Genomic DNA, 57,671 nt, shown 5'->3' on the forward strand with positions numbered 1-57,671 from the left:
TGCGCAATGTCCAACTGGCAAGAGATCGATACATATGTCAAGCACTGGATTAAAGAAGCCGGAGAAAGAATCAGGCAGTCATTTAAAACGCAGCTTAATATACAAACTAAATCTAACCGAAATGATCTTGTAACGAATGTGGATCAGGAGACAGAACAATTCTTCATTGAAAGAATTAGAAATATCTATCCGGATCATCATATACTAGGTGAAGAGGGTTTTGGCGATGAACTGAAGGATATGAAGGGAACGATCTGGATCATCGACCCCATCGATGGAACCATGAATTTTGTTCATCAACAGCGGAATTTTGCCATCTCGATTGGTATTTATCATGATGGAGAAGGTATGCTGGGATATATTTACGATGTCGTCCATGATGAGCTGTATCATGGACGCAAAGGTCACGGGGCCTATATGAACGACTTGGAACTCCCGCCCCTGCAAGAGGTAGATGTCAGGGATTCCATTATCGGAGTCAATGCCCTCTGGGTGACGGATAACAACCGGATAAATAAAGAAGTTCTGGGGCCATTGGTCAGGGATGTCAGAGGGACAAGGTCATATGGATCAGCGGCCATGGAAATGGCGTATGTAGCTTCCGGAAGAATTGATGGTTATATGACCATGAGGCTTGCACCATGGGATTTCGCTGCAGGGAAAATCCTTATTGAAGAAGTAGGCGGAGTGGTGACGAGCCTGGATGGCAAGGAGTTGGACATGCTTCAAAAGAGCTCGGTTTTCTCCTGCAAGCCGGGTCTTCACGAGAATATTTCAAAGACTTATTTAAAGGATGTATCGATAAAAAAAATATAATATGAAAAGAGCCGGCCAAATATGGCCGGCTCTTTTGGTAAGGCTGTTTTCGTTTAGGTTGTTGCTTTCAGACAAGGTTTTTCTCTCGGAACAGGGAGAGTAGCTCTTTTCTCTCTTGCTTAAGAGCCTTTGGTTAAGACTTCTCTATCAATGAATGAAAGGGAAAATCTTCAGTCTTTACAGCTTTCCTTCTTCACGAAACTTTTTCTTCGTCTTAAATCCATACCCCATTACTGAGATCCATGCCGCAACAGCCAGTATCGCCAGGAATAGGCTTTTTTCGCTGATAGCGATTCCAATTCCCATTATACAAACAGCTGACAGAACGGCATACAGTACAAAAATCCATTTGATATTTTTCACGATTCACTTCTCCTTTGATGGAAGTCACAAAGATTTATACTTAAAATATTATCAATGAAATGCTGCGATCACAAGCTTTATTCTTGGAGAAATACAGGCCCGACTTACTGTTTTTTAAAAAAACGGCATACTTCTAAAAGAAAGACGATTATTAAGCCCTTATATCCGCTCCTAATGTGTAATTGCATGTCTGAAAGTCCAACTGGAGATGGTAATTTATTGAAGATGAAACTCTGAATAGTTATACGTAATTCAGTAATGATGCGTGTCTTCGCAAAAGTACCGGGTTTAAGCAACCCTGATGTAATAATATTTACAAGAATAAGTTTCTGCTTTTACGATTGCTGTGATATAATGTCTTAGTTGCAAGAAAAAGGGCCGCTTATGGCTGGATTTTGTGATGGAACACATGAAGGCAGTTCATAATGTCTGTTATCATAAATAAAGATAACTACAATCAGGAGTGAATACATTGAATTTAAGAAATGATTTAAGAAATATAGCGATTATTGCCCACGTTGACCACGGTAAAACTACATTAGTCGACGAGTTGTTAAAACAATCAGGTATCTTCCGTACAAATGAGCATGTTGAAGAGCGTGCCATGGATTCCAATGATCTTGAAAGAGAACGAGGAATCACAATCTTAGCCAAAAATACAGCAATTCAATATAAAGATACTCGTATCAACATCCTTGATACACCAGGACATGCTGACTTCGGTGGAGAAGTTGAACGTATTATGAAAATGGTTGACGGCGTTCTGCTTGTTGTCGATGCTTATGAAGGGTGTATGCCACAGACTCGTTTTGTTCTTAAGAAAGCCCTGGAGCAAAACTTAACACCAATCGTTGTCGTTAATAAAATTGATAAAGATTCAGCACGACCTGAAGAAGTCATTGATGAAGTATTGGAGCTTTTCATCGAGCTTGATGCCAATGAAGACCAGCTGGAATTCCCGGTTGTTTATGCTTCAGCAATCAACGGTACCGCAAGCACAGATCCGGATCCAGCTAACCAGGACGAAAACATGCAATGCTTATATGAATCAGTAATTGAGCATATACCAGCTCCAATCGATAATCGTGAAGAGCCGCTTCAATTCCAGGTAGCACTTCTTGATTACAACGATTACGTAGGACGTATTGGTATCGGACGCGTATTCAGAGGGACAATGAAAGTTGGACAGCAAGTAGCATTGATGAAAATTGATGGAAGTGTGAAAAACTTCCGTGTAACAAAAATCTTCGGTTTCATGGGCTTGAAGCGCGTTGAGATTCAAGAAGCCCATGCTGGTGATTTAATCGCGGTATCAGGTATGGAAGATATCAATGTTGGTGAAACAGTTTGTCCTATCGATCATCAGGATCAACTTCCTGTGCTTCGAATCGACGAACCTACACTTCAAATGACATTCCTGGTTAATAACAGTCCTTTCGCTGGCCGTGAAGGAAAGTATGTTACTTCCAGAAAGATTGAAGAAAGATTGCTTGCACAGCTGCAAACTGATGTCAGCTTGCGTGTTGAAAACACGGATTCACCTGATGCTTGGACAGTTTCCGGCCGTGGTGAGCTTCACCTTTCTATCTTGATTGAAAACATGCGCCGTGAAGGATTTGAGCTTCAAGTTTCAAAACCGGAAGTTATCGTGCGTGAAATTGACGGTGTGAAATGTGAGCCTGTAGAACGCGTTCAAATCGATGTTCCTGAAGAGTATACAGGAAGCATCATCGAATCCATGGGAACTCGTAAAGGTGAAATGCTCGACATGATCAACAATGGCAGCGGGCAAGTAAGATTGATCTTTATGGTGCCTGCGCGTGGATTGATCGGTTACTCAACAGAATTCATGACTCTAACTCGTGGTTATGGAATCATCAACCATACATTCGACAGCTACCAGCCTATGCAAAAAGGTCAAGTCGGAGGCCGTAGACAAGGTGTTATCGTTTCAATGGAAACAGGTAAATCTTCTCAATATGGTATTATGGGAGTAGAAGACCGTGGAACTATCTTCGTTGAGCCTGGTACAGAAATCTATGCAGGTATGATCGTTGGAGAACATACACGCGAGAATGATATTACAGTAAATATCACAAAAACAAAGCAGGCGACTAACGTTCGTTCTGCAAATAAAGATCAAACGGTAACGATTAAGAAAGCACGTATCATGACTCTTGAAGAATCATTGGAATATCTGAATGATGATGAGTACTGTGAAGTGACACCGGAATCTATTCGTCTTCGCAAAAAGATTCTTGATAAAAATGAACGTGAAAGAGTTACTAAAAAGAAAAAGGTAGCTGAAACTAACTAATATAAACTATTAGGAGTGATCAGGAAATGGTAACTGAACGTTTATCCTTTTTCGCATCCCTCTTCCGGGTGGAGGAAAACCCTACACTCGGTATGTGGCTTTTATACATTACGATTATTGCTTTATCAATTCTGGTGTATAAATTAGGATTTGCAAAAAAATTGCCGCTTTTGAAATCTGTTGTAATTTATTTCTTCCTTGCGGCTGGATCAACAGTTTTAACCTTTTTAGGAATTTTCCTGCCTGTAGCAGAAGGGCTTGTGGTTGCAGCTCTGATTTTAATCATTTATAAAATCAGGCTGCGCAGCCATAAAAAAGAAGAATTCAGTTCATAACAAAAAAGCAGGGGCCATCGCCTCTGCTTTTTTGTTATGGTTTTAAGACTTCCACTTTTTCAATATAGGAAATAAAAGAGTTAAACACACTGCATAGAGAAGATGTCCTGTACTCCAATAGAATAAAGCTGCCCAGTCATTTAATGCAGGTACATCTTTTTCAGCCAGAATGGACAATGGGAAGTACAACAGTAAAGCGGGGAATGTCAGGCCGGCAGCTAAAAAGAACCTCTGCTTATTATCAAAATTTAAGCGGGAAGCAAGGTAATAAAATAAGATTCCCAAGAAAACCGACACTATTAAGTGGAAAAGGAATTCCATCAATTCCGGCCAGTTGATGTCCCCCGCCACAGGGATAAAATCAATATTCAGCAGCAATGTGTATACTTTTAGTTTGGTTAGTATCTCAGTTATTTTAAGGATTATCCCTAAAATAACTCCGGAAATGATTCCTAGTATGCTTCCTTTTAGAAGTATGTCAAAAGTCATTTTTTGACTTAACGGATCGATAGAGACGGAAATTTCCCGTATCGGCCCGTTCTTTAGTTCTCTTAGTGATTCTGTCTTGACATATTTCACACATATAGGTATGGATTGGTCTGTTTCTTAAGCGCTTCGCAGTTAAAGATTCATCGTTGATGGACTCAATCACATCACACAGAGTGCATTTCACTCTCATATTTGACACCTCCATGTCTTGATGCGTATACATTTTTGTTCTTAGTATATCACGGAGTAAACTGTATTTCTTCTTTTAGGTAGTTCTTTTATATAGTTTGAAGCTTTTTAAGCCCCTTTTTGTTATTTTATCAATAATGGAGAAGTTGTACAGCTTCCCCTAAAAGGGGTCTTGAGTTCATAAGGCCACTGAAAAAGTCCAAGAAAATTTAAAAGGCAGAGCCGTTCACTACAAATACCGACTCTGCCTTTTTTACTTCAGTTTTTACGAAAAAGTATTGATTTCCGTTCCAGGTGCACGACCCCGAGGGGCTGGGTTACGTTCCAGTGGGTACGTAACCTGGGGCGCTGCAACTGGATTGGGTCTCACCTGTCCCGCTAGTCCCGCAGGAGGTCGTGCACCTTCCACTCCAATACGGTGAGAATACTATCCGCTAATAAAACCTTACTTTATTATGGAACCATCAATATTAGTGGGTGGTTTCCAATGATACAACAACAATCAATGATGTTCAGTAAATATACGGATCTTGTTGATATCGTCGTCTCTCTGAACAATATGTTATGGGAGAAGAACGCTTTTTCTTTATTAATTAGCATTTTGTCTTAAGTATCGACATATTTTCAGTGCCCTCGAGTTCATGAGGGTGTCTTTCTTTAGAGAAAATGGTCTATTCTTGAGTGGAAGTGTCCGAATTTTTGTGTGTTGTGGGAGGAAATGGTCTTTTCTTAAGCGAAAGAAAGAGTCCACATTTTTATGCGGCTTACGAATACTCTTGGGCGGAAGAGTCCATTTCTTTGTCTGAATTAAGAAAAAAGGGTCTATTTTTGATCGGAATTGCCCAAATTTGTGTCTTTCCTAAAGGCTCTTTTCGTAAACTTTGTTGCTATTTAATACAAACTATAAAAATTACTTACTTAATTAACTAAAAATAGCTGATAAACAAGAAGGAAAGAGCTAATACACCTTTGTTCAGAGATAAAAGCCCTTGTCTCCAAGGGAAAAATCCGGCTCTTTGGTTTTTTCCGAGAGCAACAATATATACGAAAACAGCCTTCCTAAAAGAAAAAGGTATATTCACACTAATAACTCTCCTAAAAGATCAATAATTAACCAGACATTATTTTTTAGTATTCAGGAATTATTTTCTATTCTAGTTTCAGCTGTTGTATAATATAAGTGAAAAAAGGAGGGATGATCATTGGTGAATCGAATTGAAACGAGCCTGATGCCTGTTTTATTTGAAGAACTTCAACAAGAGAGATTCATTACTGTGTCTACCGTTGATTTTGAAACAGGTGGTCCCAATGTAAGCGCCATTTCATGGGTATATGCGGAGACTGAAGAAAAGATACTCTTTGCTGTTGACAGCCGTTCGAGAATTGTCAAGAACATCAAGACCAATCCTCTTGTTGTATTGAACATCATTGCAAATGAATCCTCCTATTCAATTTGTGGAAGTGCAGAACTTAAGTCTGAAAGGCTTAAGGGTGTGCCGATCAATCTGTCTCTTGTATCACTATCTATTAGTGAAGTGAGAGATGTCATGTTTTATGGATCAAAGATTTCTGTTGAACCTCAATATGAAAAAACATATGATCAAGAAGCTGCCGACCGGCTGGACCGGCAAGTAATAGAAGCCATGAAGAAAGCTTAAATCCAAAGCTTATCCATGGCTTCTTTTTGTTCTTTTTTAATTATTGTTGTTATCACGGTTCATATGGTTATTTGACTGATCTTGCTGTTCTTTTTCAAGTTGATTTTCTTCTGACTGGCCTGCCTTGTTCTGTGATTTCTCAGGGGCTTCATCAGGATTCAGCTGTTGGGTGTTCTTAGGAAGTTCCGGCATCAGGCGCCCTGCAATGTCCGACAGTTCATTCAGGATACCCTGGACAGGCCTTCCATTTTCAATGTCCTCGCCGACTTCCTGAAGGCGTGCATAGAGGTCAGGGTCAGCAATAATCATTGCCTGTGCGCCATGGGGATCATCCTTCAAGGCTTCAGCTACCGAGTATTTAATGGTGCCGACTTCCGACCTTTCGACTCTGGCATCAACATCTATGCCGACAAAGGCGTAATTTCCGAGAACAACAGCTGTTGCATCCTCGACATCAGGCACTGCTGTAGCAATCCTGACCAGGTTTCTTGAGACTTCCTGGCTTGTGTCATTGTTTTCCTGTTGAATATTACTATTTTCTACATTGATGGGTCTTGGATTATCTCCATTTTCCTGGTTATCATAAGCGGTTTGGTTATTCTGCTGGTTGCAGCCTGTTAATAAGGCGCCCAGCAGGAACAAAGTAAGCAATTTTTTCATTATGCAACCTCCGAATTGTTATATCTGTATTACTTATTGTGTAATCTTCTTCTATATTTATTCCTTGGTTCATATATTTTAGCAACGGGCCGTCCTATTTAAGTGGACTCTTTAGTAATAACCGGATGAAGAGGGTCTACATACAATAGTATAAGAATAGAGGAGCAGGAGGCATCGATTTGAAAAAAATTTATGTACTGGATACCAATGTCTTGTTGCAAGACCCACAGGCGATTTTTTCCTTTCAAGATAATGAAGTGGTGATACCTGCAGTTGTTCTGGAAGAAGTTGACAGCAAAAAACGCTATATGGATGAAATTGGCCGAAACGCAAGACATGTATCAAAACTAATTGATAGCTTAAGGCAACAAGGAAAGCTCCATGAAAGTATTCCGCTATATAATGGCGGGTCACTGCGAATAGAGTTGAATCACCGCTCTTTTCATCAGCTGCAGGAAATTTTTGTTGAAAAGACGAATGATAACCGAATATTGGCGGTAGCCAAAAACCTGTCTCTTGAAGAAGAAACAAAAGAAGACGGGCATCAAGTCATATTGGTCAGCAAGGATACACTCGTCCGTGTAAAGGCTGACGCACTTGGGCTGCAGGCAGAAGATTTCCTGAGTGACAGGGTAGTGGATGTGAGTGATATCTACAGCGGCTTTATTGAAATTTACATCCCAAAGGATCTGCTGAATAAATTCTATGAAAAGGGCGAGATTCCGTTAGCTGATATCACTCAGCATCCATTCTTTTCACACCAGTTTCTGTTGATGAAAGATTCAATGGGAAGCTCGGCCTCAGCAGTGGGGATTGTAGATATTACAGGAAAATATGTTAGGAAATTCATCTATGACCAGGATCATATTTGGGGAATAAAACCTAGAAATGTCCAGCAGACAATGGCAATGGAATTGCTTTTAAGGGAAGACATTCCATTGATCACGATGGTAGGAAAAGCGGGAACAGGAAAGACCCTGCTGGCACTGGCCGCCGGACTGCTCCAGACAGAGGACCTTCAAGCATATAAAAAGCTCTTAGTGGCCAGGCCGATTGTTCCAGTCGGCAAGGATATAGGATTCCTGCCAGGGGAAAAGCAGGAGAAGTTAAGGCCATGGATGCAGCCGATATTTGACAACCTGGAATATCTCTTTAATACGAAAAAACCGGGGGAACTGGATGATATCCTGGCCGGAATGGGTTCAATCGAAGTGGAAGCCTTGACCTATATCAGGGGAAGAAGCATACCTGAACAATTCATCATTATTGATGAAGCACAAAATCTTACCAAGCACGAGGTGAAAACAATTCTGACAAGGGTGGGTGAGAAAAGTAAAATTGTCCTCATGGGAGACCCGGGACAAATCGATCACCCTTACCTTGATGAATATAATAACGGATTAACCTATGTGGTGGAAAAGTTCAAAGATCACCCGGTCGCCGGCCATATTAAGCTTATGAAAGGGGAACGGTCCGGATTGGCTCAACTCGCAGCAGATATTTTGTGATATTAAAAGGCTGTTTTCGTTGTATGAATTGTTCCTTTCGGAAAAAATCCCCAGTGCCGGATTTTTTCCCTGGTACAAGGTTTTTTCTCTCTGAACAGGTAGAGCAGCTCTTTTCTGATATTTCGGGTGAATGATGTCTATATTTTGGAATTCATATTAAATAGCAAAGTTTAAGAAAAGAGCCGTTAAAAAACACATTAACACCATATGAAAAAAACGATTCAGTTGTTCCGGACTGAATCGTTTTTTATGAGTTATTTTATTGTAATTCCTCTGACGTTTTTAATCGGATTTTTTGAATTTGATCCATCCTTATAGTAAACATGAACAGGTCCATCTTCTTTTAATGGCTTGCCGTCCTTCGAAAAGCCAAGCAATAGATCTTCTGCTTTTGATAAAGGAAGGGAAAGCTCTTCACTTTGATCAGCGGTCATAATTACAAGGGTGTCAGCGCCGTTCTCTGGCTCGGCATTTTTCAGAAAAGGGGACAACGGTATTCCGAAAGTGCCATTCAGAATCTTTTCCTTTTCATATTTTTTTTCCGTTTTTAAGGTTGGAGGAGACGTCGCGCCCTCTTGGATTTCCCTTGTCCAGTTTTTGGACATGTTCTTTGTATATTCGTCTAACTCATTCTTCGCTTTTACTTCGTCCTGAAAATATGTATTTAAATCGACTTTTCTGTCATCAAAAATCCAGACACCCGGATCTAAGGTGATTTGGTATTTTACCCTACCAGTTAAAGGTACAATTGATGCATCCATCTAGGTTCCCTCCATCTATGTAATAAGCTTAGTATATCAGATAATACACCGCTTTCACATCTTTGCTGATTCACGATATGAGTAACGGGCCGGATAGTGGGGAAAAGATATAGAAACAAATATAGACGGGGGAGAGGAGGATTTTTGGAATGAATATAGATAATGAAATTCTAGCAAAAATGGTCAGTGAGGCCCGGCCGATTTCTGCTGAAGGAAAGCTGGTCGACTACATACCTGCTTTAAAAAAAGAAAATAAGGATAACCTTTCTGTTTCGGTATGTTTTTTAAACGGTGAATTTTTCTATGCAGGTGACTATCTCGAAAAATTCACGCTGCAAAGTATTTCAAAGGTCATCACACTGGCACTGGTGTTGATGGACAATGGGGAGGAAGAGGTATTTTCAAAGGTAGGAATGGAACCGACGGGTGACCCTTTTAACTCGATCATCAAACTTGAAACCAATAGAGTTTCAAAGCCGTTAAACCCGATGATTAATGCCGGTGCACTTGCGGTAACCGACATGATAAAAGGGTCTACCAATGAAGAAAAGTGGGAAAGGTTATTAGCCTTTGTAAGGCGGTTAACGGGAGATAGTGAAGTAACTTACAATCAGGAAGTCGCGGAATCAGAATTCCATACTGCGTTCTTGAACCGCTCACTAGGGTATTTCATGAAACAGCATGGAATCATCAAGGGAGATATTGAACATTTAATTTATATCTATACAAAGCAGTGTGCAATTGAAATGAACTGCCAGGACCTAGCCAAGATAGGTGCGGTTTTTGCAAATGATGGAATTGACCCTGTGACAGGCAAACAATTAATCACCAGGGATGTCGCCCGTATATGCAAGACGTTCATGGTTACCTGCGGGATGTATAATTCTTCAGGTGAATTTGCCATAAAAGTCGGGATACCAGCGAAAAGCGGGGTATCTGGCGGAATAATGGGTTCCGTTCCCCGAAAATGCGGCATCGGTATATTTGGCCCTTCTCTTGATGATACAGGAAACAGTATAGCGGGCCTAAGGCTTCTTGAATTAATGGGCTCTGAATATAAATGGAGTATTTTTTAAGAAAAGGACAATAGGGGAAGAGATTTGAAGGTTGGAGCCATCAGGGGGGAAGGATGATAAAAGTGAGAATTTAGAATCAGAGTCCTTAAGAAAGGTCGTAAAGGATGATAAAAGAGAAGATTGAAGATTAAAGTCCATAAGAGAGGTTTTAAAGAAATATAATAAAAAATTAAAATCCTTAATAGATAAAGTAAAGGATGAAAAAAGGAAAAACGACAAATAAAAGCTCAATATAAAAGTCGTAAAGAAAGGTCTCGCAGCCCCAAACCTCTGACGCTCGAAAACAAAAAGTCTCTATTACTACAGGTCCCCCTTGTATTGACACTTCTTCCCTTCCTTTATAAATTTCACAGGACAGATCTCGTTACTGATACAATCAGCAATTATGTTTATTTATCCAAACAGGGGAACGCAAAAATTAACGCTCCTTTTTCCGCCCTATTCCTCAACAACTCACAACAACCGTTTCTTTATCTCATTCAGAACCCCACCAATACAAAGGCAGCTTAGCTGTGCGTTCTCTATAATTTTGCCCAGTTCCACTTCCCCAGCGGCAGGCGCCCTGTCAATCTCCTCCTTTGTATTTAGTCATGATCGATCTCAACGCTCAGCAGCTACAGGCCGTATGCCTTTGGCGGTACACCTCCACTTTGGTTTTCCCACTTGCATTTTCGTCGGTTTAACGATAAAATTTTAAGATAAGAGAATCGCTATTTGTACGGAATGGGGGGATCATTATGGCGTCTGAGATGAAAATAGACCATCGTGAAAAAGCCTATCAGCTGCTGAAGGCTGACGCAGAGAAAATTTTAAAGCTTATTAAAGTACAGATGGATAATTTAACGATGCCCCAATGTCCTTTATATGAGGAAGTATTGGATACTCAAATGTTCGGATTATCCCGTGAAATAGAATTTGCTGTCCGTCTTGGACTAGTGGACGAAGTAGATGGAAAGACCCTTATGGATTCTTTAGAGAGAGAGCTTTCTGCTTTGCATGAGGCTTCGACCAAAAAATAAATAATCATTAAAACTCAAACAAACAGCATGTGATTGTTTGAGTTTTTTTACTAGACGCCATCATTGCCGTTTCTTTTTGAAAGGCTCTTTTCTAACTTTGTTGCTATTTAATATGAATCTCGAAATATATTGACATCAATCACACAAAATATCCTGGTAAGCAAGGAAGAAAAGAGCTATTCTCCCTGTTCAGAGAGAAAAAACCTTGTAACAAGGGGAAAAATCCGGCACTAGGGATTTTTCCAAAAGCAACAATCTACGAAAACAGCTTTTTGTAAAGGTAAGCAGGATTTTCAGTATTTTATATAGAATATTTTTAAAAAAGGGATAGGAAGAGATTATGCTCATAAAAAAAATATTAAAATCGTACGATTACTCGTTGATAGCTGTTTATGCGTTCCTGGTTTTCTTTGGTTTGATTATGATATATAGCGCAAGCATGGTAACGGCTGTGGAATACTATGAAACTAGCAGTGATCATTTCTATCAAAAACAGTTATTCAATATTTTAATCGGTTTTGGGGCTTTTTTATTTGCGGCAGCCTTCCCGTACAAAGCGTTCACGCGATTTAAGTTTCCATTAAAATTAGTGCTGTTCGGTACAATTGGACTTTTGCTGGCCGTTCATTTCGTCGGGGATGAAGTCAATGGTGCGCAAAGCTGGCTTGATATCGGATTCATGCAAATCCAGCCATCCGAATTTGCCAAATTAACAGTGATCATTTACTTGTCGGCCGTTTACGCAAAAAAGCAGGATTACATAGATCAGTTGAATGTGGGCGTCATGCCTCCTTTGCTGCTGTTTGGCTTTATTTGCTTTCTGGTATTTCTTGAACCGGATTATGGAACGGCAGGCATCATATTTATGATCGGCTGTTTTGTGATTCTCTGCTCGGGCATCAGCTTTAAGATGTTTTTTAAACTGGGGGCAGTGGGTGCTGTTCTCTTGCTTATCCTGTCACCTTTTATTTATCTTGGGAGGAATTATATCTTTACGGATGAAAGAGTGGGAAGGATTCATGCCTACCTCGATCCGTTTCAGTATGCCCAGGGTGAAGGATATCAGCTTGTCAATTCATATTTGGCGATAGGTGCCGGAGGGATCAAGGGGCTGGGCCTTGGACAGGGTATACAGAAACTTGGTTATCTGCCGGAGTCACATACTGATTTTATCATGGCTATCATCGTAGAAGAACTTGGCTTGCTTGGTGTGGCTTTTGTCATTGTCGGTCTGGCCTATATCGTATTACGCGGGATTTATACTGGAGTAAAAAGCAGGGATCCCTTTGGCACCATGTTGGCCATCGGTATTTCCAGCATGATAGGCCTGCAGGCATTCATCAATCTGGGAGGGGTGTCAGGCGTGATCCCCATCACTGGAGTTCCGCTTCCTTTTGTCAGTTACGGGGGTTCTTCCTTGCTTGTCCTGTCCCTTTCGATGGGCGTACTTGTCAACGTATCCATGTTTGTGAAATACGATGAAAAGTACAGAATGAAGAAAGAAAAGACCGCTGTGAGCAGTGGGGAAGTCAAAAACGTTTATAGTATTAAATAATGAAATGAATACGGGCTGGTATTTAGGAATTTTTCTAGAGATCAGCCCTTCTATATAAGCAGATTTGTTTGAAAAATTAAAACTTTCCGATTTGATTTTTCGGCAGCTGCAAATTAAAGATACATAACAAACATGATTAGTGCTTAAAGGAGAGGGAAAACTTGAAAAAATTCAACAAAGTATTAGTGGCAAACCGCGGAGAAATCGCAATTCGTGTCTTCCGTGCATGTACAGAATTAAACTTGAGAACTGTTGCAGTTTATTCAAAAGAGGACTCAGGTTCCTATCACCGCTATAAAGCGGATGAGGCTTACCTGGTAGGGGAAGGGAAAAAACCGATTGATGCCTATCTTGATATTGAAGGGATCATTGAAATTGCCAAGAAAGCGGATGTGGATGCTATCCATCCAGGATATGGCTTCCTATCTGAAAATATAAATTTTGCAAGAAGGTGTGAAGAGGAAGGGATTACCTTTATCGGCCCACACTCAGGACATCTGGATATGTTCGGGGATAAGGTAAAAGCAAGGCATCAGGCTCAATTGGCTAATATACCTGTCATTCCTGGAAGTGACGGTCCTGTATCAGGGTTGGATGAGGTCGTACAATTCGGCAAAACCCACGGTTACCCAATCATCATCAAAGCTTCGCTCGGCGGCGGCGGAAGAGGAATGAGGATTGTCCGGGGGCCGGATCAGGTGAAGGAGTCCTATGAAAGGGCCAAATCGGAAGCCAAGGCTGCTTTTGGAAATGATGAAGTTTATGTAGAAAGGTTCGTTGAAAACCCTAAGCATATTGAGGTGCAGATCTTAGGGGATCAGCAGGGGAATATAATCCACCTGTTTGAAAGGGATTGCTCCGTACAGCGCAGGCATCAGAAAGTCGTTGAAGTTGCACCGTGTGTGTCTCTTGATGAAAAGCTTCGGGACGATATCTGTAATGCGGCAGTCCAGTTGATGAAGAATGTAGATTATGTGAATGCCGGGACTGTTGAGTTCCTTGTAGCAGATAACCGTTTTTATTTCATTGAAGTTAATCCAAGGGTACAGGTTGAACATACCATCACCGAAATGATTACGGGAATTGATATTGTCCAGTCTCAAATCATGATTGCAGAAGGACATGAGCTGCATGGCAGCAAAATTGGTATTCCGGTCCAAGAGCAAATTTCAACCCACGGATTTGCAATCCAATCAAGGGTAACGACCGAAGATCCGTTAAATAATTTCATGCCTGATACCGGTAAGATCATGGCCTATCGTTCAGGCGGCGGTTTTGGAGTCAGACTGGATGCGGGGAACGCTTACCAGGGAGCTGTCATTACCCCTTACTATGATTCTCTGCTTGTCAAAGTCTCTACGTGGGCTCTGTCCTTTGACCAGGCAGCTTCAAAAATGGTGCGGAACCTTCAGGAATTCCGTATAAGAGGAATCAAGACAAACATACCTTTCCTGGAAAATGTCATTAAACATGAACAATTTTTGACAGGTCAATATGATACGTCTTTTATCGATACTACACCACAGCTTTTCATCTTCCCAAAACGGAAAGACCGTGGAACAAAAATGTTGTCGTATATCGGAAATGTAACGGTAAACGGTTTTCCGGGAATCGAAAAGAAAAAGAAACCTGTGTTTGACAAACCGAGGATTCCTAAATCGACAGACCTGCCGGACATGAAAAATGGGACAAAGCAAATTCTTGATCAACAGGGTCCTGAAGGTTTAGTTAATTGGGTTAAAGATCAGAAAAATGTTCTTTTGACGGACACTACATTCAGGGATGCCCATCAGTCTTTACTCGCCACTAGAGTAAGAACACACGATTTACAAGCGATTGCAGATCCATCAGCCCGGTTGATGCCGGACCTGTTCTCATTTGAAATGTGGGGAGGGGCAACCTTTGATGTCGCCTATCGTTTCCTGAAAGAAGATCCATGGGACCGACTGATTACACTGCGTGAAAAGATTCCAAATGTTCTTTTCCAGATGCTTCTCAGGGCTTCAAACGCAGTCGGCTATAAAAATTATCCTGACAACGTAATCAGGGAATTTGTTGAAAAGTCATCCTTTTCAGGGATCGATGTATTCAGAATATTTGACAGCCTCAACTGGGTTCAGGGGATGGAAACCGCTATTGACGCAGTAAGACAGAATGGCAAGGTTGCTGAAGCTGCAATTTGCTACACTGGAGATATTCTTGACCCTTCCAGGCAGAAGTATAACGTGCAGTATTATAAGAACCTTGCTAAAGAACTAGAAGCACAGGGTGCTCATATCCTGGCCATTAAAGACATGGCAGGACTGTTGAAACCTCAGGCTGTTTACCGTTTGATTTCTGAACTGAAGGACACAGTAGACATTCCGATTCATTTGCACAGCCATGATACTAGTGGAAATGGTATCTACATGTATGCAAAAGCAATTGAAGCAGGGGTGGACATAGTTGATACTGCCTTAGGTTCCATGTCAGGATTGACATCTCAGCCTAGTGCAAACTCCCTTTACTATGCTGTAAAAGGTACAGAGAGGGAACCGAAAGTTGAAGTGAACTCTTTGGAAAGACTTTCTCACTATTGGGAGGATGTAAGAAAATACTACAAAGATTTTGAAAGCGGCATGATGTCTTCGCATACTGAGGTTTATGAGCACGAAATGCCTGGAGGCCAGTACAGTAATCTCCAGCAGCAGGCAAAAGCAGTCGGTCTTGGCGACCGTTGGGAAGAAGTAAAAGAAATGTATTCCCGGGTTAATCACATGTTCGGTGACATCGTCAAAGTTACGCCATCTTCAAAAGTTGTTGGAGATATGGCCTTGTTTATGGTCCAAAACGACTTGTCGGAAAACGATGTCCTGGAGCGGGGAGACAAGATTGACTTCCCGGATTCCGTCATCGAGTTGTTTGAAGGGTACTTGGGTCAGCCTTATGGAGGTTTCCCTGAAAACCTTCAAAGAGTCATATTAAAAGGTAGAGAACCTATAACAGTCAGACCGGGTGAGCTACTTGATGAAGTTGATTTTGACAAATTGAAAGAACAATTATTCAAGGATCTTGACCGTCAGGTAACAAGCTTTGATGCCATAGCCTACGCTCTGTATCCGAAAGTTTTCATGGAATACAATCAAGTGGTTGACGCGTTTGGTGATATTTCAGTGCTGGACACTCCCACTTTCTTATATGGAATGAGACTTGGTGAAGAGGTAGAGGTTGAAATTGAGACAGGGAAGACATTGATTGTAAAACTGATTTCCATTGGACAGCCGCAAGGGGATGGAACAAGAATTGTATATTTTGAGCTTAATGGGCAGGCGCGTGAAGTGGTCATTAAGGATGAAAGTATCAAGGCATCGGTTACTATGAAGCCAAAAGCTAATCTAAAGAATGAGAGCCACATAGGAGCAACGATGCCTGGAACGGTTCTCAAAGTGATTGTGGAAAAAGCCGAAAAAGTAAGTCAGGGAGATCATCTGCTCATCAATGAAGCGATGAAGATGGAGACAACTGTGCAGGCTCCATTCACGGGAACAATTAAAGATATCCATGTAAAAAGCGGAGACGCTATTGCACCTGGTGATTTGTTGATTGAATTAGATCGTATTTAAAAAACAAAAAAGGATGGGGAAATCCCCATCCTTTCTTGTTGTCCTATTAATGTTACTCGCGCAGTTTGCTTCTGGATGCAAGCAGAATGAAATAGCAAAGCAATCCGAACAGCAATGAAATGATCAAGGCGTGGGCAAGTGCCACATAAAGATTCAGTTCGGTAAAAACGGTCAGTGCGCCGGTTGTTGCCTGCATGGTAACAAGGATAAATGCTATGATCCAGCCCCAGTAAATGACTTTTTGTTGTTTGTAATTTTTTACTGCAAGATAAGCTGCATAGGCGATCCAGAAAAAGATGATGGCAGCAGCGAATCTGTGTCCCATTTGTATCCACTCATACATATTTTCAGGCCATGCCGGACTGTCGTTCAGGCATAGCGGCCAATCCCCGCAGATCAAGCTGGAATTGGTATGTCTGACTAATGCGCCGGTATAAACGACGATGTAACTGTAGAGAGTGATACCAATGATATGGAACCTCATCTTGCGGTCAATTACAACCTTGTCCGCGTCAAACTTTTTATCCACTTCGAATATCAACAGTGTCAAGAGCAGCACGGCCGCAAATGAAATTAGCGAAATCCCGAAATGAAGAGCAAGTACAAAATCAGACTGAGCCCAGATAACGGCTGCTGCTCCGATCAGTGCCTGTGCCGCTAAAAAGAAAAATGATAAAGCAGCAAGGAGTTTTGTTTCTCTTTTATACCCGATGGCTTTCCATGACCAGATAGCGAGGATCAGAACCAAAATACCTACACTGCCGGAAACAAGCCTGTGTGATAATTCTATCACCAGCTCAAATGTAATCTGGCTTGGAACTAATTCCCCGTTACAAAGGGGCCATGAGCGTCCGCAGCCCATACCTGACTCGGTCTTGGTAACCAAAGCGCCGCCAAGAAGCACGAACAGCATGCCTAAGGTGGTGATGACGCTTAACCACTTCAAACCTCTATGCAATCTAATCACCTACTTTGAAAATAAACTCTAAAACTTCTAATTAAATATAAATATCATAGATTAAGACAAAAAATCTGCGTTGGGTACTATAGTCATTAAAATGGTATTCTGAAAAAATGTACGCCTTTAAGATGATACCGAATAACCCCTTAAAAAACAACAGATAAAATGTTACAGAAAAAAGGAGAATACAGGGCAGGATATTCGATAGTGCCAGATTAGTAGTAAAGCGGCATCGATGACTTCTTATAAAAAATGTCGAATGTCTGTAAGCGTTTCAACTGATTTTATGGTATGATGTTTTTGTGAAATAATCTATATTTTGAAAGGGAGCTGGAAGACACAATATCGCCATATTTCATTCCGTTCTATTTACCAAAAAGAAAAAAATCTGTGGTTTAATATAATATTGACAGCTGAAATTTTAGAAAATTTATAAGCTGAACAGATTGATTTTCACAGGATAATTATAGGAAATCTATGAAATTCCTGCATGATTATAGAAATGGATATGAAATTCCTTTATAGTATAGAGGTGAGCAAACCTCTGTTATTTAAGAGAGAGGAGGGGGAAAGATGTCTAACAGCAGAGTAATTGCAGATATGAAAGAGGCAGATATTCCAGTTACTACAGCATGGAAAGACTTTTTGGCCCTTATTAAAATTGGTATTGTCAACTCCAATTTAATTACAACATTTACAGGTATGTGGTTAGCTTTCTATTTTACTAATACACACTTCCTCGATTCACTTCATACGATGTTCCTCACTTTAGCGGGTTCAGCACTAGTCATGGGTGGGTCCTGCAGCATCAATAACTATATTGATCGGGACATCGACCATCTGATGGAGAGAACTAAAGGACGGCCTACGGTAACGGGCAGAATCACCGGCAGCAAAGCATTGCTGATTGGATTACTGATGGTTACTATAGGAACTGTTCTTTTATTTATGACCACTGTTACAGCCGGTATTATAGGCATTATCGGTATCTTCAGTTATGTGGTCCTATATACTATGTGGTCTAAAAGGCAGCACGTAAGCAATACGGTCGTAGGAAGCATCTCAGGGGCTGTTCCGCCGCTGATTGGCTGGGCAGCAGTCGATGCTAACCTTGATCTTATCGCGTGGATGCTGTTTGCCATTGTATTCATTTGGCAGCCGCCGCATTTCTATGCTTTGGCCATGAAACGAGTTGAAGAATACAGAGCGGCGAATATTCCAATGCTTCCTGTTGTGAAAGGTTTTGCAGCCACAAAGAATCATAGTGTTGCATGGGTTGCATGTCTGCTCCCAATTCCATTCTTTTTATTGGATCTAGGCCTGGTGTTCTTTATCCTGGCGACAGCATTCAACATTGGATGGTTGGCTTTGGCTCTTTCGGGTTATAAAATGAAAGATGACTTGAAATGGGCAAGGCTCATGTTTGTTTATTCCTTAAACTATTTGACTATCCTTTTTGTAGCGATGGTCATCGTAACAGTCATCTGATTAATTCGGGAATTCTTTCTATAGGAAATCCATATAAAAGAAGTTTCAGTCCTTGTTTAACAAAAGTACATTACACGAAAGAGGGGTTTGATTAAGCTATGAAAGCAAGGCTATCTAAATGGCGTTTAATATCAGTTTTCACGCTGATGGCGCTCGTTCTTTCCGGCTGTGGAGAGCCATTTGTTTCTACATTACAGCCAGCCGGTGAAGTGGCACAAATGCAATATGATCTTATGATCCTCGCTACTTCTATCATGGTTCTCGTTATTATAGTAGTTGCAATTGTTTATTTTGTTGCTATTGTGCGTTTCCGTCGTAAAAAAGGCGACGAAAATAAGATTCCTAAGCAAGTCGAAGGAAGCCATACACTTGAGGTTATCTGGACTACTGTTCCGATCATCCTTCTATTAATCTTGGCTGTACCGACCGTATCGGCTACTTTTAAACTGGCTGATACAGATGCAATGGAAAAGAAAGATGCGGAAGGTAATCGCGAAGCACTTGTGGTGAATGTCCGTGCCAACCTTTACTGGTGGGAATTTGAGTATCCGGATCAAGGGGTTATCACATCCCAGGATCTTGTAGTGCCGACTGACAGAAAAGTATACTTCAATGTTACTGCTTCTGACGTTAAGCACTCATTCTGGATCCCTGCAGTCGGTGGTAAAATCGACACAAACGTTGATAACGTTAACACATTCTTCCTTGAGTTTGATAGTGAAGCCGCTGAAGAGGTAGGCAACCTTTTCTATGGAAAATGTGCCGAGCTTTGCGGTCCGTCTCATGCTTTGATGGATTTCAAAGTAAAAGCGATCTCTCAAGATGACTTCAACAGCTGGGTAACAGCAATGCAAGAAACAGAAGAGCCTGCTCCTACTACTGAACTGGCTCAGCAAGGACAAGAAATTTTCAACCAAAAATGTTTAAGCTGCCACGCGGTTTCCGGTCAAGACCAAAGACCTGAACAGGCACGTCTTGCGCCTAATCTTGCCAACTTTGGTGAGCGTTCTCGTGTAGCGGGAATTCTTGAACATAATGAAGAAGAGTTGAAAAATTGGCTGGTAGATCCAGAGCAGTACAAGCCTGGGAATAAAATGACAGGCACGTACGGCAAATTGGATGATCAGGAATTAGACGCCCTGGCGGAATACTTAATGGGCTTAAAAGTACAAGATTAATTGGGGAAAGTAAAAGGGAGGTTTAATCGTGAGTAGCTATGCACAAAAGACAGGCTTCGGCGCCACTCTTTGGGACTATCTGACAACAGTGGACCATAAGAAAATCGCCATTCTCTACCTGATGTCCGGAGGATTCTTCTTCCTGCTTGGTGGACTTGAAGCCTTGATCATTCGTATTCAGCTTGCCGTTCCGAACAGTGATTTCATCAGTGCAGGCTTATACAACGAAGTGTTGACCATGCACGGTACGACGATGATATTCTTGGCAGCAATGCCGCTCATCTTCGCATTCCTGAATGCGGTCGTTCCATTGCAGATTGGTGCACGTGACGTTGCGTTTCCATTCTTGAATTCACTTGGTTTTTGGCTGTTCTTCTTCGGAGGAGTATTCTTAAACTTATCTTGGTTCCTAGGTGGAGCTCCTGATGCAGGATGGACTTCTTATGCATCGTTATCATTGGCTTCAGAGGGCCATGGAATCGATTTCTATGTATTGGGTCTTCAGATATCAGGTGCCGGTACACTTATCGGTGGTATTAACTTCCTGGTAACCATCATTACGATGCGTGCGCCAGGTATGACTTACATGCGTATGCCTTTGTTCACTTGGACGGCATTCGTAACATCTGCATTAATTCTATTTGCATTCCCGGCTTTGACTGTCGGATTATTCCTAATGATGTTTGACCGTATGTTCGGTTCTAACTTCTTTGATGTCGCTGCAGGCGGAAATACAATTATCTGGGAGCATTTCTTCTGGATCTTTGGACATCCTGAAGTATATATCTTGATCCTGCCGGCATTCGGTATTTTCTCTGAAATTATTCCGACATTCGCTAGAAAGCGACTGTTCGGTTATTCTTCAATGGTATTTGCAACAGTGCTTATCGGTTTCTTAGGATTCATGGTATGGGCTCACCATATGTTTACAGTTGGTCTTGGACCAATCGCAAATGCTATTTTCGCAGTTGCTACAATGGCGATTGCCGTTCCTACGGGAATCAAAATTTTCAACTGGTTATTCACAATCTGGGGTGGAAGCATTGTCTTCACTACTCCAATGCTATATGCAGTTTCCTTTATCCCGACGTTCACACTTGGTGGGGTTACAGGAATCATGCTTGCATCAGCTGCTGCTGATTATCAGTTCCATGACACTTATTTCGTTGTTGCCCACTTCCACTATGTAATCGTTGGTGGGGTTGTGTTGGCTCTGTTAGCAGGTACGCATTTCTACTGGCCGAAAATGTTCGGTACTATGTTGAATGAATTTTTAGGAAAGATCACTTTCTGGTTGTTCTTTATCGGATTCCATTTGACATTCTTTATCCAGCATTTCCTTGGATTGATGGGTATGCCTCGTCGTATCTGGAAGTTCTTGCCTGGTCAAGGTTTTGAAACAGGTAACCTTGTAAGTTCAATAGGAGCTGCCTTCATGGGAGTTGCTACAATCATATTGTTGGTTAACATTATCATGACTCAAGTTAAAGGTGTGAGAGTCGGCAATGACCCTTGGGAAGACGGCCGTACTCTAGAGTGGGCTATTCCATCTCCGCCTCCATTCTATAACTTCAAGCAAACTCCGCTTGTACGCGGATTGGACTCTTGGTGGTTAGAAAAAATGGAAGGCAAGAAAGAATATACACCGGCTGAGCCGATCGGTGATATCCACATGCCGAACAACTCAATCCTTCCATTTGTCATGTCATTGGGATTGTTTGTCGCTGCATTTGGTGCGATGTACAGAGTAGATGATAAGGAATGGGCTATTCCGGTACTTGTTATTGGGATGCTGATTACACTCGGAGCTATGTTCCTGCGCTCTGTAATTGATGACCATGGTTATCATATTCACAAAGAAGACCTTCTTGAAGATTCCGACAAAGGAGGTAAGGCATAATGCATACTGAAGAAAAATTCACACCAAAGACTTGGCCTGCGGCCCCTGAAAAGGCAACGCTGGAAGCAAAGAATAAATTTCTTGGTTTCTGGTTTTTCCTTGGCGGCGAAACCGTATTGTTCGGTTCCTTGTTTGCAACATATCTTGCACTAAAGGACAGCGTGCCGAGCCCGGACCATGCTCTTGCAAAAGATATATTTGATTTGCCGCTTGCATTCATTGCAACAATGCTTCTTTTAACGAGTTCATTGACAAGCGTTTATGCTATGTACCATATGAAAAACTATAATTTTAAAAATATGCAGGCATGGCTTTTGATCACAGTATTGCTTGGTGCAGCTTTCCTTGCTTTGGAGATTTATGAGTTCAATCATTATGTCCATGAATACCATCATACGTTTACCAGCAGTGCATTTGGATCAGCCTTCTATACGTTGGTAGGATTCCATGGTGCCCACGTTGCGTTCGGTCTTTTGTGGATCATCTCATTGATGGTGAGAAATGCCAAACGTGGACTTAGTCTTTATAATGCACCAAAATTCTATGTTGCGAGTTTGTACTGGCACTTTATCGATGTCGTGTGGGTATTCATCTTCACGGTAGTATATCTAATGGGAATGGTGGGATAAACTGATGGCGAATGTACAATCAAATTCAGGTAACCCAAGCGTAGATTACGAATATCGCCGCAAGAAAAACAAAGAAGATATGAGAATGCAGGTTGTTTCATTTGCACTCATGATCTTCTTGACACTAGTGGCTTTCGTCGCTGTAGGAGGAGGCTTTTCTAAGTGGTTCGTTGTACCATTTATCCTTCTGCTGGCTGTCGTACAGTTGATATTCCAATTGTATTATTTCATGCATATGAGCCACAAAGGTCATGAAGCACCAGCGTTGTTCCTGTATTCTGGAGCCTTGGTTGCCTTCATTACTGTTTTGACTTTCTTGACGATTGTTTGGATTTAATATAGGAGAAAAGCCCTTGAGATTTGCTTTTAGCAATTTTAAGGGTTTTCTTTTATTTTAGGGAAATATTTCTAAGAGAAGTATGACTTGGCTAATGAAATGTCATGAACTTGTCATCAGCTTGCGTTGAACTGTCGAATCCTGCAACGTATAATAAGGGGGAGCATTCTCTAAGGAAATGAGGTATTCATTATGCACTTAGGTATATTCGGATTTTTTGCATTATGGAGTCCGTTATTTATAATTACAATCCTATTCATGACAGCCGTCTATTTTCTAATCACGGTTAAATGGAGAAGCAGGTTTAAAGAGAGTGAGCCTCTTACCATAAAGCAGGCATCTTTCTTCCTACTATCAATGTTATTGCTTTATGCGATAAAGGGATCTCCTGTCGAAGTGATGAGCACTATGTTATTTTCCGTCCATATGACGCAAATGGCCACCCTCTATTTAGTTTTTACACCTATCCTGATTCTTGGAATACCAAGTTGGGTATGGAAGAAAGTAATCAAAGTTCCTGTTGTCAAGTCAATATTTTCATTTGCGACAAAGCCTCTTATAGCACTAGTAGCGTTTAACATTATTTTCTCGATTTATCATATTCCGGCAGTGTTTGATAATGTCAGAACAGATGTGACACTACATGGATTATTTACGTTTATCCTATTCATCCTGGCCGTCTTCATGTGGTGGCCGCTGTTGAATCCGGCACAAAGCCTTAATGATCTTCATGGATTAAAGAAAATCGGTTATATTCTGGGGAGTGCGGTATTACTGACACCGGCATGCGGGTTAATTATTTTCGCCGATAATCCGCTGTACGCAACGTACTATGACCCGACAGAGTGGTTAAAAGCTCTGGCATTGTGCGTTCCGGCTGATACTCTATCAGGCTTGAGCTTGAGCGGTCCGGAATTGTTCACTTCAATGACATTGGAGCATGATCAGCAGCTTGGCGGGGTCATCATGAAAATCATACAGGAGATTGTTTTTGGTTATGTACTTGCAAGCTTGTTTTTCCAATGGTACAAAAAGGATCAGGCAGAAGCAGATCAATCTATTCAACAGTTTGAAGCTATGAATCCAAAACCAGTAGAATAAGAAATCATTCCTACCATAGAGAAAAGAGAGGAAGAAATCATGTCTTTACCTATTTTACCGACAATCAGCACGACATTTATAGTTTTAAGTGCCATTACTGTTGCCATCGGCTGGTGGCAGATTAAGCAGCGGAAGATTGAAGCACATAAGAAAACGATGTTTACAGCTGCTGTGTTTGCCCTGATTTTTTTCATCATATATATGAGCCGTACGATTTTTGTAGGAAACACATCTTTTGGCGGACCTGAAGATATCAAGATATATTATACGTTATTTTTAATCTTCCATATTACGCTGGCTACAACAGGTGCAGTATTCGGCCTTGTTACCATCTGGTCTGGTTATAAAGAGAACTATAAGCGTCATAGAAAGCTTGGACCGATTACAAGTATCATCTGGTTCTTTACGGCCACTACAGGTGTTGCAGTGTATCTGCTCTTATATGTTTTTTATAAAGGCGGGGAAACAACCTCAGTCATTAAGGCCATTCTAGGCTTGTAAAATATTATGGAAAGGAGCTGGTGAAATCACCGGCTCTTTTTTATTGGCTGGAGGAATAGTACAGCTGTCTATAGAATAAAAAATGGAGAGGTGATAGGAATGACAATTAAAAGATTGGACAAAAGTCACTATGAAGAATCATTAAACCTGTCAATGTATGCTTTCCAATACAAGGTTCCAGAGGAGGAAAAAGAAAATAGGTTCAGGCAATTGGACGACCATGAGTTGTATGGTATAGAAGCAGATGATCAACTCGCGGCAAAACTGCACCTGCTTTCACTTAATGTATTTTTAGGGGAAAAGGAATTTAAAATGGGAGGAATAGCGGGTGTCGCTACATATCCGGAATATAGACGGAAGGGTTATGTAAAAGAGTTACTGACTTACAGCTTAAAGAGAATGAGGGAAAAGGGGCAAACCATTTCGATGCTCCACCCATTTTCTTTTGCCTTTTATCGCAAGTATGGATGGGAATTATTCTCTACACTTAAGAGAGTGAAAGTAGCGCAGGCGGAAATGAAGATGTTCGATGGTGTACCTGGCAACGTAAAAAGGTTTAATAAAGAAAACTATCCATCTGAATTGGAAGAGATATATAACGGATATGCACGCAGGTTCAGCGGTATGTTGGCTCGAGAGAAAACATGGTGGAAGGAAAGGTCGATTACAAACCTCAATGTTGCCATTTACTATGATGGGAAGGGAAATGGGGCTGGTTATATCTTATATGACATAAAAGACCAAAAGATGAAAGTTGAAGAATTCATTGTCTTAAATGCTGAGGCAAGAAGCGGACTATGGAACTTCATCTGTCAGCACGACTCAATGCTTACAGGAGTCGAGTTGGTACTGTCCCCTGAAGATCCGCTTGTATTTCTGCTTGAAAATCCCAAAACGCCAACAGAGCTACAACCTTACTTCATGACAAGGGTGGTAGATGTTCTTTCATTTCTTGAGCAGTTCCGGTCTTCAATTAAAGAGAAAGTTTCATTAGAGGTATCAGACAAGTATGCACCTTGGAATAATGGCACCTTTACTATTACTTCTGAGAAGGTAATAAAAGAAGAGGAAGAATGCAGCCGCACTGTCCAAATGGATGTGAATGCATTGGTTCCTTTATTTTTTGGTGTTTACTCTTCCCAACAATTATATGAGATGGGTGTCATAAAAGGTGATCGGGAAAGCGTAGCTGTTTTGAACAAGATTAGAGTGAAACCTGGGTTCTTTATTGACTTCTTTTAGGTTGTTCAGGTCATGTTATTGAGAGCTGAAGGTGTGTCTTCACTTGCTGGATGCTGAGTGTAAGAAAAGAGAAGGCAGGCCTCCTCATCAGAGACCTGCCTTTTTGTTATATCTTAAAGTTCAATTTAATGATTCCTGCTTCTTTCGCAGAATTAAAAATAATCAGTATCAATGGACCCAATATAAACCCTAATACACCGAGGAGTTTAAGACCTAAGTACATGGCGATAAGAGTGGCCAGCGGTGATAGACCGATATGGCTTCCCATTACTTTCGGTTCCACTGTCCGGCGGATAATCAGAAGGACAGCAGCTAAAACCGCAAGTTCAGTTCCCAAAGTCAGATTTCCCGATAGCAGGTGATACATTGCCCATGGGAACAGGACAACAATCGAGCCTATCAATGGAATGAAATCAATGACCCAAATGATGATCGACATCACAACGGCCACTTCAGGTGCAATAAAGAGAAGTCCAATCAAGGATGTCACAAAAATAATGATACTTACAAGAAACTGGGCCTTGAAAAAGCCGAAGATTACATATGACAACCTTGAGGTCATAAAGTTGACTTTTTCAGCCGTTTTTTCCGTCAAGTGGCTGAATAAGGTCTGTTTGATTCTTGGCAGGTCAAGCATGAACATAAATAGGGCAATAAGATATACCAGGAAGCTGACAAGGTAGTTAGGAATATACGCTAAAAATGCACTGATCTTCTCAATATCCAGATAATCTCTCAAGCTGTTTTTAAAGCTGTTGAGGAAGTCCTGTACTTCATTGCTTGTCTGGGTGACAATTTCAATTGGTAAATCTTTAGCTGCATTTGTAAGCTGTTTCTCATAGGAGAGCCAGATGTCGCTTAACTGATTAATATATGCTGGCATATCTTCCACCAGTTTGACTCCTTCTCCAACAACCTTGGTAATCACAAAGTAGGAAAGCAGACCAATGGCGAGCATGAAAATGATAAAGACGATCAAGACGGCAAGTTTTCTTTTGATCTTAAATCTTCTTTCAAGCATTTTCACTGCAGGGTCCAGTAACAGTGCTGTGACTATTGCGGTTATCAGGGGAATGGAAACCGGGAGGATATAATAAATCAATAATATAGCTATTATGACAGCGATAGTAATCACTATCATCTTTTTGGAGAAAAACTTCGTCAATTTTAGGCCCCTTTCTTCTTATGTACCTCTATACCATTATATTATATTAGGAGCTTAACTGAACAGAGCGCAGGCTTCCAATTCAACTATTTTTTTCAGTTGCGGTTTTCACTCTCATTTGGTTACGCCGTTATCTCAGCTTTATCATTGTGAAGAAAATTGAATAACCTGAAACACAATATTATATTACTATGATTTTACAAGTGAAGGATATAAAAAAGCCGGCAGAATGAGTATCCCCCATACTGCCAGCTTAAAATGAACGATTATTCAGCAAATCCTGAAACTTCGGCTTTAATTTCAGCCAATAGTTTTTCACAAGTAGTCACAAGATGCGCAGGAAAGTGTTCGCCTTCACCGTATTCAACCCCGTGAGGATAATAGTGTTTCCCCAATAGAGGCGTTCTAAGTTGAATGACAGCATCATGTCTTCCGATGTCACCACTCACAGCAAGACCTTGAATTCTTAGATAGTATGTACCTTCTTTAATTTCAAATTTCTTGTCATACGTTACACGCTCATAATCCCATTGCCCTTCTCTAAGCATACCATGAGATTTCATGACTTCATCCAATCTGTTTAAATCCGCTTTCATTTCATCGACGCCAGAAGCTTCAAATCGCATAAAAAATCCCTCCTATATCATCAACGCATTCTTATCTTTTGATATTTATCCAGACAAAATGCAAAAAATCCTCATTCTTTATAATAGTGTAATTCTTCTATTGTTGCAACGAATACATTGTGACGAATTTAGTAAATTCCTTTGTATAGGAGAATACATCTTTTTAAAAGGAGAATGATATGAAATAGAACAAAAGTGGAATGGAGTGACCAGCTGTGATTGTAAAAGAAATAATGAGCAGGAATGTGGAAACATGCACATTGCTTGACAATGTATATGAGGTAGCTGTCAAAATGAAGGAAAATGATGTTGGAGGGATCCCTATTGTTGACGGTGACCATCTGGTAGGGATGATTACTGACAGGGATATTGTCGTTAGGGGAGTTGCTGAAAAACACCCGGGTTCATCCAAGGTCGAAGAAGTAATGAGTGATGAATTAGTGACTGTGGGGGCAGATACCACCATTGATGAAGCTGCGTCGCTGATGAGCAGGCATCAAATCCGCAGGCTTCCGGTGGTAGATGGCCAAAAACTTATTGGAATTGTTTCTCTTGGAGACTTGGCAGTGAGAGACAAATTAGACCATCAAACCAACCTCGCGATAGAGAAGATCTCCGAACATGAAAACATATCCAATAAACCTATTTAGGATGGCTGTATGCCATAAATTATGGACTATTCCTTATTGGAATGGTCCATATTTATTCAAAGGAGATTTCTTCAAAATTGGACTAACCGTCGAAGACACTTTAATCCTAGAAAACTTGAATTCTCCAGTAGAATCGTCCATTTTTTCTTTTATTTAGTGAATACCGGATAAATATCAAGAGAAATGGTCCCATTTTGACTCCTGCTCTTTGAAATTTGGTTTATTCTTCAACGGAAAGGACCAAATTTTTATCTTGTTCAGTAGAATATGGTTAAATATCTAAAGGAATGATCCAGCTATTGTCCCGGCTAGTTGAAATTTGGAAAATTAATGGAGGTAATAGTCCGAATGTTGTTTCTTCTCCTTAGTATTTGGATTATTCTTCTCCCAATCAGACTTATCATCAACTAATTTATCCACTTTTGCCTCAACTCACTGGTTATGTAAAAGTTTAAATCTCTCTAAAGGCCCATCAGAATGAATTAAGCTGGGACGGAACTCCTCAAGACTTAACGGCTCCAACCTAGCTCCATGGTGAAATCATCAATGATTATGAAACAAGCGTAAATGATATAATACTTGAATAAAATAACAGTAATTATATTTTTTAATCCCGAAATTTTATTTGTTCAAAATTTCTAAAAGCTTGTACTGTAAAACGAATTATAAGTAATGCTATACTAATATTAGTTATTCATACATATGGTCATGCTTTTGATGGTTCTAATCAAATGCCTCCTGAAATGATTTTCTATCAGCATACTTAGAGAAAGGAGGATAATTCCTGAAAACCTTACTTCGGATTTTTACGATTCTAGCAATTATTTTATTTGTCGGCATTTATTCAAACGGGAAGCAGGATGATACCCCCATCCTAAAAGGACCGGAAACTTCTGAACGTCAGGTGGATGAAGAAAATTCATTGAGTGTTACAGATGAACATTCCAATGCAGCCGGTCCTGCACAAGGAATAGCGTCATATATCAATAAGAGTGCAGAAGAGCTTGTAGCCCAGCTTGGTGAACCTGATCGAATCGATCCTTCTGCTTATAATTATGAATGGTGGATATATTACATTTCTGACCAGAAATATTTACAAGTGGGAATCGAAAGAAGTAAAGTGGTCACCATCTATGCCACTGGAAATGAAGTAGATATTAAGCCTTTTCAAATTGGACAAACAGTCAAGGAAATTTATCAGAATTCACCAGTCGAGTCTGAAATTGTCGTTAATGTTAATGATGGAACATATCGTTTTGAACTATCTGAAGAGGACTTAAATACGAGGGTGCTAACTTCAGTGGGAGAGGTATATGCCCAGCTTTATTTGGATAAATACACCAGCGAGCTCGTAAGTATTCGGTTTTTTAACAAAGAAACGCTTGTGGAGCAAAGGCCATATGAAATGGTATATAGAGGAGAGTTGATGAAAGAAAACGAAATCCCCGACGAAAAGTGGGATGAAATATCTGCAGGCAGTGAACAGCAGATTTTCGACATCACGAATATCCTCCGTTCCAACTATGAAGCAGGTCAAGTAGTCTGGGATGATGAGACGGCTATGGTGGCTGAGGACCATAGTAAAGACATGTTTGAACAGGATTACTTCTCTCATGAATCTCCAACCTTTGGCACTCTTGCTGACCGCCTTGAAAGTGCTGAGATCGCCTTCGGTATGGCAGGGGAGAATATCGCTGCACAATATGCCGACGGGCCGGCTGCAGTGCATGGCTGGCTAAACTCAGAAGGGCACCGGAAAACCTTATTAGAGCCCGATTTCACCCATCTTGGGGTTGGGGTCTATAGAAAGTACTATACTCAAAACTTTATCCAGCAATTTGAGCAATGAGAGGTTGGCGGGAATCGGCTATTTTATAGCCGGTTTTTTTCGTTAAAAAATCCTGTCAACTAAGTGACAGGATTAATTTATTTAAGGTTAGGAACCGTCATAGTCATTGGTATTAAAGATTTTTCTTTACAACAAAAAACGATCCTGTGCAATGAGCGATTGTTTTTCCCTCGTCAGAAAGCACCTTTCCGTCAATGACCAGTGTCTTTGAACCTCTATGGACAAGCGTTCCCGTTGCGGTTAGATTTCCATGCCTCCCAGGCGCTAAGTAGTGGATGTTAAGATTGGTTGTTACTGCGCCAAACCCTTCTGGAAGCAGAATATTAGCTAGGGTTCCCATCGCTGTATCGACTAGTGTTGCTGTGATGCCGCCATGGACGATTTCCAGGGAGTTATAAGTGAGGGGAGTGATGGGAATGGTGACTTCGCAAGTATTGTCCCCTGCAGTTTTTTCCATAGCCAATACAGCCCCTATATAAGAACCACTTTGGTTTTCCTGTTTCCTTCTGACTCCCTGAAGCATTTGTTTAATAACATCCAAGTCGGCTTCATTTCCATCTTCTATACATTCATTCAGTAATTTTGTCAGGTCTTCTTTCATCTTGATACAACCTTTTTTGTTTTAATTCTGGGTAAGTTATTTACTATATCTAAATAAGAGAATGTTTCACATTTACCCTCCATTCATGCAAAGCTAGAGGGGGATACAAACCGAAAGAAGTACAACGACTGCGGTACCAATTGATAAGTGCAAACGGTTTAATCTCTTTCTGAAACAATCAATACTGTTAAACAGACTACTTAATCATATCATGAAATAATTTTCTGGGGAATTTTTCGCCATGAAATATCCCTTATCAAGTAATGGTCACACTTTCAAGGAGTTATCATAGATTGTAGTAGGTATATGCCCTGACCAGGAGGTGAAGGATATGGCCAAAAAGCTGCATCCTAAGGTAAAAGAATTTAAGGAATTTGTGCAGAAGCATCCGAAAATAGCGGCAGAAGTAAAAAAAGGCACAGCAACTTGGCAGGATCTATTTGAGGAATGGTACTTATTGGGGGAAGAGGATTCACGTTGGAATGAATACAAAGAAGGTGAACCTAAACAGGAAAAGAAAGAATCAAAAGGGTTTATGGATCAAATTGGAGGAATGCTGAAGAATATGGATCCTGATCAAATGCAGCAGCATATTAACAGTTTGAGTCAAGCGATTGGGGCAGTTCAAGGTGTCCTTTCACAATTTCAAAGTACAAATACCACGTCGGCACCCGAACAAAATGAAACTCCGCAGCGGCCAAGGCATCCGTTTTCATTTAGAAAAGATTAAGGGAAGTGGAGTTAATGAGGAAGGAAGTTATTGACTATATTCATTCAAAGCAAGATTTAAAAAATTTTATCAGAGTCCAGCCGGTCTGGTATAGGATACTGAGTAAAAATCCGCATTACCTAGATAAATTTGAAGCTGCCTCCATCAATCATTTTGAGAAAACTGTACATCACCAGGTGCAAAGATTTTCAAATGGCGTCCAAATGGCCTCTATGATGATGCAGATGTTTCAAGCGATGAATGAATCACAGTAGCCCTGCAATGATAATTCGCTAACCATGCTCATGCCAGCACAGCCATGTGGAACCGGCTTATTTTTTTGTTTAAAAACTCTCTTGTCTGCAAACGCTAATGGCAAGGAGTGGTTAAGATGAAAAAGTGTATACTATTGCTGTTCATATTATGTTTGGCTGGCTGCAAAGAAGATATTCCGGAACCTGAATCCTTTGGTTTTGAACTTGAAGCGAAAGCGGCAACACATAGTTCTCAAGCTAAAACAGAAGTGACGGTAAGACATATTGTTCAAGGAAGCCAGGTGTATGTAGAATGTATTGCCCCGGGGATTACTTTCACATCAGGAAAGACCGGAAAGAAAGGCAAAATCGTTGTAAGTGTCGATGGTAAGAGGTTCAACGAATACCATACTGCTGCTTTTGTTATTAAAGGATTAAATAAAGGAATCCATCATGTGAAACTGGATATAGTAGCAAATGATAATAAATCTTTAGGTTTACAGAAACAATTTTATATCACAATTCCATAAAAACAACTATTCGCTTACTTTCATCAAACGTGTTAAAATACCGTTATGGAGGTGAGCGTTTTTGCTTGCTACAATTGAAAGACTGGAAATACAGGAATCTGCTGAAAAATTGGCTGCTCAAATCCTGCAATCAGATGTTGCAGAAGAGTATCGTCGTTGTTTATATAAGGTCAAGACAGATAAAGACACACAGCGCAAGATCCAGGAATTTAACAAAATGAAGGAACTTTACGAAGAAGTTCAGCGTTTTGGGCGTTACCATCCCGACTACAAACGGGTCATGATGGAGATCCGCCAGTTGAAACGTGATATGGACCTGGATGATAATGTGGCGAATTTTCGCCGGGCTGAAAATGACTTGCAGGGACTATTGGATGAAGTCAGTGTTCTAATTGGAAGGTCAGTGTCTGATAATGTAAAAGTGCCAACAGGAAATCCGTTCTTTGATTCCGGCTCTGCTTGCGGAGGCGGTTGTGGAAGTGGAGGAAGCTGTGGCTGTTCATGAGATGCGGGGGATACCCTCGCATTTTTTGTTTTTTAATGGGAAAGAGAAAATAAGCGCAGTTGATTAAACGGGAAGATGAAATGGGCATAGACCTCGGGTTGAGGAGCCTGAATAAACTTGTCTTACTCATCCTCTCAGCCTGATGCAGTCAACACATAGATTACCGCAGCAAAACATTTTTTCCTGCGGAACATAAAATCGGTGACGGTACACAGATTGACAGTCCTTTTGTCTTACATAAACCGTTTCGGAGTGGAGGCGTTTGCCGCGCATGGACTTTGCTGAAGCTATCTTGATTAATTCTTCCAACTTTTCCTTTGGCAGAGTCCCCCGAATGTATATAAAGGGGATTCCGGCAATCTTTTTCATTTCGAAGTCCTCAACGCCTTCGAATGATTGCAAATGTTCTGCGAATTTATCCCAAATCACTGCCAGATCCATATGCCCCATCCCTTCTTTTGTTGATTTATGATTATTTATTATGCTAGACTTAGGAAAAATAGAGTGAACTTAAGGGGAAAATAAAATGTTTACCGAAAGACAAGGTATTACAGTATGGTTATACAGTTTGAAACACGCCAAATCCATGAGAAGGTTTGGCAATGTGCAATATGTTTCCAGAAAATTGAAATATGTTGTGTTATATTGTAATCAAAGCGAAACAGATACGATTGTAGAAAAACTGTCTTCCTATTCCTATGTGAAAAAAGTGGAGCCATCCTACAAACCGTTCATCAAAACGCAGTTTGAGAACTCGAAGCCGGATAAAGCCAAAGAATACGATTATAAAATGGGTATTTAAAAAGAAAGCAAACAGGGGTCAAAGCCATCTGTTTGCTTTTTTATGTTGTCTTGCAACTAGTTATTGAAGAGGTGGAATATAGTGGTTCAATCTTAATATGGCAATAAGGTGCTGATAATATAATTGCTTTTCAGCAAAGAATGAAGACGGCTTCACGTCCATCTGGATGACTTCCCGCCCTTGTGCTTTTGCAGCCTGCTCAAACAAATCGAACCTTTTGTTCGGCACATGATTCGGATCGGGGATGCCCTCCCTGCAGACATAGAGCGGCTGAAACTTTCCTTCTTCAGCAGGCTTCAAAACAATTGCCAATGATGTAACCGGGCGTTCGTTTACGACTGTATGAAATGCCAAAAAATGAAGCACCCTCGGCTCATTGTAACGTGCTAATTCAATCAGTTCATATAAATCGGAATACCCTTCTCCCAGTTCAATAAAACGTTGGATCATGTATATTACTTCCTTTCAATCCTCATTCAATTAATAATTGTCTTTCCAATTTTTAATTATTCCAAAGAGGCTGCAAGAAGTAAAGGGTGATCCGTAGAAATGATGGCTTTGGGTGGAGGAGCGCTGTACATCATTCGAGAGCCAGGCAGGAAATGATGCCCTGCGCATGAGGAGCGCGGTACATCATTTGAGAGTCGAACAGGAAATGACACCCCGCGCGGGAGAAGCGCGGTACATCATTCGAGAGTCAACCAGGAAATGACACCCCGCGTGGTGGGAGCGCGGTACATCATTCGAGAGACAACCAGGAAATGACACCCCGCGCGGGAGAAGCGCTGTACATCATTCGAGAGTCAGGCAGGAAATGATGCCCTGCGCATGAGGAGCGCGGTACATCATTTGGGAGTCAACCAGGAAATGACACCCCGCGCGGGAGATGCGCGGTACATCATTCGAGAGACAAATAGGAAATGACACCCCGCGCGGGAGAAGCGCTGTACATCATTCGAGAGACAACCAGGAAATGACACCCCGCGCGGGAGAAGCGCGGTACATCATTCGAGAGTCAACCAGGAAATGACACCCCGCGTGGTGGGAGCGCGGTACATCATTTGAGAGACAACCAGGAAATGACACCCCGCGCGGGAGATGCGCGGTACATCATTTGGGAGTCAACCAGGAAATGACACCCCGCGTGGTGGGAGCGCGGTACATCATTTGGGAGTCAACCAGGAAATGACACCCCGCGTGGTGGGAGCGCGGTACATCATTCGAGAGACAACCAGGAAATGACACCCCGCGTAGGAGGAGCGCGGTACATCATTCGAGAGTCGAACAGTAAATGATGTCCGTTCAGTAGAAGCACTATACATCAACACAATTTCAGGGTAAAACAACAGTGAAAAATAAAAAAACCCTGCAGGACATTAAAATGTACCCTATAGAGTAGACACTTAAAAAAGTCTACCTATAGGGTATTTTTTTGTATAATGACAAATAGACAACTAGTAGAAATCGGGGAAAACACCATGAGTAAAAAAACATTCACAGAGAAAGAAATCAAACAATTATCCATTAATCCTTTTGTGAAAGCTGTAAGTGCTAAGGGAATTACCTACACAGATGAATTTAAACGCCAATTTATCGCTGAGAAAGAGAAAGGCAAATTCTCTAGACAGATCTTTGAAGAGGCTGGATTTGATACAGATATAATTGGTATGGCACGTATTCATGCCGCTAGTAAGAGATGGAGTGCTGCTTATAAAAGAAACGGAGTTTTAGGGCTCAATGACACAAGGAAAGGCAATTCCGGGAGACCTAGAGAACGGGAGTTATCCCTTGAGGATAAGAATGCTCGACTAGAAGCTCAAATTAACCTCCTTAAGGCGGAAAATGAACTTCTAAAAAAGATTCGATTCGCGGAAAGGGGGCTAAAGAAGTAGTCCTCTCCCCAAGTCAAAAGTTCATTCTCATCCGTTCCGTAATAGAGAAATATAAGCTCAAAAAAATGGTGAGATTCCTTTGTGGGGTCGCAGGAGTTTCCAGAAGTGCTTATTATAAATACTACTCTCCCGAGTCCCAAGAGCGTAGAAAACAACGGGAAGCAAGGGATGAGGAACTGAAAGAAATCATCTTAAAAGCATTCCGTCATAAGAATCGCAAGAAAGGGGCGCGTCAAATCAAAATGACTTTGGCGGGTCAATTTAAGATTGTCTTTAACTTGAAAAGAATTCGAAGAATCATGAAGAAGTATAACATCGTTTGTCCCTTCCGGAGGGCGAATCCATATAGGCGTCTAATGAAGGCCACCCAGGAACATTCAGTGGTCCCTAACCTACTGGAGCGCCAATTCAATCAGGGTAAACCCGGGAAAGTGCTATTAACAGACATCACCTACTTGAGCTATGGAAAAAGTTCAAGAGCTTATTTATCTATGATATTGGATGGTTCCAGTGGTGAAGCTCTTGCTTACCATGTGTCTGACAGAATGACTATGGAATTAGCCACAGATACCATCAAAAAACTAAAGAAAAACAAAAGGTTTAAAAAACATAAAGACTCACTCATCCATTCAGATCAAGGGGTTCACTATACCCATCCCCAATTTCAGAAAATGGTTAAAAAACTTGGAATCCGCCAATCAATGTCCCGAAGGGGAAACTGTTGGGACAACGCTCCCATTGAATCGTTCTTTGGCCACCTGAAAGATGAAACCTCTATTAAAACCTGTCTGACATTAGAGGATGTACAAAAGGAAATCAAGCAATACATGAATTACTATAACCACCATAGATACCAATGGAATCGAAAAAAGATGACCCCTGTACAATACAGAGATCATCTTTTAAAAGTAGCTTAGGCTTTTTTAAAATGTCCTTTACAAAGGGTACACTTTACATCCTGCAGGGTCCTTCTAATTCCACTAGGGAAAGAAGGCAAAGGGAGAGGAGAAACCGGAGGAAGAACTTATGGGGAAACGTAAGTCTTCTCCGCGGTTGGCAACAACACCAGAAAAGATGTTGTTAATAGCATTATCACCAGTGGAAAAGCTTTTATACATTTAAGCTGGAAATTCAACGAAATTCATCAAGTATCGACGATAAATGGCAAAAGATGTTTGAATATGGTAGGATATAAAAGAAATAAATACATATTCAGTGGTGAATGAAATGAGAGTAATATCTGGCGAATGTAAAGGCAGACCGTTAAAGGCGGTGCCTGGGAGCGGTACAAGACCGACAACAGATAAAGTGAAAGAAGCGATCTTCAATATTATCGGCCCTTATTTTGAATCAGGCACCGGCCTTGACTTGTTTGCAGGAAGCGGTGGTCTTGGAATAGAGGCGCTTAGCAGGGGCTTGGAAAAGGTCATTTTTGTAGATAAAGATTTTAAAGCAATGCAAACAGTCAAAAGCAACCTGGATTCTTGCGGCTACAACGAAAAGAGTGAGGTTTACAGGAATGAAGCGGGAAGAGCCTTAAAAGCTGTAAACAAACGAGAGTTAAAGTTTCATTATATCTTTTTGGATCCCCCTTATAAGAAACAGAAACTACAGGAATTGCTCGAAGAAATTGAAGAAAACGATTTATTGATTGAAAGCGGTTACGTAGTATGTGAACATAGTTCCGATATTGTACTTCCCGAAGACATCGGCAGCCTGAGAACCATTAGAAAAGAGTCATATGGAATTATTGGAATTACCATATACCAAAAGCACGTAGAATGAGAAGAATTAAATAACCACAAAGGTCTTTCTAAGATGCAAAACCTTTTAGAAGAAACGGAGGCTGCAAGAATGTCAAGTATAGCTGTCTGCCCTGGAAGTTTTGATCCGATTACTTACGGACACTTAGACATCATAACCCGCGGGGCGAAAGTTTTTGATAAATTGTACATAACTGTATTAAACAACTCATCCAAAAAACCAATGTTTTCAGTGGAAGAAAGAATGGAATTAATCAGGGAAGTAACCAAGGATATCCCTAATGTTGTTGTCGATTCATTTCAAGGCCTTTTAATGGACTATGCCAAAAGTGTGAATGCTAATGCCATTCTGCGCGGGCTCCGTGCCGTTTCGGACTTTGAATATGAGATGCAGATTACATCGATGAACAGGGTTCTGGATGAAAGTATTGAAACATTTTTTATCATGACTAATAACCAATATTCTTTCTTAAGTTCTTCAATCGTAAAAGAAGTCGCTAAATATGATGCGGACATCTCGGAACTGGTTCCAAAACCGGTGGAAATCGCTTTACAGGCAAAAAATCATAGCTAGTTATGAACAAGCTGCAACGTAATCTGTGCAGCTTGTTTTTTGGTGCTTTAGAGTTCAAAAGCTGGATGTTTGTATAGGGCAGGAACCTTTAGAGCGATTCTAAAGACCAAAAGGGAGCTAAATCCAGAGGTAAAGTGTTCTTAGAGAGGTTCTAAAGACTAAAAGGGAGACAAATATAGAGAGAAAGTGTCTTTAGAAGAATTCTAAAGACCAAAACCTGCAAGCAAACCGAAAATGAAACAATATCCTTGCCGAGACAACACCGATCAACTCATTATAATTAACCTGCCAAACTGGACTTTCCCTCAAGTCCATTCCAAAATGGACTTAAACACAAAACCCCCAAAAGAAGGCTGCTGAAACAGCATTCTTTTGGGGGTTCTTTTATCGAATTAGAGATGTATCGCCCCATGCTTCTAACCTAGACCTTGGAGTTTTCCCTAATTCTGAACATATAAAGGATGATATAAATCATTAACGAAATCAAGGTGAACACAGGTCCCCACTCCTTCATTCGCAGAAAGGCCTGTTCCCAGAAGTGCCAGTCCAGATTATTGAAGACAGGGACGGCGTTTGAAGGCTTATCTTGATAAAATTTCACGTAAATCGGTTTCCAAATAAGTATTGTAATTATAGCAGCTGCTATTCCGTGAATTATCCGCGCGATAAAGAAGGGACGAAAGCGGATATCTGATTGTGCTAGGATGCTTGCTACTTGAGCCTGTACACTGAAACCGCTGAATCCAAGGACGAAGCTAATAATAACGGCTTGCTGAAGGAGTGTTGCCGAGTTGACTCCGCTGGTCATCTGGCTTCCCAGTGTGATTTCAAATAACCCGGATATGAACGGAAGAGTCAAATCTGCCGGCAGCATTAACATACGGAAGAACATGTTCAATGCATTTGCAATGAATGGAGTTATCTGTAGATGAAATAGCAGTTTATTGATGACTGAAAATAAAATGATAAACCCGCCGATCAGGAGCAGTGTTTGGATGGATGAGTTTACTGCATCACCAAGTTGTTTTCCGATAGGCCTTTTTTCTTTCATCCTCGTTCTATGAAGGGCTGATAGGGCTTCTTTTATAGGAAAGATTTTGTTTGACGTGGTATTGGTTTTGCTCTCCTCTTTCCGCCCGTGGAAACTCATGATAAGCCCGACGCAAACATTCCCCAAGTAATGGGCACATGCGAGAATGATCCCCAGATGAGGATTGTAGAAAAATCCAATTGAAACAGCTCCAAAGATGAAAAGTGGATTAGAAGAGTTGGTGAATGATACAAGTCTTTCTGCTTCAATTTGAGTTAGTTGTTTTTCCTGTCGCAGACGGGTTGTCAACTTGGCACCTGCAGGAAATCCAGAAGCCATACCCATAGCCCATACAAATCCCCCGACCCCAGGAACCCGGAAAAGCGGGCGCATAAGGGGCTCCAAAATGACGCCGATAAATTTAACAACACCAAACCCAATGAGCATTTCTGAAATAATGAAAAATGGCAGTAATGACGGGAATACAATTTCCCACCACATATTAAGTCCCCGGATGGAAGCTTCGAAAGATTCTTGAGGAAATATAATAAGAGAAGCGGCGAGAATTGTCACTGAGGCCGCTAAAGTAATTGTTTTCAGTTGTGAAACATTCAATCTGTTCCCCCCCAGAACCATATCAGAAAGTTCATGTTACTTGTCTTGTAGATACTGTAAATAGTGTTAAAATGGAAGTATATTTTCATGGAATGGCAATCACACCTTGTCCTCATATTATTGAAATATACTCATAGACGCTTAAAATAGACCATAAGATGAGAACAATCGAAGAAAAAAGGGGGAGCCCATGTGGACCAGCCAAAAATTGGCTTAGCACTTGGTTCAGGCGGTGCAAGAGGTTTTGCCCACCTTGGAGTGCTGATGGCTTTAGAAGAAGAAGGCATCCCTGTAGATATGATTGCGGGCAGCAGCATGGGGGCACTCGTCGCCTGCTTTTACGGTGTAGGACATAATATGGAGGATTTATATAAATTATCTACTGCATTCAGAAGGAAATATTATCTCGATTTCACTGTGCCGAAGATGGGATTTATCGCTGGTAAGAGAATCAAGCAGTTTGTCCGGCTGTTTACCCATAACAAAAATATTGAGGACCTCCGCATACCGGTATCAGTCGTAGCCACGGATCTTACAAACGGGGAGAGAGTAGTCTTTAAGCAGGGGCCAATAGCAGAGGCAGTCAGAGCAAGCATTAGCATACCTGGAATATTTGTCCCTGAAAAGATAGATGGGAGGCTCCTGGTCGATGGCGGGGTCATTGACAGGGTTCCGGTCTCCGTGGTACGAGACATGGGTGCCGATATCGTCATCGGGGTCGATGTCGCACAGGTTAAGCAGAATGCTGAAATTACAACTGTATACGATGTTATTATGCAGAGCATCGATATCCTTCAAAAAGAAGTCATACGCCATCGGGACCTTAGTGCAGATTTTATGATCAGGCCTGATGTTGAACAGTACAGTTCAAGGGCATTCAAAAATACGGAAGAAATCATTGCCGTTGGTGAGGCGGAAGCCAAGAAATTAATTCCTTCAATAAAGAAAGCGATTGAAGAGTGGAAGGAGAAGTAAAAGTTAGTGTCACAAAAAAAATGGATCCGTATCTTAGTCATCATGATGATACTTATTATAGGAAGTTCATTCTATTACTTGCCGTACTATATCACAAAGCCAGGAAGTGCCAAAGACCTTGATCCGATGATAGAGGTCGAGGGTGGTTTTGAGGACGAAGGAAAGCTGATGCTTACGACTGTAAGGATGGGGAAGGCGAATATTTACACCTATTTAATTGCCTCAATCAAGAAGTATGAACATATCTATCCTGTGGAGGAAATCAGAAGTTCAGAGGAAACGGAAGATGAATACAATGTCAGGCAGCTGCATCTGATGGAAACTTCCAAATTGAATGCCATTGAAGTTGCTTTTCAACATGCTGAAAAACCTTATTCTTATGAGTATAAAGGAGTGTACGTCTTGAATGTCTATCCTGGAATGCCGGCTGATGAAGTGCTGGAACCCGGTGATAGGATTACAGCCATCGACGGAAACCTTTTCAGCTCTTCTCAGGAATTTATTGATTATATCAGTAAAAAAACTGTCGGGGAGACGGTGGGAATAACTTTTACCAGGGATGGAAAAGAGCATGAAAAGCAAATTTCGCTTGCGGAGTTTTCAGCTGGTGAAGGGAAAGTCGGATTGGGTATAGGACTGGTGGATGATAAAGAAATTATTACGACACCTAAAGTGACAATGGACACTGAAAAAATAGGCGGGCCTTCTGCGGGATTGATGTTTAGCTTGCAACTTTATAATGAGCTAGTAGAGAGGGACATCACCCACGGAATGGAGATTGCTGGCACAGGTACAATTTCTGCAAATGGAACAGTCGGAAGAATAGGGGGTATTGAACAAAAGGTCATCGCTGCTGATAAAGCAGGGGTAGACGTTTTCTTTGCGCCCATGGACATTATTCCCGAACGTATCCAGAAATCGAATCCCGATTTAAAGCCAAACTATGAAGAAGCTTTGAAAACGGCTGAGGAAATTGGTACTGAGATGAAGATCGTTCCTGTAAAGACTTTCGAAGATGCCCTCGAATATTTAGATTCTTTGTAAGAAGTCTTAAAGTTATTGTTTTATTCCAAAGCTGAAGTTTCTTACGTGGGTTCATTAGAGTGGGGGCTGTGAGACTTCCTGCGGGATTAAGGACATCACCAACACCAAGCCCCTAAGGTCTGTAGTCACTTTGAAGGCGTCTGCCCGTCGGAGTACCACAGCTGCAGCGAAGTCTTACCATTACAGCCATATTAAAAGAACTGAACTCAGCCTGAGTTCAGTTCTTTTTGCTTCCATCTAGTTCTGTATGAAAATAGGAGGCTGTTTAAATTCCTGTTGAAGCAAGTTGTTCTGTATTGCAGGGTCCGAAGCTGCCATTGCGTAGACTTCAGAAGCTCTTATATCAAGGGAGACTTGTTCCTGATCTGTACCTCCGAGCTTGCTGATCAGCGGCAAACAAAGTTCCTTCTTATGAAGGTTTAGATATTGCCTGCCGGCAGCAGTCATGCCGAGAAGGCGGATATATGTTGGAGAGAGTCCTGTGTTCATCTCTTTCTTCGTGGTGTTCGTTAGAATGTGAAGGGCCATACGCTGCAGCCTTGTCCATGTGTACCTTTTCGTTTTGACTCTTTCCATGAATTCCTGAAAGCTTGATGAAGTTTGCATCGCAGCTTTAAACCGATTTTCAATCCCTTCTTCGATTTCATAGATGTCCCTCAGCTGCTCGCCGGAGGAAGAAAGAATCCTATACTTTAAGAAAGGAAAGTATCGTTCCCAATCATGAAGAACGCCGTATGTATCCTGGTATGCTTTGATTTCTTCCATCGTTGCTTCCGGGATGAAAGAATGGATGGATCCGACATTTCCATTCTTTTTTCGGATTTCCCTTCTGATGCTGGTAGCACTGGCAATTGTGTCATCAGTAAAGTTTTCATCGTGATAATTTGCATTTTTTCTGCCGAGAGTATAGGCTTTCATATTAGAGCCTATTGAATTGCGTGCTTGGATATAATGATAACCAAGAATGTTGTTAGGCAGTGACAGATCTACAAGTGAGTCTTTATTAAGGCTGTGAAACGCTTTTGACAATGCGGATGGATAGCTCATGCCCATTTTAATATATTCCTGGACAAAAGCATTATACTCCTGATCATTCTCATCAAGATACTTAACCGTGTCTTCAAAAGCGTTAATGTTTCCTGACTCACTGCCGAAACAAAACGCTGAACATTTCATGGCATCCAATAATGTTACAGAGCCTCTGGCGAATACTTCAGCATGCTGTGTCGCAAAGGCGTAGGGCAATTCGATTACAATGTCTGCACCCGACTTTAATGCCATCTTTGTCCGCGACCATTTTGACACAATAGCCGGTTCGCCGCGCTGAAGGAAGTTGCCGCTCATGACAGCTATGATCAGATCGGCATTTGTCATTTTTCTCGTTTCTGATAGGTGATGGAAATGGCCGTTATGAAACGGATTATATTCTACAATAACGCCCGCTGCTTTCATTTCTTTTTCACATCCTTTAAAATGGGTGGTAAATACTTATACTTACAAGTTATAATTACAACACTATACTTGTAAAGAGTGTAAAGAAAAAATATTGACAAAAGGTATTATGAAAGCTATAATTACCTTTGTTGCCTTGAGGTGATTACATTGAAATGGTCAATAATTCAATTGCAAAAGTTTCGTGACAAGGGACTGACCCTGGATGAAACGCTTGATGCAAGTGAAGTTAAAAAACTTGATCCTCAGATACGTGATGTTTCTCCAATCCAAGTAACAGGAAGAGCAGACATTAGTTCTGAAAAGGTGACCTTCCATCTTAATATTGAAGGTGAACTTGTTCTTCCTTGCTCAAGAACGCTGGAAGATGTCCATTTTCCGGTTGATATTGACACGGTCGAAACATTCTTATTAAAAGCGAATGACTATGATCAGTATGAAGGGGAAGAAGTGCACAGGATCCAGGGAGATGTCATTGACTTGATGCCTGTCATCAAGGAACTGCTCGTTCTGGAAATTCCGATGCAAGTTTTCAGCGAAAAAGCAAAAGAGGATGATAACCTCCCTTCCGGCAAGAATTGGGAAGTCATTACTGAAGAACAGGCCAATCAGGCGGAAGAAGAGGAAGTGAAAGTCGATCCTCGGCTTGCAGGTCTGGCGAAGCTTCTTGAACAGGACAAGAACTCTTAAAGCGCGTGAACCAGCTCGTTCTGGATTCATCATAACATATCTCTGTAAGGAGGTGGGAAGAAATGGCAGTACCTTTTAGAAGAACTTCTAAAACAGCAAAGAGAAAACGCCGTACACATTTCAAGTTAAATGTACCTGGTATGGTTGCATGCCCGAATTGCGGGGAAATGAAACTAGCTCACCGTGTATGTAAAGAGTGCGGTACTTATAAAGGAAAAGAAGTTGTAAATAAATAATTTTATTTACAGCAAAAAAGCGTGAAGAGACCATGGGTCTTCACGCTTTTTTTATTATTGAGGAAATTATCCGGGGATAACCTCTAACCGGGTTAACCACTTCAAGGTTAGATGTCGGAAGTTACATGCCAACTGACAAGAAGGAAAACACAGCCCTCCTCTGCAAGAAGTATACTGAAAAGGAAAATTAGCTGTTTATTCCCTTAAGTACATTTGCCAGGCGGACAATGGGTCACATCTTGATGATTACGTAATCTCACTAGTCCATTACCTCATTAAATGAGCCAACATCTCGAGGAATCCTGAATCACAATGGTCCGATAACCCTCTAAACGGACCAACATCTCGAGGAATTCTGAATCTCAATGGTCCGATAACCCACTAAATAGGCCAACATCTCGAGGAATTCTGAATCACAATGGTCCGATAACCCTCTAAATGGGCCAACATTTCGAGGAATTCTGAATCTCAATGGTCCAATAACCCTCTAAATGGGCCAATATCTTGTGGAATTCTGAGTCTCAATGCTCCATTAACCCTCTAAATGGGCCAACATCTCGGGGATTTTTGAATCACAATGGTCCGATAACCCTCTAAATGGACCAACATCTCGAGGAATTCTGAATCACAATGGTCCGATAACCCTCTAAACGGACCAACATCTCGAGGATAACTGAATCTCAATGGCCCAAAAACTCATTAAACGGGCCAACATCTCGAAGATTACGTAATCTACCGGACCAATACCTCAATACATGGTCCAACATCTCAAGAATTACATGGGAAGTGCGCTTTTTTGTCTGCGTCCTGAATCTTACCAGTTTGAAGGCTTATTGAGTGTTCTGTATAAATGTAATCTTGTATTATAGTGGAAGAAGGGTTTCTAAAAGTGGTACTCACTGACCATATTTTAATAGCGACTTACTAGTACATATATTCATTAGTTCACAAAGGGAGGATTTGAAAAGACTATGACAGGTTACCGATTGGACAGGACCGGGGAAGGCGCTCTTATTTTTACGATAACCAGGGAAGAGAAACGGAATGCGATCAATTACGAAGTGATGGACGGATTGAAAGCAGCGATCCATGAAGCTGCTGGAGATGACAACATTAAAGTGCTGATTATTACCGCCGAAGGTGAAAAGGCGTTTTGTTCAGGGGGGGACCTGGATACTTTTCATGGACTCCGGACAGAAGAGCAAGCTTATTCAATGTTGAAGAAAATGGGGGACATACTCTATCAATTGGCTGCGCTTCCAAAAATAACTGTTGCCCTTATAAACGGAAGTGCGGTAGGTGGAGGTTGTGAAATTGCGGCTGCATGTGATTTCAGGGTAGCGCGTATGGGCGCGAAAATGGGTTTTATCCAAGGGAGGCTCGCGATCACAACAGGCTGGGGCGGCGGGTCCCTGTTGATGGAAAAGCTGGCGTACCCTCATGCCCTCTATCTTTTAGGAACAGCTGGACTCTACACTTCTGAACGGCTGTTTGAAATCGGATTCGTCAACGAACTGCTTGAAACTCCTGATATTTCATCGGTCCTTCAGTTTATGGAAGGGTTTCTGACCAAAGATGTTCGTGTTTTGGCTGCCTATAAAAAAGCAGCGACAGAAAAATGGGAGTCTGCACAACTCCGTGAAAGAATGGAAAAGGAAATCAGACAGTGTGCTAAATTATGGGAAAAAGAGGAACATCATGCGGCAGTAGATAAATTTCTATCTAAGAGGCTCAATTAAAGTGCCCATGAATCAAACACTTTAAAAATATTGAGGATTATATATTCTATCTTTTCTACCATAAACATAAGTATGGATTAATAAATAAATTCATACAGGAGGGATAGAAGTGACATCTAATAGACAAGATGCCTGGAGTCAGGATGAAGATTTATTGCTTGCCGAGGTGGTCCTTCGTCATATCAGGGAAGGGGGGACACAGCTGCAGGCATTTGAAGAAGTTGGACGAAAACTATCCAGGACAGCAGCGGCTTGTGGTTTTAGGTGGAATTCCTTTGTCCGCAAACAATATAAATCCGGGATTGAACTTGCCAAAAGACAGCGCAAAGAAAGTAAAAAACAGCCTGTACCTTCCCCGGCAAGAGAGGTTAAGCAGCCTGATGTTAAGCATGAAGTGGCATCAGCGGATAAAAAGGTAGAGCCTCAATCCAGCAAAGTGACATTGAATGGGGTAATTGAATTTCTTGAGGGTCTGAAAGACAATTTGAATCAAGATAAAGAGTTAGAATCGGCCTACAAGAAACTAGAAGAATACGTGGGAAAAATAGAACAGCAATTAGAGAAGCTCAAGGAAGAGAATTCAGTTTATAAAGAGAAACTGGAATTGCTTGAGGAAGATCACCAATCCTTGCTCTCTATATTCGAAAAGGCTCGTAAAATGGCTTTGCTTCAAGAAAGTGATGATAAAGTGAAGTTTCAGATGGATAAAAACGGAAACCTTCAACGGCTTCAGAAATAATGAAGGATATCAATGAAGGGATAAATGAAAAAGGCTGACTAACACGTCAGCCTTTTTCATTGAACCACTCGTAGAAGAAGTTAAATGACCTAAAGAACGATTAATGTTTTTGTTCGCTTACACCTTCCGGAAGCCAAATAAGCGGGTTTTGGCCCAGGTCTCTTTCCATATCATAAGTGACCTTCTCAAAGCCCATTCTCTCCCAAAAACCGTGTGATTGAATTCGTGGGTTCGTTTTAATAGCCATATTAAAACTTTTGGCGAAATCTACCAGTACTTTTCCGTATCCTTTCCCCTGGTATGCAGGCAATACTTCGAGTTTCCATAGTTCAAGGTAGTTCTGCGGCGGATCGAAATAGAGATCATAACGTGAATCTCTTTCATATAGGCTCATCCGGGCAATGAGAGTATCTCCAAAGTAAATACCGTAAAATGGGGACTCGCTGTTATTTTCTATAATATTTGATTCGAGATCTTCAAACATGGAAAGTTCCTGTACCCCATATTCTCTAAACTTCTTAAATTCTTCCAGTGTTTTGTAATTTACTTTGAGCTTCTCAACTTTTACTGTCATAGCTGGTACCTCCTTGAGCAATTAAAATGGTGTATACCTTCTTATCATGCATGAATAAGATTTAATAAGAAGATTCTATTCATCGGTTTTTCAATCATTACTATATTTGAAGATTATGATATTATCATTATATAACAAAAATACAAAAAATTCTGCACTTAGTAAAGAAAGCGTTTGCAGTTTTAGGAGGATTTTTTGTTTTTTTGTAGAAAGCTATTAGTAGAATAAGTATCTGATGATAAGAAAGGGGATATGTTGTGCAGAAGATTTTAGTGGCAAACAGGGGAGAAATTGCTTCAAGAATTATCCGTACATGCAGGGAAATGGGTATCGAAACTATTGCTATCTACTCAGATGCAGATAAAGATATGCCTTATGTAAAAGAAGCTGACAATGCCTTCCGCATTGGCGAGCCGCCCGTGAATAAATCGTACTTGCAAAGTGACGCGATATTGGATATCGCGCGCAGAGAAAACGCTGATGGGATTCATCCGGGTTATGGATTATTATCCGAAAACAGCGAATTCGCAAGAAAGACAAGAGACAGTGGAATAACGTTTATCGGACCATCAGCGGAAGTTATGGAAATGATGGGAGATAAAGTTGCTGCGCGGAAGACAATGCTGGCTGCCAACGTTCCTGTTGTGCCTGGAAGTGATGGTGGAGTCGCTTCAATAGAGGAAGCCAAAACCGCTGCAGAATCCATCGGTTATCCGGTAATGCTGAAGGCGAGCAGCGGAGGCGGCGGAATCGGGATGATCCGCTGTAATGATGAGCAAGCGCTCGTTCAAAGTTTTGATTCTACTAAAAACAGGGCAAAAGCATATTTCGGACATGACGAAGTTTTCCTGGAAAAGTGTATCGATAATGCAAGACACATTGAGATTCAAATTTTCGGGGATGAAAAAGGCAATATCATACATTTATTCGAAAGAAATTGTTCTGTTCAGAGGCGTAACCAAAAGGTGATTGAAGAGGCACCATCACCACAATTGTCGCAGGATGCTAAAGAAAAAATGTATGAAGCGGCAGTCCGGGCTGGAAAAGCAGTGAACTATGTCAATGCCGGTACAGTGGAATTCATTGTGGATAATGATGAAAATTTCTACTTCCTGGAGATGAATACAAGACTGCAGGTTGAGCATCCGGTTACTGAAAGTATCACCAATCTTGACCTGGTGAAATGGCAAATCCTTGTCAGCAGAGGAGAAGAACTGCCGATTTCAACGCAAGAAGGAATCGTGAGTGAAGGGCATGCCATTGAATTCCGTGTATATGCAGAAGACCCGAAAACGTTTTTCCCTTCACCAGGAAATATATCGTCCATTAAATGGGGGGGAACTGAAAACACACGCATAGACAGCGGGTATGAAGAAGGTAATAGTGTAACACCTTTTTATGATCCGATGATTGCCAAAGTTGTCGTCCGTGGCAGTTCCCGGGATCACTGCATCACCGAGGCGGTCAAGTTTTTTGATGAAACGGAGATACAAGGCGTAAAGACCAACATCCCTCTTTTCCGAGATCTTCTGAAGGAAGAGAATTTTAAAGATGGTTCATATAATACAGCTTGGCTTAGTTCAAGGCTGGCAGTCAATAAATAACAGCTACTTATTAGGAGGAACTGACTATGAAAGAAATTACAGCATCAATGGCAGGTACCGTATTAAATGTGTTGGTGGAAAACGGCGCAGAGGTAAACAGCGGCGAGACGATTCTTATGCTTGAATCAATGAAAATGGAAATCCCTGTAGAGGCTGAAAGCTCCGGAAAGGTTGCTGAAGTAAAAGTGAATGTTGGGGATTTCGTTAATGAAGGCGACGTCCTTGTTACGTTTGAGTAAATCTTAAGGGCTCTTCCAGGAGACGATCAATTGAGGTATACCTTGATTGGCAACTGATAACAAAGGGGGATTTTTTGTGTCTCAGAAAACATATGAACATGTACTTGAAGAAAAAAGGGAGAAAATTTCAGGCGGCGGCCAGCAGAAATACCATGAAAAACTGAAGGAACAAAACAAACTGTTCGTCAGAGACCGTTTGAATCTGTTGTTTGATAATGGAGAATATCAGGAAGATGGCATGTTTGCCAATTGCCAGGACGAAGATTTGCCGGCTGATGGAGTCGTGACTGCAACCGGTAAAATCGGTGGCAGGACGGTCTGTGTCATGGCAAATGATTCCACTGTCAAAGCGGGTTCATGGGGAGCTAGGACGGTTGAGAAAATTATCAGAATACAAGAAACAGCCTTGAACCTTAAAGTGCCTATTCTTTATCTTGTTGACTCAGCAGGAGCCAGGATCACGGATCAGCTTGAAATGTTTCCTAATCGCAGAGGGGCAGGGAAGATTTTTCATAACCAGGTAAAGATGTCAGGCATGGTTCCGCAAATTTGTCTGTTATTCGGACCATCAGCTGCAGGAGGAGCCTACATACCTGCTTTTTGTGATATCGTCATTATGGTGGATGGTAACGCATCAATGTATCTTGGATCCCCGCGAATGGCTGAAAAGGTAATTGGCGAGAAGGTGACGCTTGAAGAAATGGGTGGTGCGAGAATGCACTGTTCTGTCAGTGGTGTCGGTGATATGCTGGCATACTCTGAAGAAGAGGCCATCAAAGCAGCGAAAGATTACTTATCTTACTTTCCTTCAAATTACCTTCAAAAGCCAGCCGGCATAGAAGGTGTGAAGCCTAAAGAGGGCAGAACCTTAGAACAAATCATACCAGAACATCAAAACGCTCCTTTTGATATGTATGAGTGCATTGATTCATTGATCGATGAAGGAAGCTTCTTTGAAATGAAGAAGTTATTTGCACAGGAGATTGTTACGGGCTTTGCCAGAATCGATGGAAAACCTGTAGGAATTATTGCCAATCAGCCGAAAGTGAAGGGTGGAGTCCTTTTCGTTGATTCTGCTGATAAGGCGGCTAAATTCATTACTTTGTGTGATGCATTCTCAATTCCTCTGCTTTTCCTTGCTGACGTGCCGGGCTTCATGATCGGAACCAAAGTAGAGAGAGCAGGCATTATCAGGCATGGTGCAAAACTTATTGCAGCGATGAGTTCAGCGACGGTGCCGAAAATTTCTGTTATTGTCAGAAAAGCTTATGGGGCAGGATTGTATGCAATGGCTGGTCCGGCATTTGAACCGGATGTATGCATTGCCCTTCCTACAGCACAAATTGCGGTCATGGGACCGGAAGCTGCTGTTAATGCTGTGTATTCAAACAAAATTCAGGCCATAGAAGATCCGAAAGAACGGATTGCCTATGTTCAGGAAAAGCAGAAAGAATATAAAGAACACATAGACATTTATAAGCTGGCTTCTGAAATGATTGTAGATGAAATCACAGGACCAAATGAGCTTCGCGGTGTATTGATTGATCGTTTCAAATTGTACGAAACAAAAGAAGTGGAGTTCAGCACAAGAAAACATCCGGTATATCCGGTTTGATCAACCAGGGCTTAACCTACAGATGATAGATCTGGGGTTGGCCCTTTTTTAAATGTTGTATAGTCTTCGGTGGGGAGTTGGAGAGGAAAGGGTAAGAAAAGCTTTTCAGAATGCGTATGAGTGTTTCCTGCCACTCGTGTAAATGGTAGAATATTCTTAGAAAGAAAATGAACCGGATCGAGGAGATCATATGAAAGTAGGCATTATCGGCGGCGGGGCAATCGGCCTGCTCTTTGCTGCTTATCTGGGAAAAAAGCAAGATGTTACACTCTTTGTGAAAAGTCCCGAACAACAGGATAGTATAAACAGCATGGGAATCATTCTCCGTCATCCTCATACATATGAAACTGTCATGATAAAAGCTGTAACGGACTATGAAAACTTATCAACTAATGATTTGATTATCATAGCTGTCAAGCAGTATCACCTGTCTGCTCTTTACGAGACTTTAAAACATATTCCGGCTGATACTCCTTTATTATTTTTACAAAATGGTATTGGACATTTGACCCTCCTTGAAAAACTCCCCCACTTGCATCTTTATGTCGGAACCGTTGAACATGGGGCGCTAAGGCTTGCAAAGAATGAAGTTGCTCACAAAGGCAAGGGAAAGACGAATGTTGCAATTTATCGAGGCAGTGATCAGGTCCTTGAAAGATTATCGCAAGAAAGCATCGACTTTCCCGTTCGCGTGCAGCCTGAGTATGAAATTATGCTCTTTGAAAAACTTGCGGTTAATGCTGTCATTAATCCATTGACAGCCGTATTGGGAGTACGGAATGGACGGTTGATTGAAAATGAGGAGTTTAAATCCCTCGCTGAATCCGTTTTTGATGACATCACCCGCCTCTACCCAAGGTTCATGCATGTCATTGATTTTAAGGACATAATAACGATTGCATACAAAACCAGAGAAAATACATCCTCTATGCTTGCGGACCTCCAGGCAAAGAGACAGACGGAAATTGAAGCTATACTGGGGGCTATGGTGGATGAAGCGAAGCGTCAGAACATTTCTCTATCCATTATTCCAACCCTGTATAAAATGGTGAAGGGACTTGATAAAGAAGGGAGGAAAGGATAGTGACTTCTTTTATTTCGTGGGTTGCTGCAGCATTCACTCTTGTGCCTTTTCTAGGCTATTTTGCTGCCTTCATTGTAATGAAACAAATTAGCGGGAACCATAGAAAAGCGGTGAATGCTGCTGTTGATATTACCACTTTTCTCTTGTTTTTCTCAGTCCATTTCATCATTGTCGCCATTTGGGATCGATCTTTGCTCTGGCTGCTTACCCTGGTACTTTTAATCGGCACCGGATTACTTTCGGTTATTCATTGGAAGGTAAAAGAGGAAATTGAGTTCCGCAAAGTACTGAAAGGAGGGTGGAGGCTCGGTTTCCTGCTGTTCTCCACTGCTTACGTCGTACTCCTGTTTTATGGGATTGCTTCCAGAATTGCCTCAACCTTTTAATTCATTTTACAAATAAACGGCAGGCAAGTTTTTTCCTTTTATTGTTGTGGAATGCTATACTACGAACAGTAGAAGATGGAAGAAAAGGAGTCATATTATATGGAACTGGAAAGCCTATATATTCCAGCAACAAATCGTTTTGCTTCATTATACTTACAGCAGGAACCTCCTGTAACTTCTTTTTTTCATTACAACCTGGCCGATCCCAACCTATATGCTAAAAGAGTCACAGAGTTGAAGGAGAGGGACTTTCCAAGGGCAGCTCTGGTTAAGATTATTGAAGGATACATGAAACCTTTTCCTTCCAGCAGGGCAGTTGAGAGATCACTGGGAAAATTAAAAGAAGATGCCTCAGTAGTCATAGGAGGCCAGCAGGCAGGATTATTAACGGGTCCGCTCTATACAATACATAAGGTTATTTCAATCATTAAGCTTGCTAAGGAGCAGGAAGAAAAATTGCAATCCCCGGTGGTGCCTGTATTCTGGGTCGCTGGTGAAGACCATGACTATTTGGAAATCAATCATGTTCATACTGAGCGTAATGGAAAACTTGAAAAGACAGGGTACCCTGAGCGCGCAACGGATAAGAGGATGACGAGCGAGTTCATCTATGACAAAGAGATCATGCGAAAATGGGTCCATCAGGTAATCCATCACTTTGGTGAAACTGAATTTACCAAAGGAATATTAATAGACCTGGAAGACGCAATCCAGAGGTCCGGATCGATTGTTGAGTTTTTCAGCAGTATTATTATGTCACTCTTCAAAGATTACGGGCTTCTGTTGATAGATTCTGCTTACCCACCACTAAGAGAACTGGAAAAGCCTTTCTTCCTTCACTTGATGGAAGGCAGCAGCACTATAACGGAAAAGGTGAAAGAGCAGCAGAAGATTATTTCAGAAAACGGATTCCCTCTAACCATTGAGTTGAAAGAGAATGCAGCAAACCTGTTTATCACGGAAAATGGGGAGCGGATTCTTCTTGAACGGGATGGCAATTCATTCAGGGGGAAAAATGGGGAAATCCGCTATCCACACAGTCAGCTTGAGGAGATTCTTCACTCAGAACCCCATAGATTCAGCAACAATGTTGTTACAAGGCCCTTAATGCAGGAATGGCTGTTTCCGACCCTTGCATTCATAGCAGGTCCTGGTGAAATAGCTTATTGGGGGGAACTCAAGCAAGCCTTCGAATGGGCTGGGTTTAAGATGCCTCCTATCGTGCCAAGACTGAATCTCACCATCCTTGAACGGGATATTAGCAAAGGCATGGAGGAATTGGGCCTTACTCTTGATTCTGTGTTAAAAGATGGAGTGGATAAGGAGAAACAGCAGTATTGGGATTCAGTAAAGGATGTTACCTTGGAAGGTAACATCGATGATGCTGAAAAAGAACTGATGAAATCCTATGAAAAAATCCTTCCTAAAGCTACTGGTATTGATAAGGGATTGGCGACTATCATTGAGAAGAACCTTGCTTTTCACAGGCAGCAATTCGATTATCTTCGATTAAAGGCGAATCAATCCCTGATGGGCAAGCATGAAGTGAAGCTCTCTAAATTCGATAAAGTTCAGACCTCATTAAAGCCGTATGGATCCCCACAGGAACGATTATGGAATTTGTATTACTTCCTGAATAGGTACGGAGATGATTTCATTAAAGAGTTAATGGATCTGCCTCTGGAATTTGACGGAAAACACAAAGTTGTAAAAATCTAAGTAAACATAGGAAGAAGGCGATGAATGACATCATCGCCTTCTTCTTTTTTGTTTTTGTGTAAAATGTGGGGACTTGGCTGCTCCAAGATCACTAAAATATATTTCGTGCTGTTTTAATTTGATAGGTATCCATCCTTTCAAGAGGTTTCCGTATAAATTTAACCAATGCGTTTAGGTTTGATTGGAGCGGAAATCATCTTACCAATTATTAAAAACAACAACTTTGACGATACCAATACAAGTTACATTTATCCTCGAGGCTCATATAAATTAGGCCAGGTATCGAAAAACTTGCCTTTATTGTGGATATACCCGCCTGCCCACAGCTGAGATGCTGCAGAAATAATGAATCGGAGAATTAATAAAATAAAGCTTGAAAATAAGCAGGAATTATTGTAAAGAAAAAGAAATTAATTTATATGTGGAGAAAAGTGGGGGAATGTGGTACATTTGTGTTAGAAAGTGGGGGCAGTGGACATGTTCATGGGTGAATATCAGCACAACATTGATAATAAAGGCCGTTTGATCGTCCCGTCCAAGTTCAGAGAGCATCTTGGTGATGCCTTTGTATTAACCCGCGGACTTGATCAATGTTTATTTGGATATCCACTTGAGGAATGGAGAGCATTGGAAGAAAAGCTCAAGTCCCTTCCACTGACCAAGAAAGATGCACGTGCTTTCACCCGATTCTTCTTTTCAGGAGCAACTGAATGTGAATTGGACAAAACCGGCCGCATCAATATCCCCTCCACACTTACGGATTACGCAAGGTTAGAAAAGGAATGTGTAGTATTGGGAGTTTCCAATCGAATTGAGATTTGGAGCAAGGCTTTATGGGAAGACTATTTCTCACAGTCAGAGGATTCCTTTGCAGAACTCGCTGAAAATATGATTGGTTTTGATATTTGATCGTACCTGCAAAACAACAAGCGATTAGGAAATAGACTTTACTAAAACATGAAGTTCGATTGGAAAGGTGAATTAAAATGTTTGAACATACAACAGTATTGCTAAAAGAAACAGTGGATGGACTGGACATCAAAGAGGATGGCGTTTACGTTGATTGTACTCTTGGCGGTGCAGGACACAGTGAATATTTGGTTTCGCAGCTGGGTGTTACAGGTAAACTGTATTGCTTTGATCAGGACCAGACAGCGATTGACCATGCAAAAGAAAAGCTTGCCCCGTACCTGGATCGGGTAACATTTATCAGGTCCAATTTCCGTTTTATTAAAGAGGAGCTCGCAGAACGGGGAGTCCATCAAGTGGACGGTGTCATGTTCGACCTTGGGGTTTCTTCCCCGCAGCTGGATACGCCTGAAAGAGGCTTCAGCTATCACCACGATGCCCCTCTCGACATGAGAATGGATCTTGAAGGAGATTTGACGGCTCATGAAGTGGTTAATCAATGGCCGTATGAGAAACTTGTCAGGATTTTCTTCCGTTATGGAGAAGAAAAGTTCTCCAAGCAAATTGCCAGAAAGATCGAAGCGGCGAGAGAAATCAAATCTATTGAGACGACAGGGGAATTAGTCGATCTGATCAAGGAAGGCATCCCTGCTCCAGCGAGACGAAAGGGCGGACACCCAGCCAAACGTGTATTTCAGGCGATCAGAATTGCTGTTAATGATGAACTGGATGCCGTTGAAGAAGCTCTTGAAAAATCAATTGAAATTTTGAAACCGTCTGGAAGGATAAGTGTTATTACCTTCCACTCACTTGAAGATCGTATTACGAAAACCTTATTCAAGGAAAAGGCTTCTGGACCGGACCTTCCGCATGGGCTGCCAGTAATCCCGGATGCATATAAGCCGGAATTGAAATTAGTAACACGTAAACCGATCCTTCCAAGTGAAGAGGAATTAGAGAGAAATAATAGAGCTCGTTCTGCGAAATTAAGAGTAGCGGAAAAGGCTTAGAATAATAAGAGGAGGGAGTAGAGAGAGTGAGCAATTTAGCGAGAAAGTATAGAGAGCAGACAATCCAACAGCCGCAGCGTCAACAGGAAACGATCCCGGTAAGAGAAGAAAGGCCGCTGATTACTCCTGGAGAAAAAATTCTTGCAGCCATCATCGGTGTGGTGTTTTGCTTCATGGCCGTTAACATCATATCAACCCAGTCTTCCATCTATAAAGCCAATAAAGAAATCCAGATTGTACAGTCACAAATCGAAAAGCAAGAAAAAGCAAACAATGATTTAAAATTGCAAGTCAGTGAACTTAGTACATACGAGAGAATCTTGGAGAAAGCGAAAGAACTCGGCCTTGATTTAAAAGAAAAGAATGTTAAGGTTGTGCAGAATCAATGAAAAAGAGACCGGGAATGAGAATTGGAGCAGCCATCCTTTTTGGATTTTTCGGCCTGCTCTTTTTTGTTTTAATGGTGCGGTTTGTCACCATCCAGGTGACGGGCGAAGCTGACGGAAAAGTACTGGCCGCTCAGGCTGCCAAAAAGTATCTGAAAAGCGGGGTCTTGGAAGCGACTAGAGGAACGATCTATGATCACAAGGGAGAAGTCATTGCTGAAGACACTTCCGCATATACGCTTGTAGCGATACTGGATGAATCAGTTTCAAAAGACAGCGAAGAACCTAAACATGTGGAGGATCCCCGCAAAACTGCTGAGGTTTTAGCTTCTCATTTAGAGGTGGATCAAAATACCCTGTATGAACGTCTTTCAAAAGGAATTGACAAAGATTTGTTCCAAGTGGAATTTGGAAGTGCAGGCAGAGGGATTTCCCATCAGATGAAACTTCAAATTGAAGAGGAAAATCTTCCGGGTGTTACATTTATAAAGGATTCTAAGCGATTTTATCCTAACGGGGTATTTTCTTCCCATTTGATTGGCTTTGCCCAAAAAGAAGATAATGAGGATAATACAACCGAAATCGTCGGCAAGATGGGGATTGAAAAAAGTCTGAATGAATACCTTTCTGGAAAAGACGGAATGGTGAAATACGACAGTGATAAATGGGGGTATATACTACCTCAGACTGAAGAGCATGTGACACCTCCACAGAACGGAAACGATGTGTACTTGACAATCGATAAGAAAATTCAGACTTTCCTTGAAGAGACCATGAGCAAGGTAAATGACCAATACAAGCCCGAGAGGATGCTTGCGGTTGTGGCTGATCCCAAAACCGGAAAGATCCTGGCTATGGCTCAGAGACCGACATTCCATCCGGATACCAGAGAAGATCTGATATCATGGCAGAATGAAATAGTTGAAGACTCTTACGAACCTGGTTCAACGTTTAAAAGTTTCTCCTTGGCTGCCGCAGTAGAAGAAGGGGTGTTTGCCCCGAATGCATACTATGAATCTGGTAAATACTTTGTAGAAGGCAATCCCGTTCCCATTCGAGATCATAATGGTGGACAAGGCTGGGGAAGCATTACCTATCTCGAAGGTGTGCAAAGGTCCTCAAATGTTGCATTTGCAAAGATGCTCGATGAGATCGGGGCAGAGCGCTATCTGGAATATCTGAATGAATTCGGTTTTGGCCAATTGACAGGGATTGATCTGCCGAATGAGACACCGGGAAAAATTCTTTATCATTATCCGATTGAGAAATATACGACAATATTTGGACAAGGAACAACTGTTACTCCTTTGCAGATCATTCAGGCAGAAACAGCTATAGCGAATAACGGTAAAATGATGAAACCTTATGTAATAGAAAAAATAGTTGATTCTGACACGAAAGAGACCATCAAGCAAACAGAGCCGGAAGTTGCCGGGACTCCAATATCGGCAGAAACTGCTAAAAAGGTAAGGGAATATTTAGCCACCACGGTAACTTCCGATGATGGGACAGGACAGAAATTTGCAATAGAAGGATACGATGTTGCTGGTAAATCAGGTACTGCACAGATACCGGACTATGAAAACGGGGGGTATCAATGGGGAAAAGAAAACTACCTTTTCTCTTTCTTAGGTATGGCCCCTGCGGATGATCCGCAGTTGATTGTGTATGTCGCAATTGAAAAGCCGGAATTGAAAGTGACTGAAATTGGCTCAGATCCAGTATCAGGGGTCTTCAATCCGGTTATGCTGAACAGCCTGAAATACTTGAACATCAAGCCGGAAGAAAGCAAAACCCTGAAGAAAGCAGAGTTGGCTGATTTAACGGGTGAGTCTGTAGAACAAGCAAAAAAACAACTGGAAGAGTCAGGGCTCCGACCGGTGGTGATCGGGGATGGTCAAACCGTTTCAGAACAGTCAGCCTCCCCGGGGGATGTCATGCTGCAAGGAGAGAGAGTCGTGCTTAGGACAGAAGGGAATTTAACCATACCTGACATGAAAGGCTGGTCGGTAAGGGATGT

At 41.4% G+C, this 57,671-nt stretch carries 58 protein-coding genes (1 of these 58 running past the window's edge); 44 read left to right on the forward strand and 14 right to left on the reverse strand.

All coding sequences use genetic code 11. The features are described 5' to 3' along the window. The first annotated feature begins 6 nt into the window (after positions 1-6). A complete protein-coding gene (locus BSG1_RS09090) occupies positions 7-816 on the forward strand; it encodes an inositol monophosphatase family protein (protein WP_044022666.1) in 810 nt (269 codons plus the stop codon). Between the two features lie 177 nt (positions 817-993). On the opposite strand, the gene BSG1_RS09095 is transcribed toward BSG1_RS09090, so the two are convergent. Continuing rightward, positions 994-1,179 (reverse strand): YlaF family protein, encoded by a 186-nt coding sequence (locus tag BSG1_RS09095; protein ID WP_006836715.1) that lies wholly within the window; start codon positions 1,177-1,179, stop codon positions 994-996. A 472-nt stretch (positions 1,180-1,651) separates the two neighbouring features. Here BSG1_RS09095 and typA point away from each other — a divergent pair, with 472 nt between their 5' ends. Together typA and BSG1_RS09105 are read left to right on the forward strand one after the other, a co-directional pair. Then, positions 1,652-3,496 carry a translational GTPase TypA gene (typA, locus tag BSG1_RS09100; RefSeq protein ID WP_006836716.1) on the forward strand — a complete coding sequence of 615 codons (1,845 nt, stop codon included), beginning with the start codon at positions 1,652-1,654 and terminating at the stop codon, positions 3,494-3,496. A gap of 26 nt (positions 3,497-3,522) precedes the next feature. Then, positions 3,523-3,831, forward strand: coding sequence for a YlaH-like family protein (locus tag BSG1_RS09105; RefSeq protein WP_006836717.1), 309 nt, complete (start codon positions 3,523-3,525; stop codon positions 3,829-3,831). A 42-nt stretch (positions 3,832-3,873) separates the two neighbouring features. Here the strand turns inward: BSG1_RS09105 and BSG1_RS09110 are convergent, their stop codons facing one another. Further along, entirely contained in the window at positions 3,874-4,320 is a 447-nt protein-coding gene (locus tag BSG1_RS09110; RefSeq protein ID WP_052302381.1) for a hypothetical protein, read from the reverse strand. Then, positions 4,310-4,510 (reverse strand): YlaI family protein, encoded by a 201-nt coding sequence (locus BSG1_RS09115; RefSeq protein ID WP_006836719.1) that lies wholly within the window; start codon positions 4,508-4,510, stop codon positions 4,310-4,312. The genes BSG1_RS09110 and BSG1_RS09115 overlap by 11 nt, the downstream gene beginning before the upstream one ends. A gap of 486 nt (positions 4,511-4,996) precedes the next feature. Between BSG1_RS09115 and BSG1_RS21565 the strand changes: the two genes are divergently transcribed. Next, the gene (locus tag BSG1_RS21565; RefSeq protein WP_269479314.1) at positions 4,997-5,119 is read left to right on the forward strand and encodes a hypothetical protein; all 123 of its coding nucleotides are present in this window, start codon (positions 4,997-4,999) and stop codon (positions 5,117-5,119) included. A 592-nt stretch (positions 5,120-5,711) separates the two neighbouring features. Further along, positions 5,712-6,167 (forward strand): pyridoxamine 5'-phosphate oxidase family protein, encoded by a 456-nt coding sequence (locus tag BSG1_RS09120; protein ID WP_044022667.1) that lies wholly within the window; start codon positions 5,712-5,714, stop codon positions 6,165-6,167. Positions 6,168-6,203: 36 nt separating this feature from the next. Here BSG1_RS09120 and BSG1_RS09125 read toward each other — a convergent pair whose 3' ends face one another. Beyond that, positions 6,204-6,827 (reverse strand): YhcN/YlaJ family sporulation lipoprotein, encoded by a 624-nt coding sequence (locus BSG1_RS09125; protein ID WP_006836721.1) that lies wholly within the window; start codon positions 6,825-6,827, stop codon positions 6,204-6,206. Between the two features lie 179 nt (positions 6,828-7,006). Here BSG1_RS09125 and BSG1_RS09130 point away from each other — a divergent pair, with 179 nt between their 5' ends. Beyond that, the gene (locus tag BSG1_RS09130; protein WP_006836722.1) at positions 7,007-8,335 is read left to right on the forward strand and encodes a PhoH family protein; all 1,329 of its coding nucleotides are present in this window, start codon (positions 7,007-7,009) and stop codon (positions 8,333-8,335) included. A gap of 254 nt (positions 8,336-8,589) precedes the next feature. On the opposite strand, the gene BSG1_RS09135 is transcribed toward BSG1_RS09130, so the two are convergent. Then, on the reverse strand, positions 8,590-9,096 hold the full coding sequence (locus tag BSG1_RS09135; protein ID WP_006836723.1) for a hypothetical protein: 507 nt from the start codon (positions 9,094-9,096) through the stop codon (positions 8,590-8,592). 149 nt (positions 9,097-9,245) lie between these two features. On the opposite strand from BSG1_RS09135, the gene glsA reads away from it, so the two are divergent. The 4 genes from glsA (at position 9,246) to pyc (ending at position 16,348) form a co-directional block, all read left to right on the forward strand. Beyond that, a complete protein-coding gene (gene glsA / locus BSG1_RS09140) occupies positions 9,246-10,172 on the forward strand; it encodes a glutaminase A (RefSeq protein WP_006836724.1) in 927 nt (308 codons plus the stop codon). A gap of 737 nt (positions 10,173-10,909) precedes the next feature. Continuing rightward, complete coding sequence (locus tag BSG1_RS09145; RefSeq protein WP_006836725.1) at positions 10,910-11,191, forward strand: YlaN family protein; 282 nt, start codon at positions 10,910-10,912, stop codon at positions 11,189-11,191. Between the two features lie 340 nt (positions 11,192-11,531). Then, positions 11,532-12,746, forward strand: coding sequence for an FtsW/RodA/SpoVE family cell cycle protein (locus tag BSG1_RS09150; RefSeq protein WP_044022668.1), 1,215 nt, complete (start codon positions 11,532-11,534; stop codon positions 12,744-12,746). A gap of 161 nt (positions 12,747-12,907) precedes the next feature. Further along, entirely contained in the window at positions 12,908-16,348 is a 3,441-nt protein-coding gene (gene pyc, locus BSG1_RS09155) for a pyruvate carboxylase (RefSeq protein ID WP_006836727.1), read from the forward strand. Positions 16,349-16,400: 52 nt separating this feature from the next. Here the strand turns inward: pyc and BSG1_RS09160 are convergent, their stop codons facing one another. Then, positions 16,401-17,306, reverse strand: a complete 906-nt coding sequence (locus BSG1_RS09160) for a COX15/CtaA family protein (RefSeq protein ID WP_044022669.1) — start codon at positions 17,304-17,306, stop codon at positions 16,401-16,403. 576 nt (positions 17,307-17,882) lie between these two features. On the opposite strand from BSG1_RS09160, the gene cyoE reads away from it, so the two are divergent. The 8 genes from cyoE (at position 17,883) to BSG1_RS09200 (ending at position 25,685) form a co-directional block, all read left to right on the forward strand. Beyond that, entirely contained in the window at positions 17,883-18,797 is a 915-nt protein-coding gene (gene cyoE, locus BSG1_RS09165) for a heme o synthase (protein WP_006836729.1), read from the forward strand. A 98-nt stretch (positions 18,798-18,895) separates the two neighbouring features. Further along, entirely contained in the window at positions 18,896-19,975 is a 1,080-nt protein-coding gene (coxB, locus tag BSG1_RS09170) for a cytochrome c oxidase subunit II (RefSeq protein WP_044022670.1), read from the forward strand. Between the two features lie 28 nt (positions 19,976-20,003). Next, positions 20,004-21,875, forward strand: a complete 1,872-nt coding sequence (ctaD, locus tag BSG1_RS09175) for a cytochrome c oxidase subunit I (RefSeq protein WP_006836731.1) — start codon at positions 20,004-20,006, stop codon at positions 21,873-21,875. Then, a complete protein-coding gene (locus tag BSG1_RS09180) occupies positions 21,875-22,504 on the forward strand; it encodes a cytochrome (ubi)quinol oxidase subunit III (protein WP_006836732.1) in 630 nt (209 codons plus the stop codon). Before ctaD ends, BSG1_RS09180 begins: the two co-directional genes overlap by 1 nt. 4 nt (positions 22,505-22,508) lie before the next feature. Next, entirely contained in the window at positions 22,509-22,841 is a 333-nt protein-coding gene (ctaF, locus tag BSG1_RS09185) for a cytochrome c oxidase subunit IVB (RefSeq protein WP_006836733.1), read from the forward strand. A 192-nt stretch (positions 22,842-23,033) separates the two neighbouring features. Continuing rightward, positions 23,034-23,942: a cytochrome c oxidase assembly factor CtaG gene (gene ctaG, locus BSG1_RS09190; RefSeq protein WP_006836734.1), complete on the forward strand. Its 909-nt coding sequence runs from the start codon at positions 23,034-23,036 to the stop codon at positions 23,940-23,942. 39 nt (positions 23,943-23,981) lie between these two features. Continuing rightward, complete coding sequence (locus tag BSG1_RS09195; protein ID WP_006836735.1) at positions 23,982-24,443, forward strand: DUF420 domain-containing protein; 462 nt, start codon at positions 23,982-23,984, stop codon at positions 24,441-24,443. Between the two features lie 99 nt (positions 24,444-24,542). Continuing rightward, positions 24,543-25,685, forward strand: coding sequence for a GNAT family N-acetyltransferase (locus tag BSG1_RS09200; protein ID WP_006836736.1), 1,143 nt, complete (start codon positions 24,543-24,545; stop codon positions 25,683-25,685). 106 nt (positions 25,686-25,791) lie between these two features. On the opposite strand, the gene ytvI is transcribed toward BSG1_RS09200, so the two are convergent. Beyond that, on the reverse strand, positions 25,792-26,850 hold the full coding sequence (ytvI, locus tag BSG1_RS09205; protein WP_044022672.1) for a sporulation integral membrane protein YtvI: 1,059 nt from the start codon (positions 26,848-26,850) through the stop codon (positions 25,792-25,794). 266 nt (positions 26,851-27,116) lie between these two features. Beyond that, positions 27,117-27,476: a YugN family protein gene (locus BSG1_RS09210; RefSeq protein ID WP_006836738.1), complete on the reverse strand. Its 360-nt coding sequence runs from the start codon at positions 27,474-27,476 to the stop codon at positions 27,117-27,119. 233 nt (positions 27,477-27,709) lie between these two features. On the opposite strand from BSG1_RS09210, the gene BSG1_RS09215 reads away from it, so the two are divergent. Beyond that, the gene (locus BSG1_RS09215) at positions 27,710-28,126 is read left to right on the forward strand and encodes a CBS domain-containing protein (protein WP_044022683.1); all 417 of its coding nucleotides are present in this window, start codon (positions 27,710-27,712) and stop codon (positions 28,124-28,126) included. A gap of 784 nt (positions 28,127-28,910) precedes the next feature. Then, complete coding sequence (locus BSG1_RS09220) at positions 28,911-29,975, forward strand: CAP domain-containing protein (protein WP_044022673.1); 1,065 nt, start codon at positions 28,911-28,913, stop codon at positions 29,973-29,975. A 112-nt stretch (positions 29,976-30,087) separates the two neighbouring features. Here the strand turns inward: BSG1_RS09220 and BSG1_RS09225 are convergent, their stop codons facing one another. Further along, positions 30,088-30,576 (reverse strand): PaaI family thioesterase, encoded by a 489-nt coding sequence (locus BSG1_RS09225; protein WP_006836741.1) that lies wholly within the window; start codon positions 30,574-30,576, stop codon positions 30,088-30,090. A gap of 331 nt (positions 30,577-30,907) precedes the next feature. Here BSG1_RS09225 and BSG1_RS09230 point away from each other — a divergent pair, with 331 nt between their 5' ends. The 4 genes from BSG1_RS09230 to BSG1_RS09245 all read left to right on the forward strand — a co-directional run bounded on the left by BSG1_RS09230 (position 30,908) and on the right by BSG1_RS09245 (position 32,574). Then, complete coding sequence (locus BSG1_RS09230; RefSeq protein ID WP_006836742.1) at positions 30,908-31,306, forward strand: YlbD family protein; 399 nt, start codon at positions 30,908-30,910, stop codon at positions 31,304-31,306. Between the two features lie 14 nt (positions 31,307-31,320). Beyond that, positions 31,321-31,560, forward strand: a complete 240-nt coding sequence (locus BSG1_RS09235; RefSeq protein ID WP_006836743.1) for a YlbE-like family protein — start codon at positions 31,321-31,323, stop codon at positions 31,558-31,560. A gap of 116 nt (positions 31,561-31,676) precedes the next feature. Beyond that, positions 31,677-32,069, forward strand: a complete 393-nt coding sequence (locus tag BSG1_RS09240) for a hypothetical protein (protein WP_044022674.1) — start codon at positions 31,677-31,679, stop codon at positions 32,067-32,069. Positions 32,070-32,130: 61 nt separating this feature from the next. Continuing rightward, the gene (locus BSG1_RS09245; RefSeq protein WP_006836745.1) at positions 32,131-32,574 is read left to right on the forward strand and encodes a YlbF family regulator; all 444 of its coding nucleotides are present in this window, start codon (positions 32,131-32,133) and stop codon (positions 32,572-32,574) included. A 126-nt stretch (positions 32,575-32,700) separates the two neighbouring features. Here the strand turns inward: BSG1_RS09245 and BSG1_RS09250 are convergent, their stop codons facing one another. Further along, entirely contained in the window at positions 32,701-33,015 is a 315-nt protein-coding gene (locus tag BSG1_RS09250) for a hypothetical protein (RefSeq protein ID WP_044022675.1), read from the reverse strand. A gap of 85 nt (positions 33,016-33,100) precedes the next feature. On the opposite strand from BSG1_RS09250, the gene BSG1_RS09255 reads away from it, so the two are divergent. Further along, positions 33,101-33,376, forward strand: a complete 276-nt coding sequence (locus tag BSG1_RS09255; RefSeq protein ID WP_006836747.1) for a YlbG family protein — start codon at positions 33,101-33,103, stop codon at positions 33,374-33,376. 60 nt (positions 33,377-33,436) lie between these two features. On the opposite strand, the gene BSG1_RS09260 is transcribed toward BSG1_RS09255, so the two are convergent. Then, the gene (locus tag BSG1_RS09260) at positions 33,437-33,826 is read right to left on the reverse strand and encodes a DUF7147 family protein (protein WP_006836748.1); all 390 of its coding nucleotides are present in this window, start codon (positions 33,824-33,826) and stop codon (positions 33,437-33,439) included. A gap of 989 nt (positions 33,827-34,815) precedes the next feature. Here BSG1_RS09260 and BSG1_RS20300 point away from each other — a divergent pair. From BSG1_RS20300 to coaD, 3 genes are all read left to right on the forward strand, one after another. Further along, positions 34,816-36,185 (forward strand): IS3-like element ISBsp2 family transposase gene (locus BSG1_RS20300; protein WP_156791420.1). Its coding sequence is split into 2 segments (ribosomal slippage): positions 34,816-35,227 and positions 35,227-36,185, totalling 1,371 coding nucleotides; the frame shifts between segments, so codons are not numbered across the junction. A gap of 310 nt (positions 36,186-36,495) precedes the next feature. After that, positions 36,496-37,053: a 16S rRNA (guanine(966)-N(2))-methyltransferase RsmD gene (rsmD, locus tag BSG1_RS09275; RefSeq protein WP_044022676.1), complete on the forward strand. Its 558-nt coding sequence runs from the start codon at positions 36,496-36,498 to the stop codon at positions 37,051-37,053. A gap of 69 nt (positions 37,054-37,122) precedes the next feature. Further along, the gene (gene coaD, locus BSG1_RS09280) at positions 37,123-37,605 is read left to right on the forward strand and encodes a pantetheine-phosphate adenylyltransferase (RefSeq protein WP_044022677.1); all 483 of its coding nucleotides are present in this window, start codon (positions 37,123-37,125) and stop codon (positions 37,603-37,605) included. A gap of 421 nt (positions 37,606-38,026) precedes the next feature. Here coaD and ylbJ read toward each other — a convergent pair whose 3' ends face one another. Beyond that, positions 38,027-39,271, reverse strand: coding sequence for a sporulation integral membrane protein YlbJ (gene ylbJ / locus BSG1_RS09285; RefSeq protein WP_006836751.1), 1,245 nt, complete (start codon positions 39,269-39,271; stop codon positions 38,027-38,029). Positions 39,272-39,442: 171 nt separating this feature from the next. On the opposite strand from ylbJ, the gene BSG1_RS09290 reads away from it, so the two are divergent. Together BSG1_RS09290 and BSG1_RS09295 are read left to right on the forward strand one after the other, a co-directional pair. Continuing rightward, complete coding sequence (locus BSG1_RS09290; RefSeq protein ID WP_006836752.1) at positions 39,443-40,225, forward strand: patatin-like phospholipase family protein; 783 nt, start codon at positions 39,443-39,445, stop codon at positions 40,223-40,225. A gap of 6 nt (positions 40,226-40,231) precedes the next feature. After that, a complete protein-coding gene (locus BSG1_RS09295) occupies positions 40,232-41,269 on the forward strand; it encodes a SepM family pheromone-processing serine protease (protein ID WP_006836753.1) in 1,038 nt (345 codons plus the stop codon). 237 nt (positions 41,270-41,506) lie between these two features. On the opposite strand, the gene BSG1_RS09300 is transcribed toward BSG1_RS09295, so the two are convergent. Next, entirely contained in the window at positions 41,507-42,721 is a 1,215-nt protein-coding gene (locus BSG1_RS09300; protein WP_006836754.1) for a nucleotidyltransferase, read from the reverse strand. Between the two features lie 150 nt (positions 42,722-42,871). Between BSG1_RS09300 and BSG1_RS09305 the strand changes: the two genes are divergently transcribed. The 4 genes from BSG1_RS09305 (at position 42,872) to BSG1_RS09320 (ending at position 46,125) form a co-directional block, all read left to right on the forward strand. After that, positions 42,872-43,411, forward strand: a complete 540-nt coding sequence (locus BSG1_RS09305; RefSeq protein WP_044022678.1) for a YceD family protein — start codon at positions 42,872-42,874, stop codon at positions 43,409-43,411. Positions 43,412-43,473: 62 nt separating this feature from the next. Further along, positions 43,474-43,647: a 50S ribosomal protein L32 gene (gene rpmF / locus BSG1_RS09310; protein ID WP_006836756.1), complete on the forward strand. Its 174-nt coding sequence runs from the start codon at positions 43,474-43,476 to the stop codon at positions 43,645-43,647. Positions 43,648-44,618: 971 nt separating this feature from the next. Then, positions 44,619-45,386, forward strand: coding sequence for an enoyl-CoA hydratase/isomerase family protein (locus BSG1_RS09315; RefSeq protein WP_006836757.1), 768 nt, complete (start codon positions 44,619-44,621; stop codon positions 45,384-45,386). 109 nt (positions 45,387-45,495) lie between these two features. Next, a complete protein-coding gene (locus tag BSG1_RS09320) occupies positions 45,496-46,125 on the forward strand; it encodes an RsfA family transcriptional regulator (protein ID WP_006836758.1) in 630 nt (209 codons plus the stop codon). Between the two features lie 100 nt (positions 46,126-46,225). On the opposite strand, the gene BSG1_RS09325 is transcribed toward BSG1_RS09320, so the two are convergent. Beyond that, positions 46,226-46,699, reverse strand: a complete 474-nt coding sequence (locus BSG1_RS09325; protein ID WP_006836759.1) for an N-acetyltransferase — start codon at positions 46,697-46,699, stop codon at positions 46,226-46,228. Between the two features lie 257 nt (positions 46,700-46,956). Between BSG1_RS09325 and BSG1_RS09330 the strand changes: the two genes are divergently transcribed. From BSG1_RS09330 to BSG1_RS09375, 10 genes are all read left to right on the forward strand, one after another. After that, complete coding sequence (locus tag BSG1_RS09330; RefSeq protein WP_006836760.1) at positions 46,957-48,303, forward strand: acetyl-CoA carboxylase biotin carboxylase subunit; 1,347 nt, start codon at positions 46,957-46,959, stop codon at positions 48,301-48,303. A 26-nt stretch (positions 48,304-48,329) separates the two neighbouring features. After that, positions 48,330-48,542 (forward strand): biotin/lipoyl-binding carrier protein, encoded by a 213-nt coding sequence (locus BSG1_RS09335; protein WP_006836761.1) that lies wholly within the window; start codon positions 48,330-48,332, stop codon positions 48,540-48,542. Between the two features lie 76 nt (positions 48,543-48,618). Beyond that, positions 48,619-50,157 (forward strand): acyl-CoA carboxylase subunit beta, encoded by a 1,539-nt coding sequence (locus BSG1_RS09340; RefSeq protein WP_044022679.1) that lies wholly within the window; start codon positions 48,619-48,621, stop codon positions 50,155-50,157. Between the two features lie 190 nt (positions 50,158-50,347). After that, positions 50,348-51,241, forward strand: coding sequence for a 2-dehydropantoate 2-reductase (locus tag BSG1_RS09345; RefSeq protein ID WP_006836763.1), 894 nt, complete (start codon positions 50,348-50,350; stop codon positions 51,239-51,241). Beyond that, a complete protein-coding gene (locus BSG1_RS09350) occupies positions 51,241-51,627 on the forward strand; it encodes a DUF3397 domain-containing protein (RefSeq protein WP_006836764.1) in 387 nt (128 codons plus the stop codon). The genes BSG1_RS09345 and BSG1_RS09350 overlap by 1 nt, the downstream gene beginning before the upstream one ends. Before the next feature lie 99 nt (positions 51,628-51,726). After that, positions 51,727-53,346, forward strand: coding sequence for a bacillithiol biosynthesis cysteine-adding enzyme BshC (gene bshC, locus BSG1_RS09355; protein ID WP_044022680.1), 1,620 nt, complete (start codon positions 51,727-51,729; stop codon positions 53,344-53,346). 477 nt (positions 53,347-53,823) lie between these two features. Then, positions 53,824-54,255, forward strand: coding sequence for a division/cell wall cluster transcriptional repressor MraZ (gene mraZ / locus BSG1_RS09360; protein WP_006836766.1), 432 nt, complete (start codon positions 53,824-53,826; stop codon positions 54,253-54,255). Positions 54,256-54,332: 77 nt separating this feature from the next. Next, the gene (gene rsmH / locus BSG1_RS09365) at positions 54,333-55,265 is read left to right on the forward strand and encodes a 16S rRNA (cytosine(1402)-N(4))-methyltransferase RsmH (protein ID WP_006836767.1); all 933 of its coding nucleotides are present in this window, start codon (positions 54,333-54,335) and stop codon (positions 55,263-55,265) included. A gap of 26 nt (positions 55,266-55,291) precedes the next feature. Then, positions 55,292-55,654 (forward strand): cell division protein FtsL, encoded by a 363-nt coding sequence (gene ftsL, locus BSG1_RS09370; RefSeq protein ID WP_006836768.1) that lies wholly within the window; start codon positions 55,292-55,294, stop codon positions 55,652-55,654. Next, on the forward strand, positions 55,651-57,671 hold the 5' portion of the coding sequence (locus BSG1_RS09375) for a penicillin-binding protein (RefSeq protein WP_006836769.1). It continues 193 nt past the right edge of the window; only the first 2,021 of its 2,214 coding nucleotides appear in the window; its start codon is at positions 55,651-55,653; the stop codon falls past the right edge of the window. Before ftsL ends, BSG1_RS09375 begins: the two co-directional genes overlap by 4 nt.

The sequence above is a fragment of the Bacillus sp. SG-1 genome (assembly GCF_000181495.1).
In the GTDB taxonomy this organism is placed as follows: domain Bacteria; phylum Bacillota; class Bacilli; order Bacillales; family Bacillaceae_B; genus Rossellomorea.

What these genes read in the sequence shown, in the direction of transcription:
- BSG1_RS09125 (WP_006836721.1), bottom strand. Translation starts at nt 6,827, where the DNA reads ATGAAAAAATTGCTTACTTTGTTCCTGCTGGGCGCCTTATTAACAGGC.
- BSG1_RS09325 (WP_006836759.1), bottom strand. Translation starts at nt 46,699, where the DNA reads ATGACAGTAAAAGTTGAGAAGCTCAAAGTAAATTACAAAACACTGGAA.
- mraZ (WP_006836766.1), top strand. Translation starts at nt 53,824, where the DNA reads ATGTTCATGGGTGAATATCAGCACAACATTGATAATAAAGGCCGTTTG.
- BSG1_RS09260 (WP_006836748.1), bottom strand. Translation starts at nt 33,826, where the DNA reads ATGATCCAACGTTTTATTGAACTGGGAGAAGGGTATTCCGATTTATAT.
- BSG1_RS09195 (WP_006836735.1), top strand. Translation starts at nt 23,982, where the DNA reads ATGTCTTTACCTATTTTACCGACAATCAGCACGACATTTATAGTTTTA.
- BSG1_RS09215 (WP_044022683.1), top strand. Translation starts at nt 27,710, where the DNA reads ATGAGCAGGAATGTGGAAACATGCACATTGCTTGACAATGTATATGAG.
- coxB (WP_044022670.1), top strand. Translation starts at nt 18,896, where the DNA reads ATGAAAGCAAGGCTATCTAAATGGCGTTTAATATCAGTTTTCACGCTG.
- BSG1_RS09255 (WP_006836747.1), top strand. Translation starts at nt 33,101, where the DNA reads ATGTTTACCGAAAGACAAGGTATTACAGTATGGTTATACAGTTTGAAA.
- BSG1_RS09145 (WP_006836725.1), top strand. Translation starts at nt 10,910, where the DNA reads ATGGCGTCTGAGATGAAAATAGACCATCGTGAAAAAGCCTATCAGCTG.
- BSG1_RS09090 (WP_044022666.1), top strand. Translation starts at nt 7, where the DNA reads ATGTCCAACTGGCAAGAGATCGATACATATGTCAAGCACTGGATTAAA.
- rsmH (WP_006836767.1), top strand. Translation starts at nt 54,333, where the DNA reads ATGTTTGAACATACAACAGTATTGCTAAAAGAAACAGTGGATGGACTG.
- BSG1_RS09115 (WP_006836719.1), bottom strand. Translation starts at nt 4,510, where the DNA reads ATGAGAGTGAAATGCACTCTGTGTGATGTGATTGAGTCCATCAACGAT.
- BSG1_RS09225 (WP_006836741.1), bottom strand. Translation starts at nt 30,576, where the DNA reads ATGAAAGAAGACCTGACAAAATTACTGAATGAATGTATAGAAGATGGA.
- BSG1_RS09335 (WP_006836761.1), top strand. Translation starts at nt 48,330, where the DNA reads ATGAAAGAAATTACAGCATCAATGGCAGGTACCGTATTAAATGTGTTG.
- cyoE (WP_006836729.1), top strand. Translation starts at nt 17,883, where the DNA reads ATGTCTAACAGCAGAGTAATTGCAGATATGAAAGAGGCAGATATTCCA.
- BSG1_RS09210 (WP_006836738.1), bottom strand. Translation starts at nt 27,476, where the DNA reads ATGCGATTTGAAGCTTCTGGCGTCGATGAAATGAAAGCGGATTTAAAC.
- BSG1_RS09240 (WP_044022674.1), top strand. Translation starts at nt 31,677, where the DNA reads ATGAAAAAGTGTATACTATTGCTGTTCATATTATGTTTGGCTGGCTGC.
- BSG1_RS09230 (WP_006836742.1), top strand. Translation starts at nt 30,908, where the DNA reads ATGGCCAAAAAGCTGCATCCTAAGGTAAAAGAATTTAAGGAATTTGTG.
- BSG1_RS09200 (WP_006836736.1), top strand. Translation starts at nt 24,543, where the DNA reads ATGACAATTAAAAGATTGGACAAAAGTCACTATGAAGAATCATTAAAC.
- bshC (WP_044022680.1), top strand. Translation starts at nt 51,727, where the DNA reads ATGGAACTGGAAAGCCTATATATTCCAGCAACAAATCGTTTTGCTTCA.
- BSG1_RS09235 (WP_006836743.1), top strand. Translation starts at nt 31,321, where the DNA reads ATGAGGAAGGAAGTTATTGACTATATTCATTCAAAGCAAGATTTAAAA.
- BSG1_RS09105 (WP_006836717.1), top strand. Translation starts at nt 3,523, where the DNA reads ATGGTAACTGAACGTTTATCCTTTTTCGCATCCCTCTTCCGGGTGGAG.
- rpmF (WP_006836756.1), top strand. Translation starts at nt 43,474, where the DNA reads ATGGCAGTACCTTTTAGAAGAACTTCTAAAACAGCAAAGAGAAAACGC.
- BSG1_RS09135 (WP_006836723.1), bottom strand. Translation starts at nt 9,096, where the DNA reads ATGGATGCATCAATTGTACCTTTAACTGGTAGGGTAAAATACCAAATC.
- coaD (WP_044022677.1), top strand. Translation starts at nt 37,123, where the DNA reads ATGTCAAGTATAGCTGTCTGCCCTGGAAGTTTTGATCCGATTACTTAC.
- glsA (WP_006836724.1), top strand. Translation starts at nt 9,246, where the DNA reads ATGAATATAGATAATGAAATTCTAGCAAAAATGGTCAGTGAGGCCCGG.
- ctaF (WP_006836733.1), top strand. Translation starts at nt 22,509, where the DNA reads ATGGCGAATGTACAATCAAATTCAGGTAACCCAAGCGTAGATTACGAA.
- BSG1_RS09150 (WP_044022668.1), top strand. Translation starts at nt 11,532, where the DNA reads ATGCTCATAAAAAAAATATTAAAATCGTACGATTACTCGTTGATAGCT.
- BSG1_RS09250 (WP_044022675.1), bottom strand. Translation starts at nt 33,015, where the DNA reads ATGGATCTGGCAGTGATTTGGGATAAATTCGCAGAACATTTGCAATCA.
- BSG1_RS09300 (WP_006836754.1), bottom strand. Translation starts at nt 42,721, where the DNA reads ATGAAAGCAGCGGGCGTTATTGTAGAATATAATCCGTTTCATAACGGC.
- BSG1_RS09110 (WP_052302381.1), bottom strand. Translation starts at nt 4,320, where the DNA reads ATGACTTTTGACATACTTCTAAAAGGAAGCATACTAGGAATCATTTCC.
- BSG1_RS09180 (WP_006836732.1), top strand. Translation starts at nt 21,875, where the DNA reads ATGCATACTGAAGAAAAATTCACACCAAAGACTTGGCCTGCGGCCCCT.
- BSG1_RS09345 (WP_006836763.1), top strand. Translation starts at nt 50,348, where the DNA reads ATGAAAGTAGGCATTATCGGCGGCGGGGCAATCGGCCTGCTCTTTGCT.
- ctaG (WP_006836734.1), top strand. Translation starts at nt 23,034, where the DNA reads ATGCACTTAGGTATATTCGGATTTTTTGCATTATGGAGTCCGTTATTT.
- ylbJ (WP_006836751.1), bottom strand. Translation starts at nt 39,271, where the DNA reads ATGGTTCTGGGGGGGAACAGATTGAATGTTTCACAACTGAAAACAATT.
- BSG1_RS09315 (WP_006836757.1), top strand. Translation starts at nt 44,619, where the DNA reads ATGACAGGTTACCGATTGGACAGGACCGGGGAAGGCGCTCTTATTTTT.
- rsmD (WP_044022676.1), top strand. Translation starts at nt 36,496, where the DNA reads ATGAGAGTAATATCTGGCGAATGTAAAGGCAGACCGTTAAAGGCGGTG.
- BSG1_RS21565 (WP_269479314.1), top strand. Translation starts at nt 4,997, where the DNA reads ATGATACAACAACAATCAATGATGTTCAGTAAATATACGGATCTTGTT.